Source organism: Bartonella sp. PS7NMGDW (assembly GCF_042193585.1).
GTDB lineage: Bacteria > Pseudomonadota > Alphaproteobacteria > Rhizobiales > Rhizobiaceae > Bartonella > Bartonella grahamii.
In genome coordinates this window covers 57672-115342 of the sequence record NZ_JBHILX010000006.1, presented here as the reverse complement: position 1 = coordinate 115342, position 57671 = coordinate 57672, and the positions used below count along the sequence as shown (strand labels likewise).

Annotated in this window: 48 protein-coding genes, 1 other RNA gene and 4 pseudogenes (1 of these 53 only partly in view); 25 read left to right on the top strand and 28 right to left on the bottom strand. The window is 38.4% G+C overall.

What is annotated here, in order from left to right; translation table 11 throughout:
- Nucleotides 1-98: 98 nt before the first annotated feature.
- The 3 genes and pseudogenes from ACFIKJ_RS04945 (at nt 99) to ACFIKJ_RS04935 (ending at nt 1484) form a co-directional block, all read left to right on the top strand.
- Nucleotides 99-452, top strand: a complete 354-nt coding sequence (locus ACFIKJ_RS04945; protein ID WP_375626565.1) for a hypothetical protein — start codon at nt 99-101, stop codon at nt 450-452.
- 186 nt (nt 453-638) lie between these two features.
- A pseudogene (locus tag ACFIKJ_RS04940) lies at nt 639-959 on the top strand (hypothetical protein); the annotation flags it as partial.
- 12 nt (nt 960-971) lie between these two features.
- A pseudogene (locus ACFIKJ_RS04935) lies at nt 972-1484 on the top strand (hypothetical protein).
- Between the two features lie 231 nt (nt 1485-1715).
- Here the strand turns inward: ACFIKJ_RS04935 and ACFIKJ_RS04930 are convergent.
- The 3 genes from ACFIKJ_RS04930 to ACFIKJ_RS04920 form a co-directional block, all read right to left on the bottom strand.
- A complete protein-coding gene (locus ACFIKJ_RS04930; protein WP_375627134.1) occupies nt 1716-1877 on the bottom strand; it encodes a hypothetical protein in 162 nt (53 codons plus the stop codon).
- Complete coding sequence (locus tag ACFIKJ_RS04925) at nt 1840-2037, bottom strand: type II toxin-antitoxin system HicB family antitoxin (protein WP_375627132.1); 198 nt, start codon at nt 2035-2037, stop codon at nt 1840-1842. Before ACFIKJ_RS04925 ends, ACFIKJ_RS04930 begins: the two co-directional genes overlap by 38 nt.
- Nucleotides 2038-2116: 79 nt before the next feature.
- Entirely contained in the window at nt 2117-2296 is a 180-nt protein-coding gene (locus ACFIKJ_RS04920; RefSeq protein ID WP_375626563.1) for a hypothetical protein, read from the bottom strand.
- 266 nt (nt 2297-2562) lie between these two features.
- On the opposite strand from ACFIKJ_RS04920, the pseudogene ssb reads away from it, so the two are divergent.
- Nucleotides 2563-3035 (top strand): annotated as a pseudogene (gene ssb / locus ACFIKJ_RS04915) (single-stranded DNA-binding protein).
- On the opposite strand, the pseudogene ACFIKJ_RS04910 reads toward ssb, so the two are convergent.
- Nucleotides 2969-3275 (bottom strand): annotated as a pseudogene (locus ACFIKJ_RS04910) (hypothetical protein); the annotation flags it as partial. The pseudogenes ssb and ACFIKJ_RS04910 overlap by 67 nt on opposite strands.
- Nucleotides 3276-3867: 592 nt before the next feature.
- On the opposite strand from ACFIKJ_RS04910, the gene ACFIKJ_RS04905 reads away from it, so the two are divergent.
- From ACFIKJ_RS04905 to ACFIKJ_RS04890, 4 genes are all read left to right on the top strand, one after another.
- A complete protein-coding gene (locus tag ACFIKJ_RS04905; RefSeq protein WP_375627129.1) occupies nt 3868-4476 on the top strand; it encodes a fumarylacetoacetate hydrolase family protein in 609 nt (202 codons plus the stop codon).
- A gap of 81 nt (nt 4477-4557) precedes the next feature.
- Nucleotides 4558-4863 carry a hypothetical protein gene (locus ACFIKJ_RS04900; protein ID WP_375627127.1) on the top strand — a complete coding sequence of 102 codons (306 nt, stop codon included), beginning with the start codon at nt 4558-4560 and terminating at the stop codon, nt 4861-4863.
- An 832-nt stretch (nt 4864-5695) separates the two neighbouring features.
- On the top strand, nt 5696-7096 hold the full coding sequence (locus ACFIKJ_RS04895) for an amino acid permease (protein WP_375627125.1): 1401 nt from the start codon (nt 5696-5698) through the stop codon (nt 7094-7096).
- 719 nt (nt 7097-7815) lie between these two features.
- Nucleotides 7816-9207, top strand: a complete 1392-nt coding sequence (locus ACFIKJ_RS04890) for an amino acid permease (RefSeq protein WP_375627123.1) — start codon at nt 7816-7818, stop codon at nt 9205-9207.
- Between the two features lie 114 nt (nt 9208-9321).
- On the opposite strand, the gene ilvC is transcribed toward ACFIKJ_RS04890, so the two are convergent.
- The 3 genes from ilvC to ACFIKJ_RS04875 all read right to left on the bottom strand — a co-directional run bounded on the left by ilvC (nt 9322) and on the right by ACFIKJ_RS04875 (nt 13368).
- Nucleotides 9322-10341, bottom strand: coding sequence for a ketol-acid reductoisomerase (gene ilvC / locus ACFIKJ_RS04885; RefSeq protein ID WP_375627121.1), 1020 nt, complete (start codon nt 10339-10341; stop codon nt 9322-9324).
- 1086 nt (nt 10342-11427) lie between these two features.
- The gene (locus ACFIKJ_RS04880) at nt 11428-12162 is read right to left on the bottom strand and encodes a pyridoxine 5'-phosphate synthase (RefSeq protein ID WP_375670315.1); all 735 of its coding nucleotides are present in this window, start codon (nt 12160-12162) and stop codon (nt 11428-11430) included.
- 84 nt (nt 12163-12246) lie between these two features.
- On the bottom strand, nt 12247-13368 hold the full coding sequence (locus ACFIKJ_RS04875; protein WP_375627119.1) for an ATP-dependent RecD-like DNA helicase: 1122 nt from the start codon (nt 13366-13368) through the stop codon (nt 12247-12249).
- Between the two features lie 1037 nt (nt 13369-14405).
- On the opposite strand from ACFIKJ_RS04875, the gene ACFIKJ_RS04870 reads away from it, so the two are divergent.
- From ACFIKJ_RS04870 to ACFIKJ_RS04845, 6 genes are all read left to right on the top strand, one after another.
- On the top strand, nt 14406-15332 hold the full coding sequence (locus tag ACFIKJ_RS04870) for a D-2-hydroxyacid dehydrogenase family protein (RefSeq protein WP_375627117.1): 927 nt from the start codon (nt 14406-14408) through the stop codon (nt 15330-15332).
- Nucleotides 15333-15563: 231 nt separating this feature from the next.
- On the top strand, nt 15564-16028 hold the full coding sequence (locus tag ACFIKJ_RS04865; RefSeq protein ID WP_375670314.1) for an MFS transporter: 465 nt from the start codon (nt 15564-15566) through the stop codon (nt 16026-16028).
- A 334-nt stretch (nt 16029-16362) separates the two neighbouring features.
- Nucleotides 16363-16584, top strand: coding sequence for a hypothetical protein (locus ACFIKJ_RS04860; RefSeq protein WP_375648639.1), 222 nt, complete (start codon nt 16363-16365; stop codon nt 16582-16584).
- Nucleotides 16585-16809: 225 nt separating this feature from the next.
- Nucleotides 16810-16956, top strand: a complete 147-nt coding sequence (locus ACFIKJ_RS04855) for a hypothetical protein (protein ID WP_375670313.1) — start codon at nt 16810-16812, stop codon at nt 16954-16956.
- Between the two features lie 28 nt (nt 16957-16984).
- A complete protein-coding gene (locus ACFIKJ_RS04850) occupies nt 16985-17329 on the top strand; it encodes a hypothetical protein (RefSeq protein WP_375670312.1) in 345 nt (114 codons plus the stop codon).
- 205 nt (nt 17330-17534) lie between these two features.
- Nucleotides 17535-17807 carry a hypothetical protein gene (locus ACFIKJ_RS04845; RefSeq protein ID WP_375627113.1) on the top strand — a complete coding sequence of 91 codons (273 nt, stop codon included), beginning with the start codon at nt 17535-17537 and terminating at the stop codon, nt 17805-17807.
- A gap of 615 nt (nt 17808-18422) precedes the next feature.
- Here ACFIKJ_RS04845 and ACFIKJ_RS04840 read toward each other — a convergent pair.
- From ACFIKJ_RS04840 to ACFIKJ_RS04810, 7 genes are all read right to left on the bottom strand, one after another.
- Nucleotides 18423-20222: an acetolactate synthase 3 large subunit gene (locus tag ACFIKJ_RS04840; protein ID WP_375627111.1), complete on the bottom strand. Its 1800-nt coding sequence runs from the start codon at nt 20220-20222 to the stop codon at nt 18423-18425.
- 269 nt (nt 20223-20491) lie between these two features.
- The gene (gene miaA, locus ACFIKJ_RS04835; protein ID WP_375651859.1) at nt 20492-21364 is read right to left on the bottom strand and encodes a tRNA (adenosine(37)-N6)-dimethylallyltransferase MiaA; all 873 of its coding nucleotides are present in this window, start codon (nt 21362-21364) and stop codon (nt 20492-20494) included.
- A 933-nt stretch (nt 21365-22297) separates the two neighbouring features.
- Nucleotides 22298-23824, bottom strand: coding sequence for a Do family serine endopeptidase (locus tag ACFIKJ_RS04830; RefSeq protein WP_375627107.1), 1527 nt, complete (start codon nt 23822-23824; stop codon nt 22298-22300).
- 151 nt (nt 23825-23975) lie between these two features.
- A complete protein-coding gene (gene hflC, locus ACFIKJ_RS04825; RefSeq protein WP_375627105.1) occupies nt 23976-24914 on the bottom strand; it encodes a protease modulator HflC in 939 nt (312 codons plus the stop codon).
- Between the two features lie 2 nt (nt 24915-24916).
- On the bottom strand, nt 24917-26056 hold the full coding sequence (gene hflK / locus ACFIKJ_RS04820; protein WP_375626085.1) for an FtsH protease activity modulator HflK: 1140 nt from the start codon (nt 26054-26056) through the stop codon (nt 24917-24919).
- Nucleotides 26057-26168: 112 nt separating this feature from the next.
- Nucleotides 26169-26678, bottom strand: a complete 510-nt coding sequence (locus ACFIKJ_RS04815; protein ID WP_375651861.1) for a dihydrofolate reductase — start codon at nt 26676-26678, stop codon at nt 26169-26171.
- Nucleotides 26675-27469: a thymidylate synthase gene (locus tag ACFIKJ_RS04810; protein WP_375627102.1), complete on the bottom strand. Its 795-nt coding sequence runs from the start codon at nt 27467-27469 to the stop codon at nt 26675-26677. The genes ACFIKJ_RS04815 and ACFIKJ_RS04810 overlap by 4 nt, the downstream gene beginning before the upstream one ends.
- 194 nt (nt 27470-27663) lie before the next feature.
- Between ACFIKJ_RS04810 and ACFIKJ_RS04805 the strand changes: the two genes are divergently transcribed.
- The 3 genes from ACFIKJ_RS04805 to ACFIKJ_RS04795 all read left to right on the top strand — a co-directional run bounded on the left by ACFIKJ_RS04805 (nt 27664) and on the right by ACFIKJ_RS04795 (nt 32848).
- Complete coding sequence (locus tag ACFIKJ_RS04805; protein WP_375626091.1) at nt 27664-28971, top strand: MFS family transporter; 1308 nt, start codon at nt 27664-27666, stop codon at nt 28969-28971.
- A gap of 607 nt (nt 28972-29578) precedes the next feature.
- Nucleotides 29579-30889, top strand: a complete 1311-nt coding sequence (locus ACFIKJ_RS04800) for an MFS family transporter (protein WP_375626092.1) — start codon at nt 29579-29581, stop codon at nt 30887-30889.
- A 651-nt stretch (nt 30890-31540) separates the two neighbouring features.
- Nucleotides 31541-32848, top strand: a complete 1308-nt coding sequence (locus ACFIKJ_RS04795; protein ID WP_273790760.1) for an MFS transporter — start codon at nt 31541-31543, stop codon at nt 32846-32848.
- A gap of 67 nt (nt 32849-32915) precedes the next feature.
- On the opposite strand, the gene ACFIKJ_RS04790 is transcribed toward ACFIKJ_RS04795, so the two are convergent.
- On the bottom strand, nt 32916-33221 hold the full coding sequence (locus tag ACFIKJ_RS04790; protein WP_375670311.1) for a DUF2853 family protein: 306 nt from the start codon (nt 33219-33221) through the stop codon (nt 32916-32918).
- A gap of 97 nt (nt 33222-33318) precedes the next feature.
- Here ACFIKJ_RS04790 and ssrA point away from each other — a divergent pair.
- The 5 genes from ssrA to ACFIKJ_RS04765 all read left to right on the top strand — a co-directional run bounded on the left by ssrA (nt 33319) and on the right by ACFIKJ_RS04765 (nt 37316).
- Nucleotides 33319-33675, top strand: a transfer-messenger RNA (tmRNA) gene (ssrA, locus tag ACFIKJ_RS04785).
- A 181-nt stretch (nt 33676-33856) separates the two neighbouring features.
- Nucleotides 33857-34402 carry an SspB family protein gene (locus tag ACFIKJ_RS04780; protein WP_375648164.1) on the top strand — a complete coding sequence of 182 codons (546 nt, stop codon included), beginning with the start codon at nt 33857-33859 and terminating at the stop codon, nt 34400-34402.
- Nucleotides 34403-34410: 8 nt separating this feature from the next.
- Nucleotides 34411-34593, top strand: coding sequence for a DUF4169 family protein (locus ACFIKJ_RS04775; RefSeq protein WP_273788068.1), 183 nt, complete (start codon nt 34411-34413; stop codon nt 34591-34593).
- 10 nt (nt 34594-34603) lie between these two features.
- On the top strand, nt 34604-34855 hold the full coding sequence (locus tag ACFIKJ_RS04770; protein ID WP_273788067.1) for a ribbon-helix-helix domain-containing protein: 252 nt from the start codon (nt 34604-34606) through the stop codon (nt 34853-34855).
- A gap of 121 nt (nt 34856-34976) precedes the next feature.
- Nucleotides 34977-37316: an ATP-dependent helicase gene (locus tag ACFIKJ_RS04765; RefSeq protein WP_375670310.1), complete on the top strand. Its 2340-nt coding sequence runs from the start codon at nt 34977-34979 to the stop codon at nt 37314-37316.
- Nucleotides 37317-37371: 55 nt separating this feature from the next.
- On the opposite strand, the gene ACFIKJ_RS04760 is transcribed toward ACFIKJ_RS04765, so the two are convergent.
- A complete protein-coding gene (locus tag ACFIKJ_RS04760) occupies nt 37372-38001 on the bottom strand; it encodes a DapH/DapD/GlmU-related protein (protein ID WP_375670308.1) in 630 nt (209 codons plus the stop codon).
- 136 nt (nt 38002-38137) lie between these two features.
- Between ACFIKJ_RS04760 and ACFIKJ_RS04755 the strand changes: the two genes are divergently transcribed.
- From ACFIKJ_RS04755 to ACFIKJ_RS04745, 3 genes are read left to right on the top strand one after another with little or no spacing between them, the layout of a single operon-like run.
- Complete coding sequence (locus tag ACFIKJ_RS04755; protein WP_375670307.1) at nt 38138-38719, top strand: SCO family protein; 582 nt, start codon at nt 38138-38140, stop codon at nt 38717-38719.
- A 26-nt stretch (nt 38720-38745) separates the two neighbouring features.
- The gene (locus ACFIKJ_RS04750; RefSeq protein ID WP_375670306.1) at nt 38746-39615 is read left to right on the top strand and encodes a 50S ribosomal protein L11 methyltransferase; all 870 of its coding nucleotides are present in this window, start codon (nt 38746-38748) and stop codon (nt 39613-39615) included.
- A gap of 22 nt (nt 39616-39637) precedes the next feature.
- Entirely contained in the window at nt 39638-41464 is a 1827-nt protein-coding gene (locus ACFIKJ_RS04745) for an aminopeptidase P family protein (protein ID WP_375670305.1), read from the top strand.
- 605 nt (nt 41465-42069) lie between these two features.
- Here ACFIKJ_RS04745 and ligA read toward each other — a convergent pair.
- The 12 genes from ligA to ACFIKJ_RS04685 all read right to left on the bottom strand — a co-directional run.
- Nucleotides 42070-44229, bottom strand: a complete 2160-nt coding sequence (gene ligA / locus ACFIKJ_RS04740; protein WP_375670304.1) for an NAD-dependent DNA ligase LigA — start codon at nt 44227-44229, stop codon at nt 42070-42072.
- A 113-nt stretch (nt 44230-44342) separates the two neighbouring features.
- Complete coding sequence (gene recN / locus ACFIKJ_RS04735) at nt 44343-46004, bottom strand: DNA repair protein RecN (RefSeq protein WP_375627085.1); 1662 nt, start codon at nt 46002-46004, stop codon at nt 44343-44345.
- Nucleotides 46005-46010: 6 nt separating this feature from the next.
- On the bottom strand, nt 46011-46904 hold the full coding sequence (locus tag ACFIKJ_RS04730) for an outer membrane protein assembly factor BamD (RefSeq protein WP_375619631.1): 894 nt from the start codon (nt 46902-46904) through the stop codon (nt 46011-46013).
- 158 nt (nt 46905-47062) lie between these two features.
- A complete protein-coding gene (lpxC, locus tag ACFIKJ_RS04725; RefSeq protein WP_375648155.1) occupies nt 47063-47947 on the bottom strand; it encodes a UDP-3-O-acyl-N-acetylglucosamine deacetylase in 885 nt (294 codons plus the stop codon).
- Between the two features lie 213 nt (nt 47948-48160).
- Complete coding sequence (gene ftsZ / locus ACFIKJ_RS04720; RefSeq protein ID WP_375653820.1) at nt 48161-49933, bottom strand: cell division protein FtsZ; 1773 nt, start codon at nt 49931-49933, stop codon at nt 48161-48163.
- Between the two features lie 63 nt (nt 49934-49996).
- Entirely contained in the window at nt 49997-51298 is a 1302-nt protein-coding gene (gene ftsA / locus ACFIKJ_RS04715) for a cell division protein FtsA (RefSeq protein WP_375670303.1), read from the bottom strand.
- Entirely contained in the window at nt 51295-52206 is a 912-nt protein-coding gene (locus ACFIKJ_RS04710) for a cell division protein FtsQ/DivIB (protein ID WP_375670302.1), read from the bottom strand. The genes ftsA and ACFIKJ_RS04710 overlap by 4 nt, the downstream gene beginning before the upstream one ends.
- On the bottom strand, nt 52194-53114 hold the full coding sequence (locus ACFIKJ_RS04705) for a D-alanine--D-alanine ligase (RefSeq protein ID WP_375670301.1): 921 nt from the start codon (nt 53112-53114) through the stop codon (nt 52194-52196). Before ACFIKJ_RS04705 ends, ACFIKJ_RS04710 begins: the two co-directional genes overlap by 13 nt.
- A 238-nt stretch (nt 53115-53352) precedes the next feature.
- On the bottom strand, nt 53353-54330 hold the full coding sequence (gene murB, locus ACFIKJ_RS04700) for a UDP-N-acetylmuramate dehydrogenase (protein WP_375626123.1): 978 nt from the start codon (nt 54328-54330) through the stop codon (nt 53353-53355).
- Nucleotides 54308-55735 carry a UDP-N-acetylmuramate--L-alanine ligase gene (murC, locus tag ACFIKJ_RS04695; RefSeq protein WP_375626124.1) on the bottom strand — a complete coding sequence of 476 codons (1428 nt, stop codon included), beginning with the start codon at nt 55733-55735 and terminating at the stop codon, nt 54308-54310. Before murC ends, murB begins: the two co-directional genes overlap by 23 nt.
- On the bottom strand, nt 55719-56855 hold the full coding sequence (gene murG / locus ACFIKJ_RS04690; protein WP_375653819.1) for an undecaprenyldiphospho-muramoylpentapeptide beta-N-acetylglucosaminyltransferase: 1137 nt from the start codon (nt 56853-56855) through the stop codon (nt 55719-55721). The genes murC and murG overlap by 17 nt, the downstream gene beginning before the upstream one ends.
- A protein-coding gene (locus ACFIKJ_RS04685) for an FtsW/RodA/SpoVE family cell cycle protein (protein ID WP_375626128.1) crosses the window boundary here: on the bottom strand, nt 56848-57671 show its 3' portion. 331 nt of this gene lie beyond the right edge of the window; the window shows 824 of its 1155 coding nt (coding positions 332-1155); its start codon lies beyond the right edge, outside the window; it ends in the stop codon at nt 56848-56850. Before ACFIKJ_RS04685 ends, murG begins: the two co-directional genes overlap by 8 nt.

Sequence of the window (57671 nt, the reverse complement as noted above, 5' to 3'; positions counted from 1 at the left end):
TTAAGTATTTTCTCACAAACATTTTTCAAGACAGGCAATCACAACACGCTCTGTCATAGCTCACATATAAATTACGCAACAGCCTTAATGGGGGGAACATGATCATCAATACACAAACCATTCTCTGCCTTGATCTAGATACCAAGACAGGCTGGACAATTTCTCGTGTAGACAGCAATATAACGAGTGGCACTGTCAATTTTGAATCCTATCGTTTTGAAAGCAATGCCTCAAAAGGAGAAATGATTAACGCGGCATGTGCAAAAGGACATGCGCTACAAGATCACTTAGAAAACAATCTTTGGGCGAAAGCCAATCTTGTACGCAAGGCTGTTTTGAACACCCGTGAAAAAAATCTGAAAGAAAAGGCAATGAGAGAGAATTCAAGACCACTCACGTTGGTTGAAAAGCAAAAGCTTGAAGGGATTTTAATGATCTTGGAGGAACAATGAAAAACATTGCAGGTTAGCAAACTAGTAAAAATGCTGATCGTTTTGTGATTAGATGTGCGTTTAAATCGACATAAAAGCACCGTACAAAGCGATTCAAGATTTTATGATAAAAAATTTATAATATAAAACGCTCTGTACGGTCAAATTTGAGGCAAATAGACAAATTTGTAAAATTAGAATTAAAGCATATCCATTTTAAAACATCTGTTCTTAAAAAACCGTAAACAGCCCATGCGAAAGAGGTTTGTTGCAACGGCGGTGGGATATGCACCATGGAGGAAACGGAGCAGAGGAGTATTTTTACAACCTCTACGAATATGAAGACGGTACAAGAGAGTGTGAAAAATTTGATACTGATCAGTATTACAAAGCACCTAAGTAATGCGGATTTAGTACCAAAGCGCAAGTAAAAGCATGAGCTTATGGTGGTCTATTCCGAAAAGCGTTCTCAATTACAAACCTCTTATAGACGAGATCAACAGAGAGATCAAAAATTATCGAAAACCGCAGGAAATTAATATGTTTACAGATAAGCAGCTAAGAGCCTTGTTTGGTATTATAACTTTTATATTTTTTATGTTTTTCAGGAATAAAAATTGACTTTATTCAGAATATTTTGACATTTGCGTTTGTTTCTTTGGTAATAGTCACAACGGTTTTTGCAATTTTATGCAATTCTAATATTCCTTCTGAATTACAGAGCAACCCAAAATACAAATGCGGCAATACAACAGGTTGGAAGACATTAACACGTGATTTACAACAGTACATGCACAGACTCTTAAAGCTAATAAGTTTAGCGCTTGTCGTTTTAATTTTCCCAAGTAGTTATAAAGAAATGGTTTCTTTACCTGTCATTTCTAAGTACGTGGAGTACAAGTTTTATTTTCATTGGATACTGTACTTTTTTAATACTCAGATATTGCTGTTTGGTATTCTCTTTTAGTCTGTGTATTATTTCTTATGTTACGTACACGCAGTTTAATAAATATATCTATTTACACACTACAGTGCTCCATTAAAAAGCCATAGTAAAATTCCGATTTTATAAAACTGTTCAGATTAAATGGCGTTGTCTCTTCTCAACGTTCATAGATAAAATCAACAAGGAGATAAAAAACTATCGGGGGCTGCTTAGCTTCAGAGACTAATTTTCTAGGTGAAGAGAAAGTTCAAGCTGCATCTTTGATTGTAATAATGACTTGCTTGCCAAGAAGACTCAGTGCTTTCTCTAGTGTTTGAAGCTTAGTTGGATAATTTAGATCAAGAATGCGTCTTTACCCAAACAATTGCCAATTCTGTTTTTGTGATATTCGCTTCATTAAAGGCTTCTACTACTGCAAGTTTAAGAGCATTCCACGCATCTACCCTAACCTCTACAAGGTCTTTATACTGTTGTGGCATTGGTAAAGGCAGACCACGCATAGGACAAGCTCCGTAATGCTAACCCTAAAGATTCAACAGCATTCTCTAATGCCTCAGTTCTATTTTCTCCAGCTGTTATTGCTTCTGGTACACCTGGAAAGGTTACAATAAAACTACCATCTGAATCAGATTCCAGTTTTGCTTGATAAGTATATTCCATGTTTATGTCTCCTCGTCATAATCAAAATACTTTTGAAACAAAAAATTTAAGCCTTTGAGAAAACAGCTCATACCCCCAACTACTTTTTTATTATTTTCACATAAAGTGGAGTCAAGTCATCAGATTTTATAACGGTTGTCTTGTCTCCAAAAGTTACCAAATAATGTGACCCTTTGCCTGCATCAGGAGCTTTACTGTAATGAATGCCTCTTTTTCTGGCTTCTTTACGTAATTCCCTAAGCAGCACTTCTCGTTTCATTTAGCCTCACCATTTCTTCATAAAATGAAGATCGAACAAAAAAGTTTAATACAGACTCTTAATGAAAGGATATTTACTGAAAAGTTAAAAGCAGAAACAAGAAAGCCGTACCATTTATGTGACATGGTCTTTTGATGCATGATTTGTCAAATAATATTGTAATGTAATACTTTAAAAATATTATTAATAAACTTAAACGATTGAAAAAGTACGAATTATGTTAAGATTTTTACATATTAAATTGCTAATTTAATGGGGCTACAAATATGCTAAATAAAGTGATGTTAATTGACTATTTAGCTGCTAATACCAAAAGCAAAACAATGAATTCTAGAGCCGAGGTAGTCAATTTTCGTATGGCAACTTCTAAGACCTATATAGATAAAAGACCAATCAAAAAGTAGAGAAAACAGAATGGCATTCAGTTGTGATTTTTAATCCATATTTGGCAAAAATTGCACTTCAATATCTAAACAAAGGTTCAAAGATTTACGTAGAAGGCAAATTACAGACACGCAAATGGTAAGATAAAAATGGGCATGACCGTTACTCAACAGAGATTATCTTACCACAATTTAAAGGCGAATTATATTTACTTAATGCAAAGAAAGATTTATCGACATCCCCTACCCCTTCACCCATTACTTCTCAAAATTATGCTATCGTTTCAAAAGCCCGACGCATGAGATTTGGGTCATCACTCAAGTCAACCTTCAGATCTATTTTAGCAAAGGCTTGATGACAGCCTATGATCTTGATTTTATCATCAAGAATAAGTTTATAATTCTCATCTGTTATCAGATGTTGAATGGATTAACTGACTTCCTCTTCATCAACACCCCAAATAATAATCTTATAAGGAGCTAAAAGTTCATTCTTAACGGCTTTGGAGAATGTATAGGTAATAAAGCTCTTTTCCATAGAGCTCTTCTTCGTCCATAGATGCCACAACGGCATTGATCTCATTGGCTTGCTTTTTCTCAAAGCTTTTGAGCATCAGTTGGTAGCTGGTAGAGCGAGATCTGAGACATCGAGCTCGACAGCATCATCTTGTGTTTTACGACGCTTGCCAACTTATGTATCAGAACATACCGCAAAGAAACACAAGGGGGCTTGTGCAGGTGCGATCGCCCTCTCATTCATATTCCTGAAGCCTAAAAGTACTGAGTTTGAATCAGCTTTTTTCGCTTTTAGTGCTCATCGAACTTGGACATAGCAAAATCTCCCAGAATTCTGAGACACCCACAGAGTGGGCTCATTTTATGATCGAACTTTAGGGTTTTCAGACCCTACTGATCGCTGCGTAGACGACCAAAAACACCTTTAAAGTATTGAAGGAATTTCACGCGATTAGCAACCAAAATGAAAGCAGTGTTTCTTATCTCTTAAAGACTGTAAGATTGGGCACTCTTCAAAAGAGAGATAATGCCAAGAACTGTCATCGTGGTTAGTTATCAACCCACACAATACCTCTTGTTCAGAAAACGCACAACACGAGATAAGAAAAAATGTTGTTTGCAAAGTTCTCTCTTACCTATACAAAAAGAAAATAAAAAATTTGGAGGGCTCCTATGATAAATGACATTTACTGTGTTGGACGCAATTATGTTGAACATGTTCATGAACTAGGCAATGTTGTTGAAGATGAACCCGTTATCTTTAGCAAGCCAAACAGTTCACTCGTTTTAGACAATGAAATTTATCTCCCTGATTTTTCAAAAGAAATACATTTTGAAACTGAAATTGTGCTCAAAATCTCAAAGGATGCTTTCATGGTCACGGAGGCAGAAGCAGAAGAATGCTATGATGCCATAGCAATAGGTCTTGATCTCACAGCGCGGGATTTGCAAACAAAACTGAAAGAAAAAAAGCTGCCTTGGCTTTTATCTAAAGGATTTAAAAGCGCCGCATACGTCTCTGACTTCATAAACAAGGAAAAAATAAACAACCCAATAACCTTTGCAATGAAGCTGAATGGCGAAACAAGACAAGTTGGCAATACGCAAAATATGATCTTTAGCTTTGAGAAGATAATATCATTTTTGAGTCACTACATTCAGCTAAGACGTGGTGATCTCATATACACAGGTACTCCACAGGGTGTAGGAAAACTTTCTCAGTTTGACAGAATAGAATTATATCTCAAAGATCAATTAATTTCAGAGCTAAAGGTAAAATGAATCATCAAATACTGACCTTTTTCATTGTTTCATTTTTTTTAGTCATCTCACTTAATTTTAGTCATCTTACTGGGGCCGAATATGGCCCTTATCATCACTAAGACAACGAGATTAGGAAGAAAGAACGCATTTGTAAACGTTTTAGGATTGTGTACAGCAACATATGTGCATGAGACATTTTCCATACCTAAGTGTATCAGCGCTCATTCTCAACAACAAAACACTATTTTTTTAGTAAAATTCATGGGTGGCAGCACTTTATTATACATGGGCTTTAAATCGATTAAATCTGGAAAACACAGCTTAAATTCAAAACAATATCAACGAATGAAAAGAGTGCTATTGGTAAAACAAAACTTTTCACCAGCTATATGGACGGTTTTTTGACACAAATACTAAATCCCAAAGTATCAATATTTTATATAACGGACTTCCCGAAATTTTTGTCTTCTGGCGGTGGAATTAAAAAAGGCTTTGAACTTGTCACAATACATTCTTTCAACATCTTTGCATGGTTTACTTTAACGACCATTTTTATATCATTTGCCAGCTCCGCTTTAAAAAGCGGCGGATAAAAGGCGCGATTAATATAGCGACAGGAACAATTTTATCTTTTGATAACAAATTGCAAAGCTAATAGAGCAATCTTTTCCTGATTCTGTCTCTCACGATGAATAGCTCAACCTCTAACAGAGCTTATACAATCCCCAGTTTTTTTCTTTGTATAACTGAATTCGCTGCATTTCTTTATCATAGTCTCAAGGATTTTTGTGTAAACGATGTGAATTTCTCGCAACCTTTTATAAAATGTTATCACTATCTAAACAAAATCCTTATTCATCACTTTAGAAAAAATAAGCTATGATATTCCTCTTTTCGTTTATGAAACAAAAAAGTGATTTTAAAAATCATTTTAAATTTCTATCATTAAGAACTGTTTCTTAAACTAAGATGAGAACCTTTGAGCGCTATTTGAGCCAAAATTAAAACTCTCACCATTATGAATAATAACAATTAAAAACTCCCTATTCAAATATCTGTTACGTTATTTAAGAGGAAAACATCCTCTTTTTTCAAAACCATATTCTTGTCTTTATCCACACAAAATTATAAAAAACGTTTTTTTCCTTTACACCTCATTTATATCATGCTTCGATACAGAATGATGCATTTTTTAGTGTAATTTAACCTCAAAATAATTAAAGGGAACCCCCAAAAAATGAACTGTAAACAAAATTTAAAAGATGGTCCTAAGATAAAACTACAACGTGGCTTGGATAACCGTCACGTACAACTTATAGCCCTCGGTGGAGCTATTGGAACAGGTCTCTTCATGGGATCAGGAAAAACAATTAGTGTGGCAGGACCTTCCATCATACTCGTTTATGCGATTATTGGATGTGCCCTATACTTTGTAATGCGTGCTATGGGAGAATTATTGCTTTCTAATTCACAATACCGGTCCCTTATTGATTTTTCAACCGATATGCTAGGACCGGGAGTCGCTTTCTTTGTGGGCTGGAACTATTGGTTAAGCTGGGTTGTAACTGGAGCTGCAGATATTATTGCTATCATTAACTATATGCATTTCTGGTGGCCAACACTTAATCCATGGATTGTTGTTTTTGCTTGCATTGGTTTCTTTTTAATCCTTAACCTCCTTGCCGTAAAATTTTTCGGTGAACTTGAATTCTGGTTTGGTCTTATCAAAGTCGTAGCAATTTTGGCATTAGTTATTGTTGGATTCTATATGATCGCTACAGGCTTTACCTCTCCAAATGGTACTGTTGCCTCTCTTAACCATGTATGGAACGATGGAAATATCTTCCCGCGAGGAATTACAGGTTTTTTTGCTGGATTTCAAATTGCCATTTTTTCTTTTGTTGGTATAGAAATTGCTGGAACAACGGCAGCTGAAGTTAAAGAGCCTAAAAAAGTTCTCCCTAAAGCAATTAATGCAATACCAGTGCGTATTGTACTCTTTTACATCCTTTCTCTAGCTGTGATTATGTCCGTTACACCTTGGAATCAAATCGTTCCAGAAAAAAGTCCCTTTGTCTCCATGTTTTGGCTTGCAGGCATTCCAATAGCTGCTGGTTTGGTCAATTTTGTTGTTCTCACCTCCGCTGCCTCTTCAGCAAATAGTGGTATTTTTTCGACTAGCCGCATGATATACGGGCTTGCAACACAAAAAGGTGCTCCTCCAATTTTAGGGAAGCTTTCCAAATACCATGTTCCAGCCAATGCTCTGTTCTTTTCCTGCCTATGTATTTTAGTAGGATACACAATTGCATCATCATCTCCAAGCATCATAAGTGCTTTTACAATTGTGACGAGCATTTCAGCGATTGCATTTTTATTCGTATGGTCCGTCATTTTGATTAGCTATATTGTGTATCGTCGCAATCACCCTCATCTACATGCTGAATCCGTCTACAAAATGCCGGGAGGTGTTATTATGTGCGGAATCGTGTTAGTTTTTTTTGCTTTCATGCTCTATTTGTTGACATTAGAACATGATACCCTAACAGCTTTAAAATACAGTATCTTTTGGTTTATTTTCTTAGGTATAATGTATTTTATATTTATAAGAAAAAAAATCGCTCCAAAGAACAAATAAAATCTATACAAAACATCTCAAAAAAGGGTAACTAAAGTTACCCTTTTTCTACTTAACCTCCTCCTCACACATCAAAAGACGAGAGTTCCTCGCAAGTCTGGGTTTGTAAACAATCCAACTTTGTTCAGGGGGATGCTGCTAACCACTTTATATGGTTCACCTACATAAGGCTCTACGGGCTAACCCCGCCCTAAATACCCCCCTACATTCTAAAAATACTTAATGTGTAAAATTTTATATGCTTTATATCACTACCCTAAACAACAGTATTTTACTGCATTATAGGATAAGAAACGCGCTATTCTGTAAAGAATTCTCTATAAACTTCACTGACATTGTTTACTAATAAAACATGAGATTTTATCTAAAACCGCCCCCCTAAAATTTATATTCAATTTTTTATCAAAATTAAAAATACAGCTCTAAACAGGATATATCTTAGTAGCTATCTACAATAAAATATATTCTATGAAAATATTTTTCTATTTATAATAAATATTTATAATATATGTATAAAACATAAAAATTATAATATAATTTATATTTTAGTTATTATTTATAAAGTAATTATTCCATTAATTCATAATGTTTTTCTTTGTTCACATATAGTCATAGAAAAAAATTCCTTTACTCCTTAACCATAGTGTGTTCCGATAGAAGGGATTACCTTTTTTAGGATAATTTTTATTTAAAAATAACTTAAGGGGAACTTCCCAAAAATGAATGAACAAAATTTAGAAAAAAAACCTAAGAAAAAATTGCAACGTGGGCTAGATAATCGCCACATCCAACTTATAGCCCTGGGTGGAGCTATTGGAACAGGTCTCTTCATGGGATCAGGAAAAACAATTAGCGTCGCTGGTCCTTCAATCTTATTAGTTTATGCTATTATTGGTTGCGCTATATACTTCGTAATGCGTGCTATGGGAGAATTACTGCTTTCTAATACGCAATATCGATCTTTTATTGATTTTTCAACCGATCTTCTTGGTCCAAGTGTTGGATTTTTTATCGGCTGGACATATTGGTTGTGCTGGATTGTAACCGGAACTGCTGAAATTATTGCTATTGTTAGTTATACGCACTTTTGGTGGCCTGAACTCAATTCGTGGATTCCTGTTCTCATAGGTATCCTTTCCTTTTTAATATTTAACCTCGTAGCCGTAAAACTATTTGGCGAACTCGAATTTTGGTTTGGCCTTATCAAAATCCTAGCAATTTTAGTATTAATTATTGTAGGATTTTACATGATCTTTACTGGCTTTATCTCCCCGAACGGCACCGTTGCCTCCCTTGGCAACATATGGAACGGCGGAAATATCTTTCCTCGAGGCATTACAGGATTTTTTGCCGGATTTCAAATTGTTATTTTTGCTTTTGTTGGCATTGAACTCGCTGGAACAGCTGCAGCTGAAGTCAAAGAACCACAAGAAGTTTTGCCCAAAGCTGTCAATTCGATACCAATCCGTATTATTTTCTTTTATATTTTCTCTCTCATTGTGATTATGTCCGTCACTCCTTGGAATCAAATCATTCCAGAAAAAAGCCCTTTTGTAACGATGTATGCACTTATTGGTATTCCAACCGCTGCTGGTTTGATGAACTTTGTTGTTCTAACAGCTGCCGCATCTTCAGCCAATAGTGGTATTTTTTCTACCAGCCGCATGATATACGGTCTCGCAGCGCAAAAGGGAGCACCTAAATTTTTAGGAAAACTTTCTAGCAACCGCGTTCCAGCCAATGCATTACTCTTTTCCTGCTTATGCATCTTATTAGGTTATGCAGTTTTATCGCTATCACCAACAATCATAAGTGCTTTTACAATTGTAACCACAATCGCAGCAATTTTGTTTATATTTGTATGGTCTATAATTTTAATCAGCTATATTGTCTATCGTCGCAACCGTCCTCTCCAACATGCCGTATCTCCTTATAAAATGCCTGGAGGTATTTTTATGTGTTGGACTCTTCTAATCTTCTTTGCATTCATTATTTATTTATTGTCATTAGAAGCTGATACTGCCATAGCTTTAAAATACACTCCAGCGTGGTTCATATTTCTAGGAATTCTATACTTTCTTTTTGGAAAAAAGAATTATGCAAAAAAATAAAAAATAAAGCTTATGTCGCACAAAACATATAAAAAAGGGTAACTAAAGCTACCCTTTTTTGATATTTATCTATAAAATTATAAAAGCTATTGACAAAACATCTCTGTAGAAGCTTCAATTACGCTCTTTATCAACCAAAGCGTTAGATTTTATCCAAGGCATCATAGAACGAAGTTTTTTACCAACTTCTTCAATAGGGTGATTATCATTTAAACGCCGCATACTTTTAAAATGAGCAGCACCAGCTTTATATTCTTGAATCCAATTTGATGTAAATTTACCTGTTTGGATATCTTTCAATATACGTTTCATTTCTGCTCTGGTTTCATCCGTAATTACGCGTGGACCAGACATATATTCGCCCCATTCAGCTGTATTAGAAATCGAATAATTCATATTTGCAATGCCCCCTTCATACATGAGATCAACAATCAGTTTAACTTCATGTAAACACTCGAAATAAGCCATTTCCGGTGCATAACCTGCTTGTGTTAATGTTTCATAACCTGCTCGAATCAGTTCAACAAGACCTCCACAGAGAACCGCTTGTTCACCAAAAAGATCAGTTTCGCACTCTTCTTTAAATGTTGTTTCAATCACCCCAGCACGTCCACCACCAAGACCACATGCATAAGACAATGCTACATCATGAGCATGCCCTGAAGCATCTTGTGCCACCGCTATTAAGCAAGGAACACCACGACCACGTTGGTATTCATGACGAACTGTATGCCCTGGACCTTTAGGAGCAATCATCACGATATCAACGTGTTTTTTAGGTTCAATCAAGCCAAAATGAATGCTCAAACCATGCGCAAAAGCAATCACTGCCCCATCACGTAAATGATCATGAATATGCTCTTTGTAAATATCAGCTTGCAATTCATCTGGTGTTGCCATCATGATGAGATCTGCCCATTTTGCTGCTTCTGCAACACTCACCACTTCAAAACCATCTGCCATAGCTTTCTTAACTGTTTCCGACCCTGAACGCAAAGCTATTTGCACATTTTTTACACCGGAATCTTTCAAATTTAAAGCGTGCGCACGCCCTTGAGAACCATAACCAACAATGGCTACTTTTTTCCCTTTAATAAGATTAACATCCGCATCACGATCATAATAAACAAGCATAAAAACTTCCTTCTTTTTCTATTTAAACTGGATTTCAGATTATTTTTATTAAATAAGAAACATTATCTTCAGTGCATCACACACTTATAAAGACAAAAAACACCGCTTATAAGAACATAGCAATTGAATAATTTTTAAAGTTTACATATTGCATAAAAAAAACTGTAGTCCCCAAACATACCCAAAACATATACAGATCCCCAAATCAACTTCAACTACTATTCTACAAAAAGAATAATTACGCAAAACAAGATTTCTAAAGAAAATATATTTGCTAATATTTTACTCTTCTATCGTGCAACAAAAAACTATATTCTAAAAATTAAGATAAAATATACAATTTTTAACATGAACCAAATCAATACGGATAGCAAGAAAAATTACAAAATAACAAGTATTGTTTTAATACAATATTCAAAAGCATATACAACAATATTTTTAGAATAATAAAGAGAACATTTTAATTTTTACGTTCTTTAATATCCACGCTTCTCACGCGAAAAAGAACACCCCCATACTGCCATTATGTTATTCATTTATGGCGCCTTATAAAGAACTTTTAATGTGCTCGAGCCCTTTTCTAGTCCCCCTATAATCGCCTAAGATTTATTGCACACCACTCTCTTTACTTCATAAAGCTACAAGTCAATATCATCAAAACCCTTATATGCCAAAAACTGCCACTATGCCAAAAACTGCCACAACATTGAATTAGCCAATAAAATGATGATAGCAATAGACTTCATATCATCCATGGATGATTTTACATTATACTATTTACAGATAACCCGTAAAATGAGCTCAAACATCAAGAAAATTTGTGTATTGATCCATAAAAACCCTACGCACTCTTTTACAAGGAAAATACCTTCCAATCCCTATTTCTTCTCCCTAATAGATAGTACAAATAAAAAACATCGCATACACTCAAAAACAAAAGATAGAAAGCAACCAATAAACAGAGCAACAATAGAATATTTATAATGCACGCTAATAGTGCTAGTTATCTAAACATATATTATTTTTTAAGATAAATTGGCAAAGCTTTATAAAAATTTCTCTTTCAATTTCATAGAGAGAAAAAGATTACGATAATAACCGAACAAAACGCTGAACAGTATCACGCATTCCATACTCTAATGCATCGGCAATGAGCCCATGGCCAATAGAAACTTCATCAAGCCAAGGAATACGATTGATAAGAGCAGGAAGATTAGCAATCGTCAAATCGTGACCTGCATTGATACCTAATTGCAGTTCTTTGGCTTTTTTTGCTGCTAAAACAAGTTTATTGAGCTCCTGATCCTGTTTTATTTTTTCCTGAAATGCACCACCGTAAGATCCCGTATAAAATTCCACACGATCAGCCCCTATTGCTTTAGCAATATCAAGACCGTCGATAGTAGGATTAGCAAAAAGTGATACACGAATCTTTCTTTTTTTCAAACGCTTAACAACGGGTGCCAAAAATTCCGCATCATGAGAAAAATTCCAACCATGATCAGACGTTGGCTGATTTGGATCATCAGGAACAAGGGTAATCTGATCCGCGTAGTTTTCAGCAATATCCAAAAATTGATCACTGGGATAACCTTCAATATTAAACTCAGCCGCAGGAAAATTGTTCTTGATTAAACAGTATATATCTGGCAAATCCGCAAAACGAATATGCCTTTCATCGGGGCGTGGATGAACAGTCAAACCTGCTGCTCCAGCAGCAAGCGCTATATGCCCAATATGCGTGATATTTGGCCACGGAAGATTCCGTCGATTACGCAAAACAGCAACAGCATTAAGATTAACCGAAAGTTTTACCGCCATGCCCATTTCCATTTTTCTATAGTGTGTAACAAGATAGAAAAAAGGCATTTTCCATCTGAAACTTAGATAATATACATATTTTTTCTATCGAACAATCATTAAACGTTCTGCTGCGCGCGTAATTCCCGTATAAAGCCAGCGCGCATACATATCACGAAATGCAAAACTTTCATCAAACAAAACGACGTTATTCCATTGAGAACCTTGCGCTTTATGAACCGTTAATGCATACCCATAATCAAAATCATCATATCGCTTTTTTAATTGCCATGAAATTTCTTGATCAGGGTTTTCAAACGCTGCTTTTAACAGTTTAATCTTTGCTACCCCACGCTCACTTTCTTCTGGTTTCACAAGAAGATTAATACTTGGTTTAACTGTTTCCTTCTGTGAAGTCATCACCTTCCATAAAGAGCCATTCAACAAACCTTTAGTAGGATCATTTCGCAAGCACACAAGCTTGTCTCCTGCTTGCGGATAATCTGCTGTAAATCCTTTTAACACACGCAAACGCTGATTATAAAGGTAGCGCGTACGATTAACCCCTACCAATACCTGATCAGCATCCAAAACCAATTGTTGATTGACCTCTTTACGTGTAACAACGCGCGCTTCTCCATAGTCACCATAAGCAATATCGCGTCCTTCACGCACATCCATAGCAAGACGTATAATCGGATTATCCCGCGCTTGCCGATGAATTTCTGAAAGAAGAAAATCTGGTTCTCCATTAGAAAAAAATCCTCCACCTGATATAGGAGGCAATTGACCTGGATCACCAAGAACAAGAATTGGCGTCCGAAAGCTCATTAAATCACGCGCCAATTTTTCATCTACCATCGAGCACTCATCGACAATAATGAGCTTAGCTTGTGCAGCTGCACTCCTCCGATTTAATGCAAATGTCGGTGCAATAGACTTCTTTCCCGTAACTTCATCGGAAACTTCTTCTTCCCCACGCGGACAATAAATCAACGAATGAATAGTACAAGCATTACTGGCACCTTTAGAGCGCAAAACCTGTGCCGCTTTGCCTGTAAACGCCGCAAACTGAACAGAACCATCAACTGTTTCAGCAAAATAGCGTGCCAGCGTTGTCTTACCCGTCCCCGCATAGCCAAAGAGGCGAAAAAGTGGAGAACGCCCCTCTTTCAACCACGCAGCAACAGCCTTCAATGCATTATCCTGTTCCGGTGAAAACTGCATGACTTACCAACATAAAATTTGCATAAAAAGAGCACTATTTTGAAAAAAACCAACTATCAAGAAAAACTTTTTTATTAAGAATTGCTGACACACGCCCATCTAACAACTTTCATAGCACAATTATCAATTATTTACCCATTGCTTTTTCAAGATATTGTAGCAATCTAAATTTTATCTATACATCGATCTTCTTGGTAACACCTTATACTTATCAAATAAAATATCATTTTTTACAACAGTAACACCAACAATGGAATATGCATGTCTTAAATTTAAAATAATACCTATATACGCTTTTTCTAACCAAAATTTAGAATGAGAAAAAGAGCATTGCAATTGCAAAACCCTCGCTAGAAAAAATGTCCTTAACAGGATAAGAATAATGTAATTTTATGAATACTATTTTACACAATCACTCAGCTTTCTTGCACATAAAAATAAAGTACATCCACTATTACGAAATAATAATTAAATATATCAAAAACCTTTTGGCGGAAATAGAAATAGCTCTCAACAAAACGACTTAACCCTATGATGATACACCTATATATTTCCTATTTCCCTCTTATCACGATTTTAATAAATTTACTCTTCATGCTACAAATAAGTTATATCTCAACGAATAAAGAGAGACATCACGCTTATATAAAGCCCGCTTTATCTTGCACAAATATGTAGCGTTTTCTGTTTCGACAATAAAATCTGGTTCGTAAGTATGGCCTTCTTGGTAGTCTATTATAAGAAAACTGGGACATGGGTTTCAGTCCAGCGTAGCACTTCAGGTCCGTCCTCTAGAATATGAGAAAAGCGCAATTCTCCATCTACTGAGTCAAACTTTTTGTCGCAATGTTTTAAAGTTTATAAAAACTAACTGATTAATGCTATTCTTATTGCTAGAAACAACAATGAAATCAATGGGTATAATTTGTTAATAGGCTTGGCGTTATGTCAAAATATCAGCGATGAGATTGCTTTTTGGTTGTTTTAGAAATGAAATAATGAGCTCAAATATTGATGAATGAAACGGGAGATTTAAATTGAAAATATTAATTCCAGATGACTATCAAAAAGCTACCCTAACATTACAGTCTATTACAAAATTAATGAAATCGCATGAAGTGCTTGTTATAAATAATTTAGCTAAAGAATGTGATTTAGAAGATAAGCTCAAAGAGATAGATATTCTTATCTTAATCAGAGAGCGGACCATGGTTGATAGAAATCTTCTCCTGAAACTGCCAAATTTAAAATTAATCTGCCAAACAGGCCCCATAGGTTCACATATTGATATAGAAGCTTGTAGAGACTTAGGAATTGAAATATTAGACGGTGGTGGAGATCCAACTTCTGCTGCTGAATTTGCGTGGCTCTTAATTATGTCTGCGCGTAGAAAACTCTGTAAATCTGTGTCTGATATGAAAAAAGGACGATGGCAAACAACATTTGGCAACCAAATGAAAGGGGCTACTCTTGGAATATTCGGGTTTGGGCGTATTGGTAAAATGGTTGCTCAATATGCTCAAGCTTTTGGCATGTCCATTTTGGTTTATGGGAGCGAACGTTCAACGCAAGAAGCAAAAAATTTAGGTTATCATTTTACGCATTCAAAAGATGAATTTTTTACACGTCCTGACATTATATCCGTACATTTACGTTTAAGCGATAAAACCAGAGAAATCATTCAATTAGATGACCTATTGAGCATGAAACCTCATGCTATTTTTGTCAACACAGCGCGTTCAGCTTTGGTTGAAAAAGGGGCGATAGAAAAAATACTAAGTTTGGAAAATTCAACTTACTTTGCACTGGATGTTTATGACAGCGAGCCGGTATATGAGAGCAAATTATTGCAATCAGATAGAGTTCTTTGCACACCGCATCTGGGCTATGTGACTGAAGAAAGCTTTGAGAATTATTTTGAAAAAGCTTGCCAAAATATAGCGTCTTTTATGAAGAGCGCTTAATGCCGGATGAGCCAATGTTTGTAAAATTTATCTTATATCGCTAGCGTATCAAATTTGCACGACACATAATAGCTTATTTCCTTAAATTAAGCATATTCCTTAGCTTTCATATTAAGACCAATCGTATTGACAGATTTTTATGTAATCAGCATAAAATACCTAATTTATTGTTGCAAGCATTATTAAAAAAAGGCTACTTTATTGGAATACACTTTAATTGGAGGGGGCATAGTGAGCAATAATAAATTTATAGAAAAAAATTATTATAGATGGATTATATTGCTTGTTGCCACTATCGCTCAAGCATCAGCTTGCTTCTTTGTTCAAGGGATTGGTCCTTTAGCTGAATTTTTTAAGAAGGATTTCTCGCTTAGTGACTCTCAGATAGGTTTGCTGTCTTCAGCAGCGCAATTCCTACCTATTATTGGGTTACTTGTAGCTGGCGAATTACTAGACAAGTTTAACGAGCGCTATATTGTTGGAGTTGGAGCGGTCGGTGTTTCTGTCGCTCTTTTGTTGGGAGCAATCGCAGATAACTATATTTCCCTTTTGGTCTGTTTGCTAATTGTAGGGGGATTTTATAGTTCTGCTCAACCCGGTGGCGCTAAATCTGTTTCTTCATGGTTTCCACAATCGCAGCGCGGATTTGCAATGGGAATAAAGCAGACGAGGCTACCATTAGGTGGGGGACATTAGCTGGGATAGTTCTTCCTGCTAGTGCGCTTGTCTATGGCATACAAGGTGCGTTTTTGGTCAGTGCCATAGTTTCTTTTTTAGGTGGATGTATATTATTATTTTTTATCACTCACCAGCAAAAGTTGTAGCTCTCGTTCCAGAAAGTAAGGCAAGAGTTTCGTTCCATGCAAAGGTATTGTCTCGTCTTGCGATGTTGGCTGCGCCATATATGCCGTATATGAAGAATATTATTTTTTCAGGCGTTTCACTTGTGATAGTTTAATATGTTTTAACCATTTTTATAATGATTTATTTTTATAGAATCTATCACCTGTCTTTAGATAAAAGTGCTTATTTGTTCTTTGTTTCACAGGCTTCTGGTGCCTTAGGAAGAATTATTTTAGCAGCGTGGAGTGATCATTGTAGAAAAGGACGATTTTTTCCTGTCTTCTTTTGCATGATTGCAGTCGTTTTTGGATTTTTAATATTAATTTTGGGTATTAGTGGATCGATAATTTATTTAACTATTTTATCTGCTTGGTTAGGTTTTTTTGGATTAGGATGGTATGGCCCTTGAGTTGCTTATATTGTAGACTCTTCGTCGAAAGAAAGCGTTGGACTTTCTCTGGGTTTAGCAATGTATGTAAATCAAATCGCAATTATTACTGCTCCACCATTATTTGGATTAATCCAAGATTTTACAGACACTTATTTACTAACATGGCTAATTTTAATTTTAATTATTATTTTTTCACTTTTCTTAATAAGAAAGTAGGGAAAAATAATTGGGGAGGAAATTATAATGATAAATGAAAATACTTTTGAGTTGAGCAATGGCGAAAGAGACAAACTTTGGGAGGCTTTAGACCATGTTATTTATGATCCATACGGTGGTATTGAATATTCGGTTAAGCTAAAAAAAAATAGCATTTTCGCTGCTACCCCATAGAATATTGACAATTCTTATGAATCAAAAGATGTCTATTACCCCTAGAGCATATTTAAGCTTTGAAAACCTTCCAATTGATAGACAAATTAATACGTCACCTAATCCTTATAATTTAGATGCGTCTTGTAAAAGTGGCTATATTAGCGAAAATTTAATTATGATGTTTTCTTTATTAATCGGAGAGCCTTATTCAATTAAATTTGAAGGCGAACATATAGTAAACAACCTAGTTCCTTTAGAGGATAATAAAAAAGATTATACAGGATTAGGATCTGAAGTTGAGTTAGATTTTCATATAGAAAATACTGCACTAAAATTTATAACGAGTTTAAATTTATCTCCTAAAGGGATATTTTTCTGGTGTTCGCAATGATGTTGATGGCCCGTTAACGAGAATATCTGGTGCACATCTAGCTTTAAAACTTTTAAGTGAGAAGGATTTGAGTAGCTTAAGGGATAATTTATATATAATTAATTTTTTCTATAGAGGAGAAATTGGGTAACCTCTACAAGTAAAGTGCCTCCTAGTTCGAGAGGACGGTGAATTCCCAGATATCAGCGCTGTTTTTTATCTGGGCATGTTAGAGCCACAGTCAAAAAAAGCTAAGGAAGCTTTAAATCATTTTTATGAAGCTATGAAGACTGTATCTTTTGGAATTGATGTACAACTAGGAAGATTATTATACATTGATAACAGAATGGCTCTACACTCTGGAGGTAAATTTTTTGGATCATTTGATAGTTATGAAAATCCAATGCGGTGGATTCAAAGAGTGTTTGTGTCTGCAGATTTATGGAATCATAAATATGTAGAACAAATAAAAGAAAGAATATTTGATTTTCAATGTTAATGTCCTGATAATGATACGATGTTGAGTATTATTCCGGTTTATATATATTGACTACACATCTCATATGTATGGATTTCCCCCGCATAATCAGGTGAGATTACTACCTGATTATAAGCTATGGTGGCCAATTGATTTTCTATGGCTGCGTTTGATCTTTGTTATATTTGCCCTTCCTTTCAAGCCGCTAGGGGGATTTTCCTATCAATCCCTTGAAAGAGCGATTTGGAGTAATTTCATAATGCGAAACCAAAACATAGTGACAAACTTTTCTATTGTTTTCACAAGTATGACGGTTTGCATGGTTGCCCCCTTCAAGCACGGTGGCTTTTTTCTTGCACAATGGAATCTTTCATATATGAGACAACATAATTAATTTATAACAGACAATTCAATATATTATCTAAAAAATGCAACGAAATAGCTATTAATGTGAACATATGAATTAAAAAAACAAACATCGCATACAAATAATAATACACCCCATGTCTTTAAACAAAGAATGAAAATCATAAAATGAGCTCTAAGGATAATAGGAACTCTCCACAAAGAAGAGACAGAGATGAAGACTCCAAAGACTTCATCACCATCCTTTACTATTTTGTTAACATATTCATTTTATACAAGAATCTTTCCCTCGGAAGAAACAGCATTTGCAACAGCTTCCTCGCTTGCCTCATCGGGTAATAACATCTCATTATGAGCACATCCCGATGGGATCATAGGAAAACAGTTTTCTAAATGATAAACACGACAATCGAAAAGAACTGGCTTATCACAGTCAATCATCTGCTGAATTTTATTATCAAGTTCATCGGGTTTTGAACAATGAATTCCCACGGCTCCATAAGCTTGTGCCAATTTCACAAAGTCAGGCATAGATTCCGTATAAGAATGAGAAAGACGATTACCATGTAGCAATTGCTGCCACTGGCGAACCATCCCCATATACTGATTATTTAAAATAAAAATTTTCACTGGTGTATCATGCTGAATAGCTGTTGCAAGTTCTTGAATATTCATCTGAATGGAGGCATCACCAGAAATACACACAACAAGCGCATCAGGATGTGCTATTTGAACACCGATAGCCGCCGGAAGACCATACCCCATCGTTCCAAGACCACCAGAAGTCATCCAATGTTTTGGTTCATCAAAATGATAATACTGTGCTGCCCACATCTGATGCTGTCCGACATCCGTTGTGATATAAGCACATGCATCTTTAGTAAGAGCATAAAGTCGTTCAAGAGCATATTGTGGCATGATAACATCTTTTTTTTCCATATATGCCAATGAATTACGAGCTTTCCAGCGATTAATTTGCGTCCACCACGCCTCACGGACTTCACTGTTAAACGCTGGTTTCTGTATCTTTAAGAGTTGCGTCATATCTCCTAAAACACAAGCCACATCACCAATAAGGGGCACTTTCACTTTTACGATCTTATTAATAGAAGAAGGATCAATATCAATATGGATAATACGCGCATGAGGTGCAAATGCATCCAATCGCCCTGTGATACGATCATCAAAGCGCGCACCAACAGCCAACATAACATCACAATCATGCATGGCCATATTAGCCTCATAGGTTCCATGCATCCCAAGCATTCCAAGCCAATTTTTGCCAGAAGCGGGATAAGCACCAAGCCCCATGAGCGTTGATGTAATCGGAAAATCACCCAGTTGAACTAAATCGCGCAAAAGCTTTACAGCTTCCATCCCTGATGAAATAACACCACCACCAGAATAAATAACAGGACGCTTTGCTTCTACTAAGAGAGAAACAGCCTCTTCAATAGCCTGCGCATTCCCTTTCGGCTTTGAATAAGAACGCATAAATGTCGGCGCTTGAGGTGCTCTATAAATTCCTGAAGCAAATTGAACATCCTTAGGAATATCAATCAAAACCGGTCCAGGACGACCTGATTGAGCAAGAGAAAAAGCTTCATGAATAATAGCCGCAAGATCATTGACGTTTTTAACCAGCCAATTACGCTTCGTACAGGGCTTTGTAATTCCAACCGTATCAGCTTCTTGAAAGCCATTTGTTCCGATGATCGTTGTCGCTACCTGACCAGAAAAACAAACAAGAGGTATAGAATCCATAAGAGCATCTTGCAAAGGTGTAACAGCATTCGTTGCGCCTGGACCAGAAGTCACAAGCATAACGCCTACCTTTCCAGTACTGCGTGCATAACCTTCAGCAGCATGCCCTGCAGCTTGTTCATGGCGCACCAAAATATGCTGGAGTGTATCTTGGTGATAGAGCACATCAAAAATAGGCAGAACAGCCCCACCAGGATAACCAAAAATATGTTTAACCCCTTGATCTATAAGAGCCTGAATCACTATTTCAGCCCCCGACATTATTTTTCCATCTGCACTCTCTTGCTTTCTTGGATCATTTCTCATTTTTCCCACTCACCTACTTGATAGGACAATAAAAAAGCCCCTAACGGAGCCCATAAAAAAAGACCCCAAAGGAGCCCATTACACAACACATACTGTATGATCACCCCCATTATTCCAACGTATAAAATATATAAAAATTTCCTTGTAGAAAGATTTCTAATTCCATTGATACCATTCGTCAATAAAAAATTATATTTTCTAAAAAATTCTTTTTCACGAATTATCTTTTATCTTTCGATAAGTTTCTTTGCAAAGCTCTAGCTCTTTTATCAAAAAGTAAGCATCCATTCTTCATCAAATTGATTACGAAACCATGTCATTTGTCTTTTTGCGTATCTCCTCGTTTGTGTTTTCACCGCTTCAAGAGCATTCTCAAAGCTTCTATATCCATCCAAATAAGCCATAAATTCAGGTATACCAATAGCCTTCATTGCTGGTAATGAAGGGGAAAGCTTAAGATTCTTCATAATCATCACCTCTTCTAAAGCTCCTCTTTCAATCATAGAATCCAAGCGTTTATGAATACGTTCATAAAGCAGAAGACGTGGTGGCATGAGAAGAATTTTTTCGATGAAATTCGGCGCTATGAGAGGTGTTGTTTTTTGTTTCTGCCACCAACTGAGCGTCTTACCGGTTGCATCATAAACTTCCAAAGCACGGACAATACGTTGACCATCGTGCGAAGAAATTTTTTCAGCAACAACAGCATCAATCTGCAACAACTGGCGATAAAGATTTGCAACGCCCTCTTTATCAAGCCGAAGTCGCCACTTCTGCCGCACAACATCTGGAACATGAGGGATTTCCGAAATCCCCTCTAAAAGAGCACGAAAATAAAGTCCTGTTCCACCAACAAAAATAACTGATCTTAAAGAAAAAGTAGCCAATAGCTTCTCGACATCACACAACCATTGCCCTACTGAATAATTCAAAGTAGGACTCACATGACCATAAAGATAATGTGGAACAATCGCAGTATCAGCCTCTGTAGGCCGTGCCGTTAAAATATTTAAAACATCATAAACCTGCATTGAATCAGTGTTAATAATGAGAGCATTTTTTTCTTGAGCCATTTTCAAGGCAAGTTCTGACTTCCCACTTGCCGTTGGTCCCGCTATTAATGTAACTGTTCTCTGTGTCATGAATAGCAATTTCTCCCAATCAATAACTTATTGCAACACACAGCCCCCAAAGCCCCCTATGAAACTTATAAAAAAAGAAAAAATTGACTTAATAACGACACCAAAGGAATTTCCAAGCATTTTTGCTATCATAATTCAATAATAAATTACAGCCATAATCATTCTGTCCGTTAGTCCATTAAAAATAAACATATTCTTTGTCATCATTTATGAAAATAATACTGAGCTTAACCTATACAATCAAACAGCTTTATTTTTTCCTATAAAAACAGCATGTTACTCTGGTTTATAATAAGAGATTCAGAAATTGTCTTCTGTACGCTCTCTTTCTTATAACTATTTTTTCATCCATCACCAAGAAAGGTATAAATATATATAACTAATTTAGTCTAATATCATTTTTCTCTAGGATAACTTTTTTCAAAATGAAGTAAAAAAACGTTCTCTATAGCACACAAAGTACAATCACAAAGTTCTAAAAGTCTCACTAAAGAAAACATGATTTATAATAATTGCACCCTTTATTTATAATAGTTGAGCGTTTTGCAACCTGAATAAGAGCTCCCAATATCATAAGATTTTCTCATTTTTATCCTTCTCATAAAGTGCCATATCAATACCATTCACTTGTGCATCAAAAGCAGAGATAAAAATTTGACTTAAACACAAGACATAGATCTTTTATGCAGCACTTCAAAGCCTAGGCTGTTGCAATATTGGGAACTAGCAAATCTATTATGGTACCAACTTGTACTTTTATTTAATGCAAAAATAGAGCTGCCCAACGGATTTTATATTATACAATCCATGCCTTTTTGTCATGAAATGAGCTTGAGAAATATTGGACATCACATGGTTGAGCTACAAAGTAGCCACATACCAAGGCTGATAAAAAACAAAAAATTAATTTTTAAGCCTCAATCCATTGGGGTATCAATCCATTAGGAGCGTTAGGAACCGTAACTCTCCATCTGGACGCGCTACGATGAATAGAGCATTTTTGCGTCCAGCTTCACGTAATTTATGAATACGTTTTTTAGCCTCATCGATTGTTGTGATAGCACTCTGATTAATATCAATAATGACTTCACCAACGCGAATACGCTTTTTATCCGCTGCGCTATTTTGTGCAACAGATGTTACCACTAGTCCTCGAAGTTTATCTGAAATTGAATAACGATGACGCAAATCCTCTGTCAATTCAGATAGCGTCATTCCCATAAATTGCATTGTCACGCTTTTCGACAGATCATTGTCTTTTTTATCATCAACTTCTTCTTCTATATCTTCATTTGCATCTGTTTCAATCAAACGTCCAAGCTTAACTTTTACTGTTTTTTCTTGCCCATTCCGTAAAACAGTAACATCCACCACTTTTCCTTCTGAACTTTCTGCAACTAAACGCGGCAAATCACGTGCATGCTTAATTTTTGCATTACCAAAGGAAAGAATAACATCTCCAGTTTGTAACTGGCTATTATCTACATTATTTTCTTCCGTCTGTTCTATTTTACCAGCCACTAATGCTCCTACAGCATTGTCCAATTTTAAACTTTTTGCAATATCCTCTGTTACCGGCTGAATACGAATAGCCAACCAACCACGCCTTATTTCTCCAAAATCACGCAATTGATTAATAACAGCAAGGGCCATATCCGATGGAATAGCAAACCCAATACCGATAGATCCTCCAGAAGGTGAAACAATTGCTGTATTAATGCCAATGACTTCACCATTTCTATCAAATAACGGACCACCAGAATTGCCCCGATTAATTGCTGCATCTGTTTGAATAAAATTATCATAGGGACCAGCATTAAGATCACGGTTACGTGCAGAAATAATACCAACCGTTACACTTCCACCAAAACCATAAGGATTACCAATAGCCATAACCCAGTCACCAATACGTGCTTTTTCTGAGTCACCAAAACGCACAGCTTTTAATTTTTTACGTCCCGCATCCACTTGAAGTAGTGCCAAATCAGTTTTGCTATCCTTGCCAAGAAGCTTCGCCTTGAGTTTTGTACCATCTGTAAAATTAACTTCAATATCATCAGCATCAACAATAACATGATAATTTGTAACAATAATCCCTTTTTGCGCATCAATCACAAAACCAGACCCCAAAGAACGCACCTTTTGAAATTGACTATTTTTTTGACCATCTTTGGGTGTAAAAAAATCATTAAAATATTCCTCCAGCAATGAATCTTTGGGAATAACGGGTACCGAAGTATTTTCATCCTGTTCGGTTCCTTCAACAGTCTGTGCCGTAGAAATATTCACAACCGTCTCCAAAAGCTCAGAAGCTAAATCAGGAACAGAAAGCAATGTCTTGTTTGTCTCTGCGCTCCAAGACAAATTCACTGATCCTGATAAAAACAAAACCACACACAAAACAACTCTTGTGATAAAAGACTTCAAAAACGTATTTCTACTCACGATACTTCTATCCATGACATGCCTTTAACCAAAGCTGAAAAGAGCCCCACTAAATTTATCTATGTAAAACCAGCACGGCTCGATACTCTCTACGACTTTTATCATAAAAGAAAATGGTCACAGATCATTCTTTTCATGCAAAATCTCGTATCTGCAATCCATTATTTTATCTATTCTCTCCCGATTTTGAATCCGTTTTACTGAGGCCAGTATTCATTGTCGGTAAGAATGATTTATTTGCCTGCGGCGGATTACGAAAATAGAAAAAGAAATCCTCATTTGGTGAAATCACCATCGGAGTATGCTCTAAATTCTTGTATTGTTCCATCGCCAACCAAAAATCGTAAAAAGATGGATTAGCCTCCCTCGCATTCAATAAAAGACGAATACTTTCAGCCTGACCTTCACCACGGGTAATTTCAGCATCACGCTTTGCAGCTGCTACGATTTCTTCATATTCACGATTAGCTTCTGCCACAATACGATCTCGCTCCTGCTGACCACGAGCACGGATATTTTCCGCAGCAGCTTCACGTTCAGCTGCCATTTGCCGATAAACATCTTCTGAAACAGCATCCGTCAAATCGGTTTTACGAATACGCACATCAACAATGGTAATACCCAACGAACCTGCATCTACAGAAAACTGCTTCTGTACTTCAGCCATCATCGCACCTCGTTCATCCGATAAGGCTGCTTTAAATTCTCGCTTGCCATAAACAGCACGTAAAGCGTCAATAAACCGTGGTGCAAGGTTTTCACGTGCCGCAATTTGTGGACGCCCAGAAGCAATGCGCTGTAAAAACAACTTAGGATCTGTAATACGGTAAATAAAGAACGCATCCACCTCATAATACGCACCACCACGAACCTGTACAGATTGTGTAGGAACATCGTAACGCAACAACCGATTATCCACAATGATGATCTTATCTATAAAGGGCGCCTTGAAATAGATTCCAGGGTTAGATTCTACCTGAACAATTTGTCCAAAACGCTTAATTGCTACTTGTTGACGAGGATAGACGATAAAAACGGACATCCACAAAATCATCAAAACAAACACTATAGCACTAAAAACAAACAAAAAACGAGATTGCTGCATAATTAATATCCTCCAGAAATGCGAGAATCCGAAAGCGATGCAGGACGCGCTGATGTTGCCTTCAATTTTTCTGATGAATTGCTACGCAACAATTCGTTCAAAGGTAAATAGGGCACCGCTGGAGAATTTGCCTGATCAAAAACCAACTTATTTGGTGAAGAAAGAATACGCCCCATCGTTTCCATATAGAGACGGTAGCGAGCAGCTTCTGGTGAAATCGCAGCCTCACGAGCTATCGCCTGAAAACGTTCCGCACGCCCTGTTGCCTCTTCAACCATTTGTGCCTTTTCACCTTTTGCGATTTCTCGTGTGCGTGAAGCTTCACCATTTGCTAAACCAATTTTCGTAAAACGCACACGATTCCCCTCTTCAATCATTCTTCCACGTTCCTGCTCCGCCTGCTGAACAGAATTAAACGCAGCAGCAACCTTTGTTGGAGGAGCAGCTTCACTGATAGACACACGGCTTATTTCAACACCAAGTTGATATTTATCTACAGTCAACTGAATAATCTTTCTGACGTCATTAGCAACTTCTTCTTTCTTGTCACGTAAAACATCATCAACCGGCCGCGAACCAATGACCTCACGCATTGCACTCTCAGCAACTTGGCGAACTGTTCCTTCTTGATCATTCACATTGAATAAAAACTGACTAGGGTATGAAATGCGATAGTAAACGGAAAAATTAACATTAACAATGTTCTGATCACTTGAAAGCATTAAGCCATCACTTTGTTGCGCCTGACCAGGCTTCCCACCAATCGCAATTGTTTTTTCCGTTAAAGGTACTTTCATATAGGTCTCAATTGGCCAAAAATGAAAATGCAAGCCATCACCAATAATGCCTTCTTTAGGGATGCCAAAGCGCAACTCTACCGCTTGTTCATTTTGCTGAACAATATAAATTGACTGGTATAGCCAAAAAAACACAATAAGCAGAAGGAATAAAACAGAAAAACTGCTTCTCCCGAATTGTTTAAACTGATCCTGCCCTTTGCGCAAAATATCATTAAGATTAGGACCATTTTCGCCACCATTACCGCCACCAGAACCAAAGAGATTCTTAGCTGGTGTTTTTTTGTCACCACTGTTTTTATCGCCACTCCACGGGCCACCACCATTTTGATTTGTCCAGGGCATTATCACCTCTTTAACTGACTACCACTCATTCAAATACCAACCATTCACTTAGATCTTATAGGGATTCTCTTATCTCATTACAATACAACTGACAGGTTCTTTTCACTTATGATTATTTCCGCTCATAAACCACAAAACGTGTCGGATGACTATCTTTTTCTCCTTTTGGAATATCTTGTGTTTCTACAATAGTCCATTTTTCTTTATCAAAAACAGGAAAAAAACTATCCCCTTCTATAGAAGCTAAAACTTCTGTAAGGAATATTTTATCAGCCATATGCAACCCTTGTTGAAAAATTTCACCACCCCCAATAATAAAAACTGCATCTGCACCATTTTGAGAAGCCACACTTTTTGCGATAGAACAGGCTTGCGACAAAGAATGAGCAATAACAGCGCCTTCAGCCGTGAATGCACAATTACGGGTAATAACAATATTTGTACGCCCTGGTAAAGGACGCCCAAGAGAATCCCATGTTTTTCGCCCCATAATAATGGGGTTACCAAAAGTCAAAGCTTTAAAGCGTTGCAAATCCGTGGATAAATGCCAAGGCATCGCACCTTCACGACCTATAACACCATTTTCTGCAACAGCTGCAATTAAACAAACTGGAAAAGTCATACTGCTACCGGTGCCTTAATATGTGGCTGCGCTTCATAATTAAGCAATTCAAAATCCTCAAATTTAAAAGAAAAAAGATCTGTTACCGCTGAATTTATAAGCATCAACGGCAAAGCATTTGGTATACGAGACAGCTGGTATCTCGCCTGTTCAAAATGGTTAGAATAAAGATGAGCGTCACCCAGAGTATGAATAAAGTCTCCCGCTTTAAGTCCGCTTACTTGGGCAATCATCATCGTCAACAACGCATAGGAAGCAATATTAAACGGAACACCTAAGAAAATATCTGCTGAACGCTGATAAAGCTGACAGGATAGCTTCCCATCAGCAACATAAAATTGAAAAAAACAATGACAAGGAGGCAAAGCCATCTCCTCTATCAGTGCGGGGTTCCAAGCAGATACAATTAAGCGACGAGAATCAGGCGTTTCTTTAATCATCGTCAAAAGATGACTGATTTGATCAATCTGCCGTCCATCGGGAGCAGGCCAAGAGCGCCACTGATAACCATAAACAGGACCAAGGTTCCCTTTCTCATCAGCCCACTCATCCCAAATTGACACACCATGTTCCTTCAACCATGCAATATTTGTATCACCCCTCAAAAACCACAAAAGCTCATAAATGATCGAGCGCAAATGCAATTTCTTCGTTGTTAACAGAGGAAAGCCAGCTTGCAAATCAAACCGCATTTGATACCCAAAAATTGATCGTGTCCCCACACCGGTTCGATCTGTACGATCAATGCCGTTATTTAAAACATGCGATAAAAGATCAAGATAGATTTTCATATAAATATTATGGTTGATTCTTAACGTTACAGGAAATAGAAACTTCAAAATTTATAAAAATACAATTCAAAAAAATCCTCCTCCCAAACATCTTTTATAGGAAATCATTATTATACGATTGCATTTTGATGAATCAAATCGTAAATAAATTTTAAAAGAAACAAGTTAGGTATGATCATAAAAGGGATAAATTTATGGAGAATGAACCAACTTTAGCACCACATGATACAAGAAAACGTATCTGGGCTATCGTGTCCAGTGCATCAGGTAATCTAGTAGAATGGTATGACTTTTATGTTTATTCCTTTACGTCCATTTACTTTGCATCACAATTTTTTCCCTCAGATGGCAATGTCGTTACACAACTTTTAAAAGCGGCTGGTGTCTTTGCTATTGGTTTTCTTATGCGCCCAATCGGCGGATGGCTTTTTGGCTTCATTGCCGATCGTTACGGACGCAAACGCTCAATGCTTATCTCAGTTTTTATGATGTGTGGTGGTTCGTTCTTAATCGCCCTACTCCCTACCTATGAAACCATTGGAGTAGCAGCAGGAATTCTTCTACTTTTACTCAGAATGCTTCAAGGGCTTTCTGTCGGTGGTGAATATGGTACAACAGCAACTTATATGAGTGAAATCGCCCTCAAAAATCGCCGAGGATTTTTTAGCTCTTTCCAATACACCACACTGATTGGTGGTCAACTTCTAGCCAGTCTTGTTATATTCATTTTAGCGCTTTATCTCACTGAAGATCAGCTAAAAGCATGGGGCTGGCGTATCCCATTTGCCATTGGTGGACTAGGAGCAATTGTTGCGATTTATCTACGCCGCACGCTCCATGAGACAACGACCAAAGAAAGTCGTTCTAATGCACAAGCTGGTAGTATTAGGGGACTCTTGAGCAACCACCGAAAAGCTTTTTTTCTAGTTATCGGCTTTACCGCTGGAGGATCGCTCACATTCTACACCTATACGACTTACATGCAGAAATATCTGATTACAACCACCGGCTTTGATAAACATACAGCCACAACTGTGATGACTGCTGCACTCTTTGTTTTCATGTTACTTCAACCTGCATTTGGTTTTATGGCTGATAAAATTGGAACAAGAACTTCACTCCTTATTTGGAGTGTCTTATCTATTATCTTTACCATTCCCGGACTTAATGTGATTGGTAGTACTGATAGTACATGGATTGCTTTATCAGTCATTATTGGAATGCTATGCATTATGAGCTTTTATACATCCATCTCTGGCATTGTAAAATCAGAAATGTTTCCCGCTTCAGTACGAGCAATAGGAGTTGGGCTCTCTTATGCTATTGCCAACGCACTGTTTGGCGGTTCTGCTGAATATGTCGCGCTTGGATTAAAAGATCTTGGATATGAATCTGTCTTCTATTTTTATATAACCGGCATGATGATTATTGCATTCATTTCTGTTCTCTTAATGCCAGATGCCCGGAAAGAGGGTTATCTTCAAGGTGATAGTATCCATTAAATTTTCTAAACTAAATCAAGAATCCCGATTTTTCGGGCTTCTTGATTATGATAATACTGTAAAATCAATTTATAGACATGCCTTTCATATCATAAACATCTCTCGTGTCATAAAGGAGAGATATCCTCTTCTTTGATATAAACCATGATGAATAAAGTACCTCATGCCATGACCCTATATTTTTCATGATACCAATAAATCCAGTACACTTAGCTTTAAAACATCAAATCTGCTTTAATTAATATCCTCTTTTCTTTATCAAAAATAAGCAAAACATCGTTTCCTTATTTGTCTAATAATGGACATTAAAGCGCATCTATTATCACCAATCAATCATCTCTCAACCCCCCTTTCTGATCTGAATGATCGATGACACCGTTAAAGATACAATAAAAATCTAAACATATCCTCCTATAAATATGAGCACTGTTTTTGTTCTATGACAAAAATAAAAACTGGAAACATCATGAAAATAAGCCGCTTCCACCCCCTCTTTTTTTAAGAAACATCTTTTAAGAAACATCGCAATACAATTGAATTTTTATGGCTTAAACTGTAAACAACTTTAAAGAGAAGAAAAGTTATAGATCTAAAAGGGGAATACTTCATGAATAATCAAACAACTTTAGATCCACATGATACAAGGAAACGTATTTTTGCTATCATATCCAGTGCATCAGGAAATCTGGTAGAATGGTACGACTTTTATGCTTACTCCTTTGCATCGGTTTATTTTGCATCACAATTTTTTCCTGAAGATGAAGATATCGTTACACAACTTTTAAAAACTGCAGGAATCTTTTTTATTGGCTTTCTTATGCGTCCAATTGGAGCATGGCTCTTTGGATTCATTGCGGATCGTTATGGACGTAAACGCTCAATGCTTATTTCTGTTTTTATGATGTGTGGTGGCTCTTTTCTCATTGCCATACTTCCCACTTATAAAACCTTGGGAATAACAGCAGCATTCCTCCTCCTTTTAGTCCGCATGTTTCAAGGACTTTCCGTTGGCGGTGAATATGGTACAGCAGCAACTTATATGAGCGAAGTTGCACCCAAAAATCGTCGTGGGCTCTTTGCATCTTTTCAATATGCAACAACGATCACAGGTCAACTTCTCGCAAGTTTTATAATATTTATTTTATCCCTTTACCTTACGGAAGATCAGTTAAAAGCGTGGGGCTGGCGTATTCCTTTTGTCATTGGTGGCTTTGGAGCAATTGTTGCAATTTATCTGCGTAGTTTGCTCCATGAAACAACAACCCACAAAAGCCGCTCTGAACAAAATGCTGGTAGTCTTAGAGAACTTTTTCGCAATCATAAAAAAGCTTTCTTTTTGGTTGTTGGCTTTACAGCTGGTGGATCACTCACATTTTATACATACACCACTTATATGCAAAAATATCTGATCACAACCACGGGCTTTGATAAACAAACCGCAACAACGATAATGACTGCCGCCCTCTTTATTTTTGTGCTACTCCAACCCCTTTTTGGTTCCATAGCCGATAAAATTGGAGCAAGAGCTTCACTCATTAGTTGGAGTACTTTATCCATTATCTGCACCATTCCTGTACTTAAAATGATTGGGAATGCCCATAATGCATGGGCAGCACTCTTAATCATCATTGGAATACTCTGTGTTATGAGCTTTTATACGTCCATTGCTGGTATCATAAAAGCAGAATTGTTCCCAGCCTCAATCCGCGCAATTGGTGTTGGATTTGCTTTTGCCATTGGGAATGCACTATTTGGCGGTTCTGCTGAATATGTAGCGCTTGGATTAAAAAATATGGGATACGAATCTGTTTTCTTTTTTTACATAGTTGGTATGATGGTCATTGCACTCATCTCTATTCTCCTTATGCCCGATATAGATAAAGGAGGATATCTCGATAAAGACAATAAACTTCATTAAACTTATTTTCTGGATAAAAAAGCCCAAGAAATTGGGCTTTTTTTGATCTCCTCTCCACCCTAATAAAGAACGAAAAGTCCGCCCCGCATTCGTCTTATAAACAACACAGTTTCTCTTAAATTGTCTATAGTTACTGCCTTCTTTATGTAATTTACTTGATAAGATTCTATAGGCAAGCCCTATCCTAAATATTTATCACGATATCTAAAAAACACCTTATACGGAAAACCTTATCTGAGCCTTACCTCACCCTCATAAATGATGATGTGTTATGATACAACAAGATAAGTAAGGACACAAAAATGCCCTTTTACATTATTTAAGCTTTATACAATGTCTTCAGTTTTTAGGCTTTCTGCTCATAAAGACCATCTCTTCTATGATCTTCCCGTATGCCAATAATTGCATTCTTCTCATAAAGTTTAAAGGTATCTTGATCTACTTTTCAATGTTCTCTCCCTTTAAATGCAACGTGATAACTTTTTATTCTATAACACAAGTAAAAATCTTAAAACGAATGACAACCTGACTCTAATAAATCATCTTAAAGAGTTTCCCTAAGAATTATTATAATACAATTGAATTTTTCTGGAAATCATAAACAATTAGGTTTAGAAAATATAAACTATAAATACAAAAGGGGAACAATTCATGAAAAATGAAACAACTTCAGCATCACAGGATGCAAGAAAACGCGTTTTTGCTATTATAGCAAGCGCATCAGGAAATCTCGTAGAATGGTATGATTTTTACGTTTACTCATTTGCATCGATTTATTTTGCATCACAATTCTTTCCCTCCGATGGTGATACGATTACGCCACTGTTAAAAACCGCGGGTGTTTTTTTTATTGGCTTTCTTATGCGCCCTATTGGAGCTTGGTTTTTAGGATTTGTCGCCGATCGTTATGGACGTAAACGCTCGATGCTTATATCCATTTTTATGATGTGTGGTGGCTCTTTTTTCATCGCCATACTTCCCACCTATGAAACCTTAGGAATAACATCAGCAATCCTTTTACTTTTAGCTCGGATGATGCAAGGACTTTCAGCGGGTGGTGAATATGGTACAGCAGCCACTTATATGAGCGAAGTTGCCCTCAAAAAACATCGTGGGCTTTTTGCTTCTTTCCAATCTGCCACCCTTATTACAGGTCAACTTCTTGCTAGCTTCATTATATTTATTCTAGCATCTTATCTCTCTGAAGATCAGTTAAAAGCATGGGGATGGCGCATTCCTTTTGTGATTGGTGGTTTCGGGGCAGTGATTGCGATTTATCTGCGTCGTTCTCTCCACGAAACAACCACGAAAGAAAGCCGCTCTCACAAACACTCTGGCAGTCTTAAGGAACTTCTCACCAAGCATACAAAAGCCGTTGTCGTAATTGCATGCTTTGCATCAGGAGGATCACTCACATTTTACACCTTTACAACTTATATGCAAAAATATCTGATCACAACCACCGGCTTTGATAAACATACCGCAACAACGATTATGACAGCTGTACTATTTATTTTTATCCTATTCCAACCCATAGCTGGTATCATAGCCGATAAAATTGGAACAAAAACTTTACTTATCATTTGGAGTATACTCTCTGTCATCTTTACATTTCCTGGACTCTGGATAATCGGTAATACGCATAGTATATGGGTTGCCTTTTCCGTCATTATTGGCTTGCTCTTCATTATGAGCATGTATACATCCATCTCTGGTGTCGTAAAATCAGCAATGTTTCCCTCTTCAATACGCGCATTAGGCGTTAGCATCTCTCATGCCATTGGCAACGCCTTATTTGGTGGTTCTGCTGAATACGTTGCGCTTGGATTAAAAAAGTATGGTCATGAATCACTCTTTTATTTTTATATAACCGTTGTGATGATCATGGCATTCATTGCTCTTCTCTTTGTCCCGAGTATGCGTAAAGGGGGATACCTCCAAGAGGATGAAAAACATTAAACCTTTTTATCAACGAAAAAGCCCAAGAAGTTGGGCTTTTTTATCATTATCACAAATTTAATATTGTTTAAATTTTATGAAGTGCATTAAGGTGCTTAGCAACTAGATAATAAAAAGTCATACGACTTTTTCTACGCTCTCCAGACATCATTTCAGCCACTTTTGACACAGCCATTTTAGCCCTCTGCTCATCGGCGCCTAATACATCTTGAACCCATTTTTCGACGCGTTCTAACTCTTTTGGATCCGATGTAGCAACAAGTGATGCATCTTGTTTTTTCATCACTAAAGCTAAACGACGGCTAAGTCGTTCTATTGCTGCTTCATCGGGATTTGAATCATATAGTTTAATATCTGCTAGATTATTTGTCATTTTGCATCATCTCCTCTCCAAAAATCAGCGGACTATACTTTACAGCCGCGTCATATAGCTCCATAAATAATTAGAGCATTAAAAATATTAACAACCCCCCCTTTTCCTAAGACTGTTCTTCATCTATATTTAAAGAGCTGGTTTACCAGCTATGGTAATAAATGGACAATGAAATAAACTCATTGGACCCGGGGGCGGTACCCGGCGCCTCCACCAAAATATAAGAGGCCAAAATTATATTTTGGTGGGGGCGAAATAGGATCGACAAGGGCGTAAAGATTGCTCTTTTACTCGGCATAGTACCACCGTTATCGGACTAAATGAGTAGTTGCAAATGACAACTATGCGGAAGCACGTCTCGCTGCTTAATGCAGTGCGAATGTTTCAATTTAAGTCTTAAACCATCGCAGGTTTAAGCGGGGTTCGGAGGCACCTGGCAACAGAAGCCTTCACTTTTTTAAATGTTATTGATTGATCTTTCAGACATTATCAGACATTATTTACCATAGAGTTTCGTATTTATTCGATTTATTGAGGTGCATCGTAGACAAAATATTGCTAATTTTAAAACGTATTCTATCACACAATATCAATACGCCCCGTTCTGCTACGTGAAATAAAAGGAATAAACTTCGATGGTTAAAGATCAAATCCGTTACGATATTCTCGTTCAGGATGCGCTTCGTGGAGTTATCCGTAAAGTTTTATCGGAAGTTAGCAAAGCAGGTCTTCCGGGAAATCATCATTTTTTTATAACTTTTTTGACGAATGCCCCAGGCGTTAAAATTTCTCCTCGGCTAAAAAATCGCTATCCCGAGCAAATGACAATCGTTTTACAACATCAGTTTAGAGATCTCAGTGTTTCAGAAACAGCTTTCGAAGTAACCCTCTCCTTCAGGGAAATAAACGAAAAGCTCGTGATTCCTTTTACTTCCATTCAGGTCTTTTATGATCCTATAGCAGCATTTGAAGCAGCATTTGATCTGCCCTCAAATCCTGCCTCTGGAGAAAGTGAAAATTCAGAAAATACCTCAACTACGCCCATTACCTTATCAAACACACAAAAAAAAGAAAATACGCTTACAAAAGAACAAAATTTCAGTACAAATAAAGAATCTTCAAATAACGATACAAAACAAAGTGCTGATGTTGTCTCTTTAGACTCTTTTCGGAAAAAGTAAATTTTTTCATGACTGAATTGATTAATCTTCGCCAATTTCGAAAACAAAAAAAACGTACAGAAAAATCTCTTCGTGCTGAGCAAAATCGTTATCGTTTTGGACGAACAAAAACTGAAAAATTTTTTGAGCAACAAAAATCTTTAAAAACGCAAAAATTTCTTGATCAAAATCGTTTACGAAACGACGAATAAAGGTGGAAAAATGCACGAAAATAATTCTATCGATTGGTCAAAAGTCATTCCACGAAAGATATCTGTTCGCGTTGATGGACACGCAACAAGCGTCTCTTTAGAACCACCATTTTTAGATATTCTAAAAGATATAGCCCGCAAAAAAGGACAATCTTTAGCCTTTATTATCACTGATATTGATAGCAAAAGACCACAACAAGTCAATCTTTCGGCTTCCTTACGCGTTTATGCCCTTCAAAGCGTTCTCACCCAACGCCTTTAATGTTTATGCTTATTTTTTTACGTTCTCTTTTTGTTTATTCAACTGGAGCTGTTGTGACTTTTTTAAGAGAAGTTTTTTTAATCTAGAACTTCAATGAAAAAAAGACTACAAAAGAGATATAATGAGTAATTTTTCTGATCACAACATACCTTTCTTTGAAGAAGATTCCCCTCCAGACCATGATAAGAAGAGCTCTGGTTTTTTCTCCCATACTCTAAAAGAACAAAAATCGTATAACACAGACTATTTAGAACAACTCAATCCAGAACAGCAACAAGCTGTTATGAATACTGAGGGGCCTCTTTTAGTTCTTGCAGGTGCTGGTACAGGAAAAACGCGCGTTTTAACAACCCGTATTTCTCACATTTTACGCTCTGGACTTGCCTCTCCTCAGCAAATACTTGCTGTCACTTTCACCAACAAAGCAGCACGTGAAATGAAAATACGTATTGGTGAACTTATTGGAGAAATTGTTGAAGGTATGCCTTGGCTTGGAACTTTTCACTCCACTGGCGCTAAAATTTTACGCCGTCACGCAGAGCTTGTTGGTTTAAAAAGAAACTTTACAATTCTTGATAGCGATGATGTTCTTCGACTTTTAAAACAGCTTATTCAAGCTGAGGGACTAGACGATAAGCGTTGGCCCGCACGAAACCTTGCCACGATGATTGATTCTTGGAAAAATCAAGGACTTTCACCAGAACATATCTCAAAAAGTGATGCTCATTCCTTTGGCAACGGCATGGGACGCGAACTTTATCACAGTTATCAAAATCGATTAAAAGATCTTAATGCTTGTGATTTTGGCGATCTTCTGCTTCATTCTATCTCTATCTTCCAACATAATCCAGATATTCTTCGCGAATATCATTCTCAATTTCGCTATATTCTTGTCGATGAATATCAAGATACAAATACAGCACAATATCTTTGGCTTCGCCTTTTGGCACAACATCCCCAAGGTCAACATGTTAATCTTTGTTGTGTTGGCGATGATGATCAATCCATTTATGGATGGCGTGGTGCAAAAGTAGAGAATATATTACGTTTTGAAAAAGATTTTCCTTCTGCCAAAATTATTCGTCTAGAACGCAATTATCGCTCAACGTCCCATATTCTTAAAACCGCCTCCCATCTCATTGCTCATAATGAAGACAGACTGGGCAAAGTCCTTTTTTCTGCACAAATAAAGAGTGAGGAAGAAAAGGTAAAAATTCATTCAGCATGGGATTCGCAAGAAGAGGCCCGAGCCATCGGAGAAGAAATTGAACAAGCACAACAAACAGGTCATGCATTAAATCATATGGCTATATTGGTGCGTGCATCATTCCAAATGCGTGAATTTGAAGATCGCTTTGTAACGCTTGGTCTTAACTACCGCGTCATTGGTGGTCCTCGTTTTTATGAACGAATGGAAATACGTGATGCTATGGCTTATTTACGCGTTGTTGTCCAACCTGCTGATGATTTAGCTTTTGAGCGTATTATTAATACACCGAAACGCGGCATAGGCGATGCAACCCTGCGCATTCTTTATGAGAGTGCGCGAGCACGTGCTGTTCCTCTCTTTTCCGCGGCCGCTGACATCATTGAAACAGATGAGTTAAAGCCTAAGGCACGCAGTGCGTTACGAAGCCTTATTGAAAACTTCCGCCGCTGGCAAAATATGCTTCAAGACACTCCTCATAAAGAACTTGCCGAGATTATCCTTGATGATTCTGGTTATACAACCATGTGGTTAGAAGATCGCTCACCAGAGGCTCCTACACGTCTAGAAAATCTTAAAGAAATGATCCGTTCCATGGAACAATTTGAAAATCTTCAAAGTTTTTTGGAACATGTTGCACTGGTTATGGATGCTGAAAACAATGAAAATACCGATGCGGTCAACATCATGACACTTCATTCAGCCAAAGGGCTTGAATTTGAAACAGTTTTTCTTCCTGGCTGGGAAGAAGGACTTTTTCCCCATCAGCGCTCGTTAGATGAAGGTGGACGTTCAGGATTAGAAGAAGAACGGCGTCTTGCTTATGTTGGACTTACAAGAGCAAAAAAACACCTGCATATATGGTTTGTATCTAATCGTAGAATTCATGGACTTTGGCAACCTGCTCTCCCCTCCCGTTTTCTAGATGAATTACCAGCAGAACATATAGAAGTTGTAGAAATGGAAACATCCTATGGTGGTTATGGAAAATCTTCCTTTCAACATCACGATTTCTGTTATACTGACTATGCAACAGCAAGACAAAAGCGTGCACAAAAAAACAAAACGGTTGAAGGGAAAATTATCACTCAATCAATCTCTCATGAATCATCAGATTTTTCTATCAATGATCGGATTTTTCACATAAAATTTGGTTATGGTCATATTACAGCAATAGACGATCATAAATTGACAATAATGTTTGAAAAAGCCGGAGAAAAGCGTGTACTGGATAATTTTGTAAACAAAGCTTGACTAAAAGCAAACTACATCAGTTTTTTCAAGAGACCATTTTGTTTTATTCTGATTATCATTTCCATTTGCGAACAAAAACTTCAATGGGTAAATTTTGCATATCAGGCAATGCGTCGTAAATTTTATCAAGCGACCAATCCCACCAAGCCATCTCTAAAAGGCACTCAATCACATGATCGGGAAAACGCATCCGCAAGCGTTTAGCAGGAACACCAGCGACAACCGCATAAGGCATAACATCTTTCGTTATAACAGCGTTAGCACCAATAATTGCTCCATGTCCAACTTTCACCCCAGGCATAATAACCGCGCCATGTCCAATCCACACATCATGCCCGATAATAACACGTTTTGCACAACGCTTTTCGCGAAAAGAACGATCAAGTGCCATATAACGAAAATATTCATTAGGACGATAGGTTATTTTATGCGTTGAAACGCGTTCCATAGGATGCTCCAACGCATTCATCCGTACATGAGATGCAATAGAACAAAACCGCCCAATATCGCTATAAATAGCCTCACTATTACGCTCTAAATAAGAAAAATCTCCAACGGTTACATCCCGTAAAATCACCCGCTCATTAACTTCCACATAGCGCCCTAATTTACAACCATGCAGCCGCGCTGTCGTATGAATACGAGGCTCACTTTCATGAAATCGAAGATCGTTCTCAATATTCATGCATCCCTCACCAATGTTTCATCAATAGATATGGAAAGACATACCAATCAAGCCAATAAAATCAACCATGAAACAGAGATTGCAAAACAAACCTGCCGATGTTACAATTTCGTGATCTATCTAAGAGAGTCAAACTATGAAAAATGTAATACGCATCTTGGGGCTGACAATCATATTTCTTGCAGGTATTTTTATTTATGATGCACTGACAAATAAGCCTTTAGGTGATAATTTTACACTCACTGATTCTAATGGAAAAAATATCACTGAGGCTGATATTCGAAGCAAGCCTTCAATAGTTTTTTTCGGCTTCACTATGTGTCCTGAAATCTGCCCTACGACATTGATGAATCTTGATCGATGGCTTACAGCCCTTGGACCCAATGCCGATAAATTAGGCATATGGTTTGTGACTGTTGATCCTGAACGTGATACACCAGAAGTGCTCCATGAATATCTCAGTAATTTTAACAATAAAATCATTGGGATCAGTGGAGATCCTGATAAAGTTCATAAAATGGTCAATTCCTTTAACATCGTTGCTGAAAAAGTCTCAGGAACAGATGAAAACTATACATATAACCATACAGCAGCAATTTTTTTACTCAAAAAAGGTGGGAAATTAGCTGGCGTTATCCGTTATGACACGAAAGAAAGCGATAGCGAATTAAAAGATGAAATCGCCATTGAACGGTTAAAAAAACTCATCTTAAACTAAAAAAACCGATCAAAAGAAAGAACAGTATGTCGCAACAAATTCGCCTCTATTATACTGCTTCTAAAAATGAAGCAGAACGGTTCTATACCCTTATAGACACAGCCTTTGACGAAGAAGGTTATCCTCTTGCTCTTACAGAGATAGATGAACAAAATGCTGTATATGAACTTTCACTCTATGTAGACCAAGAAAACTACGAACATATTTCGAAACGTTTTGCCCAAATCTTTTCTATAGATCCTGATAAAATTAATATGGAAATTTTACCCAACATTGATTGGGTACAAAAAAGCCTAGAAGGACTAAAACCTGTGCAAGCCGGTCCTTTTTTTCTTCATGGAAGTCATAATAGAGGCGACATTCCAGCCAATGTTCTTCCTATTGAAATTGAAGCAAATCAAGCTTTTGGCACCGGACATCATGGAACAACAGCTGGTTGTTTAGAAATGATTGCCAAAGTGATGAAACACGAAAATCCCCAAAATGCACTTGATCTTGGTACTGGGAGCGGTGTACTAGCCATTGGCATAGCAATGCTCAAACCAATTACTGTTCTTGCATCCGATATTGATCCTGTCGCTATTCAAGTTGCACAACACAATATCGAATTCAATGGCGTAAAAAAATATATCACAGCTGTCACAGCAACAGATTTTACCCATGATGAAATTGCTTCACGGGCGCCCTTTGATCTTATTGTTGCCAATATCCTTGCCAATCCTCTTATCGCACTTGCACAAGAAATGGTAAAGGCACTCCAAAAAGGTGGATCACTGATACTCTCTGGAATTCTTGAAGAACAACATGCAGATGTTTTAAAGGCTTATGTAAAACAAGGGCTGAAACACATTGAAACATACCACCGTCAAGGATGGGTTACGATACATCTGAAATAAAGTAAAAGAAAAGGACGTCGTTATGTATCAATCTTTTGAGGCGACAACAAATCCAGCCCATGCTCTAGAACGCATTGCCTCTCTTCGTAAAGAACTAGACCGCCTTGGTCTCGATGGTTTTCTTGTTCCGCGGTGCGATGAACATCAGGGAGAGTATGTCCCTCCCCATGCTCAACGCCTTAGCTGGCTCACCGGCTTTACTGGATCAGCTGGAGTTGCACTGATTTTAAAAAACAAAGCCATCATATTTACAGACGGGCGATATAAGCTCCAAGTTCGCCAACAAACTGATCCTAATATTTTTGATTATGAAGATCTCATAACTTGCCCTCCCTCACGATGGCTTGAAAAAAATGCTCAAAAACTTTCTATTGGCTTTGATCCATGGCTCCACACCATCACTGCCACCGATGCATTGAGAAACGCATTAGAAATGAAAGCAGGTGGAAAACTTGTAGCAATTCACTCCAATCCCATTGATCTGCTTTGGCATGATCAACCACAATTGCCGCAATCTGCCCTATCAGTTCATCCTCTCAAATATGCAGGATGCAGTTCAGATGAAAAGTTGGCATTGATTTGCAGATATATACAAAAAGCCAATGCAGAGGTTTTTATTTTTACAGATCCCTCCTCCATTGCATGGACATTCAATATACGTGGCAATGATGTTTCCAACACACCTTTTTCCCTTTGTTTTGCTCTCATTCCACTTAACGAAACACCAGCCTTATTCATTAGCAGCAAAAAACTTGGTGTAGAACAGAAACAATATCTGGAAGGTTATGCAAAATTATATGAACCAGAACAGCTTATTCCAAAGATCAAAGAGTATATTCAAAAAGGGACAGTGTTTGCCTTAGATCCACAGCTAACATGCGAAAAATTACGAACTGTTATTGAAGAAAACAATAGCTCTTTCATCACACTTACCGATCCTGCCGCTCTACCACGTGCCATTAAAAATGACACAGAACTCAATGGTGCACGCAAAGCGCATCTACGCGATGGTGTTGCCCTAACCCGTTTTTTTTCCTGGTTAGATAAACAAACACCAGAGTCAATAAGTGAAATTTCTGCTGCGCAAAAATTAGAAGAATTTCGCATAAATACAGCAAAAGAAATGGGAGAAGAACTTAAAGACCTTTCTTTTGATACAATTTCAGCAGCAGGAGAAAATGGCGCCATTATTCATTATCGTGTAACGACACAAACAAATAAACAACTCAATGCGGGTGAACTTTATCTTGTTGATTCAGGCGGACAATATCGTGATGGAACGACAGATATCACACGTACAGTAGCAATTGGGAATATTGGAGAAGAAGAAAAACGCTGTTTCACGCTTGTCCTCAAAGGTATGATTGCTCTTTCAACGGCTTACTTTCCAAAAGGAACCCGCGGACAAGACATCGATATTCTAGCGCGCATTGCATTGTGGAAGGCTGGTTTTGATTATGCTCATGGCACCGGTCATGGTGTTGGGTCTTATCTTTCTGTTCATGAAGGACCACAAAATATTTCCCGCAAAGGATGCCAAGAACTCATCTCCGGTATGATTCTTTCAAACGAACCAGGATATTATCGCGAAGGTGCTTTTGGTATTCGTCTTGAAAATTTGATAATTGTAAAGCCAGCACAAAAAATTGATGGCGGGGATATAGAAATGCTTTCGTTTGAGACGCTTACACTTTGCCCTATTGATCGAAAACTCATTCTCCCAGAGCTTTTGACACAAGAAGAACGGCAATGGCTCAATGATTACCATGCGCGCGTTTATCAGATGAATGCACCTTACTTAAATGAAGAAGATAAAAAATGGGCAAAAGAGGCAACACTACCCCTTTAAATGAGGCAACACAAATATCTTCTAACGCTTCTTATAAAAACACCACACCCTTCTCTTTTAAAGAGAGAAGTGCGTATTTACCATCAGCAATCACAAAAAATGCTTCTATAAAATACTTCAAGTTTTTTTGCCGATAGGATAAAAGCTCTTCCCAAACTGAAACAGAACGGAATACACTTGTAACAGATAATGCTTATCAACTATCCTCCACCATCTTCACATGAGTTATAGCCTTATTCTGCTATATAGAAATTTTCATTATATTTTGTAATCCTCCGCGTCTCATTTCTAAAATGCCTATTATAACCAGCTTATTACGCCGTTTAAATTCAAAAGTTCTGCATATTTAGTTACAATTTTTACCTTGCTTCACAGTGATAACGTATATCTTTTACTAACAATAACCTTGTATATTCTTAATCATAAGAGTTTAAGTTTAATATTTAAATTCAATGTTTTTTTAATAACTTAATAAATATCAAAATATATGGCGCTCTATTTTTGCAAAAAAAACACCCCCTATTATCCCCTTTTTGATTCCAGCCCCCAAAAATGTAAGAGAGCTAACCATACAAACAGCATACGCATCTTCTAGAAAACGCCCTCTAAACATTATGTTCCTCAATCAACTGTAGCCAAATCTCTTCATCAATAACCTCAACACCTAATTCTTCAGCTTTAGCCAATTTGGAGCCCGCTCCAGGTCCTGCAACAAGAAGATCTGTTTTTTTAGAAAGTGAACCAGATGTTTTGGCCCCTAATCGCTCTGCCAATGCTTTTGCTTCATCGCGTGACATATGCGCCAAAGTTCCTGTAAAAACAATTGTCTTCTCTGCTATTGGGGAAGAAGCTGTCATGATAGGCTCCTCATCAAGAGGGGTTACTTCTTCAAGTAAAACAGACAAAACCTCACGATTATGCGCTTCTTGATAAAAATCAACAATTGCGCTCCCTACCTGTGGTCCAATTCCTTCGATATTGGTAAGCTCCATCCAAGCTTCATTGCCTTTTTCATTGTCCTTATCACGTGGCATAAGTGCTCCCATAGCCGCAGTTTCAAAAGCTGTATAATTTTTATAAGTACGCGCAAGACGCCGTGCATTAACCTCTCCAACATGGCGAATTCCCAATGCAAACAAAAAACGACTTAAAGGAATTTCTCGGCGTGCATTAATGGCATCATACAATTTGCGAACTGAAACAGTCCCAAAACCTTCTATATTTTCTAAACGTATCAAAGATTTTTCTTGGCGACGTTCTAAAGTAAAAATATCAGCTGGTGTATGAATACAAAGCGCTTCATCTTGAGCATAGAAAAAAAACTCTACCTGTTTTTTACCCAAGCCCTCAATATCAAAAGCATTGCGCGCAACAAAATGACGAATACGCTCAATCGCCTGTGCAGGACAAATAAGCCCCCCTGTACAGCGACGCACAGCTTCTCCCACTTCACGAACAGCATGACTCCCACAAGCTGGACACAAATGAGGAAAAATAAAGACAGCAGCATCTTTCGGGCGTTTTTCAATAATAACATCAATAACTTGAGGGATCACATCACCAGCACGTTGTACAATCACGCTATCGCCTACACGGATATCACGTCCTTCACGAATAGGCTCTCCTTTATGACCAATTCCCTTAATATAATCCTCATTATGCAAACTAGCATTGGTCACCACCACTCCACCAACAGTAATAGGCGTAAGACGTGCAACAGGTGTCAAAGCTCCCGTGCGACCAACTTGAATGTCAATATCTTTCAAAAGCGCTATCGCCTTTTCTGCTGGAAATTTATGCGCGATTGCCCAACGCGGCGAACGAGAAACAAACCCCAAGCGCTTTTGGAGCATCAAATCATTAACCTTATAAACAATACCATCAATATCATAGCTTAAAGAATGACGGCATTCTTCGATATCGTGATAATAAGAAATAATTTCTTCTAACGTCTTAAAGGCTTTTGTTAATGGATTGATAACAAAGCCATATTCTTTTAGCTTTTTCATCATCTCCATTTGACTTTCTGCCAATATTTCACTCACCTCACCACAAGCATAAGCAAAAAACTGAAGCTTTCTGCTAGCGGTTATCCGTGAATCAAGCTGACGGAGTGAACCAGCTGCCGCATTTCGAGGATTGGCAAAGGTTAACTTGCCCTTCTCTTGTTGGCTGATATTTAATGCTTGGAAATCTTCCCGCCCCATATAAACTTCACCACGCACCTCAATTATATTAGGAAAATCACCTTGCAAAACTTGTGGAATATCAGCAATGGTTCGGGCATTTGCCGTCACATTTTCACCGACAGTTCCATCCCCACGCGTTGCCGCCCCCACAAGCCGCCCCTTTTCATAGCGTAAAGACAAAGATAAACCATCAATTTTTGGCTCCGCTGTTATTTCCAACACCTGTGTTTCTGGAAGCCGTAAAAAACGACGAATACGCTCAACAAATTCAGTAACATCTTCAAAGCTAAACGCATTATCCAGTGAAAGCATTGGCTGTGCATGAACAGATTTTTCAAACTTTTCAGAAATTGGTGCCCCAATTTTATGTGAAGGAGAATCAACACGAATAAGCTCTGGAAAAAGAGCTTCAATTTCTGCATTACGGCGGCGCAAAGCATCATATTCTGCATCAGAAATTTCAGGCTGATCATCACGATTATAAAGCACATCATGACGTGCAATCTCTTTTGCCAACCACTCTAATTCACTTTCTGCTTCAACAGCTGTGAGATTTTTATCTGCATCTTTGTTCATAAAATCTATTCCAAATTACGAGCACTGCCACAAGGATGATCTCCGCGCCTCCTCATAAAGTGAATCTCAATAAATACAAGCTTTCCAGTATTTTTATCGCTGACTAATTACCTTCATGCTAGAAGCTTTTGAGCCGCTGCACGCGCTTCTTCAGTAATCTGTTCTCCTGCCAACATACGAGCAATTTCTTCTGCACGTTCATGCTCTTCCATTTTATGAATAGCAGTAACAAAGCGTCCTTTATCATGACTCTCAATTTTTGAAATAAGAAAATGACCATGCGCTTTCGATGCAACCTGTGGAGCATGCGTAATAGCGAAAACCTGGACATGTTCTGATAAGCGTTGCAACCGTTGCCCAATAGCCGCTGCAACAGCACCCCCAACGCCTGTATCAATTTCATCAAAGATCAGCGTCGGTGCTGATCCTCGATCAGATAAAACAACTTTTAATGCCAACAAAAAACGAGACAATTCACCGCCAGAAGCCACACTAAGCATCGGTCCAGCACGTGTTCCAGGATTTGTTCGCACCCAATATTCAATGCGATCACATCCCTCTGCACTCCGCTTTTCGATATCACTTTGCATTTCAACAATAAACTCAGCCCTCTCTAATTTCAATGCCGGTAACTCAGTCATCACGCTTTCAGACAAGCGCTTTGCAACCTCTTGACGTTTTACTGACAACGCTTGTGCTAACATATCATAATTTTTTTGTGCTTGTTTTGCCTCATTTTCAAAACGTGTCAATATAATCTGAGCCTCTTCAAAATCAGCTAATTCAGCATCCATCTTATCGCGTAACTGAACCAATTCATCCGCAGAAACTTGATATTTACGAGCAAAACCCCGAAGAGAAAAAAGACGCTCTTCTATCCGTTCTAATTCATCAGGTTCAAAATCTAATGCTCGTATTGCCGTCTCAATACCTTCTTGTGCTGTTGCAAGTGCATGCAATGCCTCATCAATAGATTTCACCACTGGTGCAATAAGCTCTTGTGCTTCAGGAATTTTCCGCTCCAAACGCCTCACCAAATTAGAAAGCACTGGGATTGGTGATTTTTGACCCGTTAAAAGATCATCCGCTTCTTTAATATCCGTCGCTATTTTTTCTAATTTAAGCATATCGGCACGACGAAGAGAAAGAGCCTCCTCTTCACCAACTTTAAAATCAAGCTTTTCAAGCTCTTCTATACACGCACGAAGATAATCAACCTCACGTACAGCGCTCTCTACTTTAAGACGCTGCCGTTGCAAACGCTCCTCAAATTCACGCCATGTGTAATAACACTGACGCAAATTTTCCACTTCATCCTCAAGACCACCAAAGGCATCTAATAATTGGCGATGTGTAGCAACATCAACAAGCGCACGATCATCATGTTGTCCATGAATTTCAACCAGCAAACGGCCAACACTCCGCATCAATGCAACACTAGACACCTGATCATTAATAAAAACACGGCTGCGTCCATCACTTGATTGCACACGTCGTAAAATAATATCACCCTCATCATCAAGACCATTCTCACGAATAAGTTGACGTGCAGGATGTGAAACAGACACATCAAAAACAGCTGTGACCTGCCCGCGCTCAGCACCATGACGCACAAGCGAAGCATCACCCCGCCCCCCTAGAGCAAGTGATAAAGCATCAAGGAGAATGGACTTCCCCGCACCTGTTTCTCCAGTTAAAACAGTCAACCCCGCCGTAAAATGAATATCGAGCGTTTCGATCAAAACAATATTATGAATCGAAAGCTGTACCAGCATAGAGAATCAACGTACCCTCTTCTTATCACCACCTAAAGCATTTGAGATCCAAGAAGATTTATGCTCGCGTGGCGATATTTTATTCTTCTGCAAGAGATTATAAGAAAATTTATACCACTCACTTTTGGGATAATTACGTCCTAAAATAGCTGCTGCCGTCTGTGCTTCCGCCGTTAAGCCGAGAGCAAGATTAACCTCAGTCAAGCGGAAAAGCGCTTCTTCAATTTGATTTGTATCGGAATACTCTTCAACCACGGTACGAAACCGTCTACTTGCCGCAAGGTAGCGCCGCCCCTCTTCATAATAACGACCAATCTGCATTTCTTTGCCAGCCAGCTGCTCGCGCCCAAAACGTATTTTATCCTTAGCATCCTTGACATATTCAGAATTAGGATAACGCTCTATAAGGAGCTGCATAGCAGCAATAGCGCGTTTCGTATCACGTTGATCACGCGTAACATCAGGAATCCGACGGAAAGAAGAAAGACCAATAATATAGTACGCATAAGCCGAGTCAGTCGACCCTGGATAAAGAGTAATATAGCGTTGAGCCATACTAATTGAATCATCATACTTTCCGAGTCGATAATTAGTAAAAGCCCCCATGACCAAAGATTTACGCCCCCAGTCTGTATAAGCATACTGCTTTTCAATCTTCAAAAACTTCTTCGATGCATCCCCAAGCTTCCCACTCTCAAGGCTAGCAAGAGCCTGATTATATAAAACATCTGGTGGCTCTATTTTCAAAACATAAGCAGATGGATCAAGAGTATTTTTCTCTTTAAAGAGGCATCCCGCCAACATACAGGTGCTTCCCAAAAGCACCACCCCCAATATCTTGCGTACAATGTTAGATTTTCTATATGTCATATTTCCAATGCACACATGAGATTTTTTCATAGTTTTCCCGGCCTCCACAGAATATCACCTTGTAGCAAAAACAAGTTATAAAAGGTCTTATACCATATCACTTTAAAATCCACATAACCAATTTAGCAGTTTAGGTCAATCATCCCCTTAAAAATCAAATAAACGATAAAAAAATCTTGTCAATTTTTTTACTCTTTCTCTAAAAAGCTTTTTTCGTAATGTGATTCGTCTGCCAAAACAGCCTTCACCAATTGCGCATTAATTCTATGTCCACTACAATAAGAACGAAATAATCCAATAAAAGGCGCCCCAAGCAAAGCAGTATCACCAATCGCATCAAGCATCTTGTGCCGAACACATTCATTCTCCCAATAAGGACCATCCGGATTTAAAATTTTATCATTAAGGTCAATAACAAGAGAATTTTCCAAAGAAGCGCCTCTCGCCTTTCCAGAAAGCCTTAATTTTTCCACGTCTTTGATAAAACCAAAAGTGCGCGCACGTGACAAATCATCTCTAAACCCTCGTGTGGTAAGGTCAAAACTGAAATGTTGCTTACCAATAGCAGAAGAAGGAAAAGAGATCGTTATATCAAAACGACGTCCATCGAATGGCAAAAGCTCTGCAACACCATGAGCTCCTTCAACCCGCAACGGTTTTTTTATAATGAAATAAGAACGTAACGCATTTTGCTGTACAATGCCGACATCTTCAAAAGCTTGGCAATATAGCCACGCTGAACCATCCAAAATAGGAATCTCATTATGTGACACTTCAATAATAAGATTATCCAAATTATAAGCAGTAATTGCTGCCATCAAATGTTCAATTGTTTCAACCCTTATATCTCCATCTCCAAGTACCGTTGATAATTCAGTTTCTCCTGTTTGCGATGCATGGGCTTGAAATATTTTCTCTGTTCCGTCTAATCCACAACGCTTAAAAATAATACCACACCCAACATCCGCTGGACAAACCTTTACCACTGACAAACAACCACTGTGAACGCCAATCCCCTTAAATGTTACTGCTTTTTTAAGAGTCGACTGATATTTTGGCACCAAATTCATCATATTGTTTTATTAAATTACTTTTACATCTTTTAACAAAATTTATAAAACTATAAAAAATATTCATAGTAAATAATAAAAAAAACCGCTTATTATAAGCGGTTTTTTAAAAACAAAGTATTTTATCCAAAAAACAGCAATATATTTTACTGTATAATTTTTGACTGATCATCAAAGAGGTAACAATCTTTCTTACTTTGCCTCATTTTTCATCAATTAATTTGCCTGACGACGTAAAAATGCTGGTATTTCCAACTGATCTTCTTCACTTATAAAAGTACGCTGATCTTGTGGTACCTGAGGGTGCAGCTCACCAGAACGACGTGGAACATAAACAGAAGCATCTTGAGAAAGCGCCTGAGAATTTTTATTGTAAACACGAGACTCTTCCTGCTGAGACGATCTGACAGCAGGCTCCAGCCTCGCTTCTGGCTCGGCTTCTTCACGATTCGTCAAACTCTGTTTCAAACGCTGCCAAAGATTACGAGGACCTTGATCAGTCACAGATGTTCTTTGACTTTGTCCACGAGCAACAGGAGGAAAATCCTTTAACTCAGGCATACGCATTGGAGAGCGCGCTTGCATTTGTTGCATTTGTTTTGGTTGCACTAGCTTTTCTTTTTGCTTCACAACCCCTGTCATCTCATCAAGAACATGCGCTGTTGCCTCCATACTCACGGGAGCTGTCATAGCCGGTTGAGAACCACGACCTACTTGCATACGGGGCACATTTGATCTCTGTTCCTGAACAGCATTTGAACCATACGCAACAGCATTCGTCGCACTTCGTGTCGTCATTGCTTCTGTAGGCTGTGCAAAAATTTGACTTTTGGGACGGAACTGTTCTCCGGTTGATTTACCCTTCTCTATTTCAAGTGATTCGATCACTTCTACCATTGACTCAGAACGCAGAGGCGATGACTGAACATGAAAAGAACTGTGTGACGTTCCAGGATCGCTCTTGCGCATTGAAGAAGCAGGCCTTTGAAGCTGAGGATGAGACGACTGAACCACATCACTAACTTCACGATCAATACCGGTGGCAACCACAGAAACACGAATAACACCTTCCAATGACTCATCATCAATAGCACCAAAAATCACATTCGCATCAGCATCCACTTCTTCACGAATACGATTAGCAGCTTCATCAACCTCAAAAAGAGTCATATCACGACCACCCGTAATAGAAATCAGTAAACCACGCGCCCCACGCATAGAGGTATCATCCAACAATGGGTTTGCAATAGCAGCTTCAGCTGCAGCCAAAGCACGTCCTTCACCAGATGCCTCACCCGTTCCCATCATAGCTCGACCCATTTCGTGCATAACAGAGCGAACATCAGCGAAATCAAGGTTAATCAAACCCTCTTTAATCATCAAATCCGTAATGGAAGCAACACCAGAATAAAGCACTTGGTCAGCCATAGCAAAAGCATCAGCAAACGTTGTCTTATCATTTGCAATACGGAAAAGATTTTGATTGGGAATAACAATCAATGTATCGACAGACTTTTGTAATTCTTCAATACCAGCCTCTGCCGTTTTCATACGACGTGCGCCTTCAAACTGAAACGGCTTTGTCACAACACCAACAGTCAAAATACCTTTTTCACGTGCTGCGCGAGCAACAACAGGAGCAGCCCCTGTTCCAGTTCCTCCCCCCATACCAGCAGTAATGAAAACCATATGAGAGTCTGCAAGATGATCAATAATTTCATCAATACATTCCTCTGCCGCCGCTTGTCCAACTTCCGGTAAAGCACCAGCACCCAAACCCTCTGTCACAGCTGCTCCAAGTTGGATAACACGTTCAGCCTTTGACATAGCCAAAGCCTGTGCATCCGTATTTGCAACAACAAAATCAACTCCCTGAAGACCAGCATTTATCATATTATTCACGGCATTCCCGCCACCACCTCCAACACCAAAAACGGTAATGCGTGGCTTCAATTCCGCGATATCTGGCCGATGCAGATTAATCGTCATTTTCTTTTCCTTCTCATAAGACACCGCAAGCCAAAGCGATGAAATTTATCCAACTAGACTTAACTAAAAACTCTCACGCAACCACTGACCAACACGCTGAAAATACCCACGCGTGCCCATCGATAAATGATTTCCTGCCGCCTGCATTGTTTTTTCTTCAAAACCCACCAATTGCGGATAAATTAACAACCCAACAGCAGATGTAAACGCCGCCCCTTTTGCAAGAGAAGGAAGCCTCGAAATACCTAAAGGCCGCCCGATACGAACATTTCTTCCTAATATAGTACGTGCCATTTCTGGCAATCCTGTTAACTGGCTTGCTCCCCCAGTCAAAATAACACGTTTACCAATGATGTGACCAAAACCAGAACGATTTAAACAATCACGGACCATTTCTAAAACTTCTTCAACACGCGCACGAATAATACGCCCAAGAACCGCGCGAGGATATTGAGTTTCACGCTGTTCATTCCCAATTTCTGCTACATTAATCATTTGCCGCTCATCAGCGCTTGTTAGAAGTGCTGAACCATAAACAACTTTTAAACGTTCCGCCTCTGTTAAAGACATAGAAAATCCGCGCGCAACATCAAGAGTGACATGATGCCCCCCAACAGCAAGAGCATCCGCATGAATAAATTTTCCCTCAAAAAACACTGAAAATGTTGTTGTTCCACCACCAAAATCAATACATGCAGCCCCTAAATGCGCCTCATCATTCATCAAGACAGCAAGACCACTTGCAAAGGGAGTAGCAACCATTGCTTCAACACTCAAATGTGCACGATTAATACAAGTTTCTAAATTACGCAAAGAAGCTGTTTCTGCTGTTACCACATGCACGTCAACACCAAATGTTTCCCCTGCCATTCCAACAGGGTCAGAAATTCCTTTATCTCCATCCAATACATAAGAAACTGGAACTGAGTGCATAACATGACGTTCAGCATCAAAAGCTTTACGCGAAACATCTGAAAAGGCCATACGCATATCACGCTTGGTGACTTCACGACCATTCAAATGGACCTTTCCATTAATCAAAGCACTTTGTAATCGACTTGAGGAAAAATTCACAATCACTGAATCCACCACCAAACCTGCCATTTTTTCTGCCGCATCAACAGCCAATCTTATTGATTGTTCTGCTGCAAACATATCCATGACAACACCAGATTTAATACCACGTGAACGCTGCACTCCAAAGCCTAGAATTTCCGTAGAATGTGTACGACCATGTAAATAGTGCGCATGCTTCAAAGGACGCAAACAAGCAATAAGACAAACAATCTTACTTGAACCGACATCAAGCACCGTTAAAAAACGTGTTTTACGCCCTCCCAGATGATGTGATCTAAGCAACATCATGGGTTTCCTGCCTTTCGTGCCTTTAAAATACGTTCTTCTTCTGCTACAGTAGCGTTATAACGCTCCAACGTTTCATCTGACAAAGAAACAGTAATTCGATCAGCAAGACGTAAATCAACACTGAGAATATCGCGCGATAAAAGATCCTGCATTGTACCGGACGAAATAAGAGAGGAAAGCCTTTCAAGTGCACCATTTTCAGGCAACATAACGCGCATTCCATTATCCAAAACAAGATCCCAACGTCGATTACCTACCCGCACAAAAGCACGAATACGATCATATACTTCTGGATAAACTGACAGCGCTTGAATAAATCCTTTAGCAGCATTTTGCGCACCCTGCCCCACCACAAGAGGCAAATCCCGAGAAATTTCTCCTTTAAAGGGTACAATGACGCGCCCTGTATTATCAACAATATCCATTATGCTATCATGTTGCCAAATGGCATAGGGTTCACGCTCCACGATGGAAATGCGCATTCTATTGGGATAAATTTTCTGAACATTAGCCGATTGCACCCAAGCCTGTTTTTCCAAAAGAGAACGTGCTCTTTCAACATCAAAAGTGAATATAGAAGGCGCAACATCAAGTTTTAAAATTTTAAAAATATCCTGCTTTGCCAAGCGCTTATTACCGCTTATATCGACATGGGTGACTACAAAACTACTATCCAATATGATCGTGTTTACGATCACAGCCATCTGACCACTTGATGAAAGTCCATAAAAAGCCGTAACAAAGAAAAACCATACAACAGCAAAAGAGCCAAAATGGCGTGGAATATGAATATTGACAAAAACAAACTCAAACATAAACCGAAGAAAACGACGATAAAGACGTGGCAAAGCCGGCACTGAAAGCACCTCCATCGGAACATTTGTTTTATTAACATTCAACGCATACATGATGCGTCCTCCACCATCCATTGAACAATATCGCCGTAAGTACGGCCGCTCGCTTTTGCAATATCAGGAAGAAGAGACGTCGATGTCATACCGGGTTGCGTATTAATTTCAAGCCAAACCAATTCTCCCGTTTTCTCATCAAAACGAAAATCAGAACGGCTAACACCTCGACACCCTATCGCCTGATGGGCTGCTAAAGACATTCTTTGCACACTTTGGTAAATATTTAGTGAAAGTTGTGCAGGACAAATATGAAGAGAACCACCCATTTTATATTTCGAGTCATAATCGTAGAATGGAAAGTGTTTATCGGGAAGAATTTCACACACATCCAGCACTTCATTCCCCAAAACAGCACAAGTCAATTCACGACCAGGAATATATTTTTCAATCATCACCTCATCGGCATACCCCCACTCAGCTCCCCCAATATTATGCGGCGGTACAGCTTCATTTTCCTGGACAATAACAACACCAAAACTTGATCCTTCACACACAGGTTTAATTACATAAGGAGGCTCCATGGGGTGTGTTTGTCCCAAAGCAAAGCGGCTCATGATACGAGAAGGAGCAACACAAACCCCAACATTTTCAACGATAATTTTTGCACGTCCCTTATCCATTGCCAAAGCGGATGCCATCACACCAGAATGGGTATAAGGAATTTTTAAATATTCAAGAATCCCCTGAATCCGACCATCTTCACCAAATGGACCATGCAATGCATTGAAGACAATATCGGGCTGCAACTTTTCAAGAACAGAAGCAATATGAGTGTCAACATCCACGCGGCTCACGCGATACCCCTGCAGCTCTAGAACATCAGCACAAGCCGCCCCTGAAGATAAACTTACAGACCGTTCAGAAGAAAAACCTCCCATTAACACAGCTATATGTTTATCTCTCATAATAAATCACCCTCTTTCGCATACTATATGTAGTCTATATAAAATACATCAGCACCACATACAGAAAAAACAAGGTTTATCCTTGCGAATCAATAACCTAGCATTTTGCATAATGAATCAGACTCAAAAGCCTGATGCAAGAGATTCTTTGTTAATTTATTGATTCTTAATAGAAATTTTTTATTATCTCTTTGAAATGACTCAATTTTTTATTTGCACTTTTTTAGTGAACAATAAATCAATGAAATGGATCAAAAGGAGAAACACTTCGACCACGCTCAAATTGACCGATACGCTCTATTTCCCACTGTAAAAGGTGGGCTGAATTTGCAAAAACACGCGCACGCACTGTTTCTCCCAATGCTTCAAGATCATATCCTGTTGCTTGCCCTGTATTAATCATAAAATTACAGTGCATTTCACTCATTTGAGCGCCACCAATCCGTAAACCTCGACACCCTGCTTCATCAATCACGCGCCACGCAGATCCATTCTCAGGATTTTTGAAAGTTGATCCTCCTGTCTTTTCACGAATAGGTTGTACAGTTTCTCTGTGGAGGGAAACTTCATCCATAGCAGCACGAATATCATCTTTATTACCAAGTTTTCCTTCCAATAAAGCAGCTGTAAAAATAAAATCTTTAGGAATATCACAATGGCGATAGGAATAATGCATATCTTTCAAACTCAAGATATGACGTTGTCCTTTACGATCCAGCGCATAGACCTCGACAACACGCGCTGCGGTTTCAACACCATTCGCCCCAGCGTTCATTTTGAGAGCTCCTCCAAGAGCACCAGGAATACCATGATAAAAATGAAAACCTGCAACTTCTGCCTTTAAAGCAGCAGCAGCTAAATGTTTATCCGCCGTACCAGCACCAACTAAAAAGCCTTTTGGAGAAACTTGCTGCACTTGCCCAAAATTTTTTGGCGAAAGACGAATCACAACACCAGGAACGCCCCCATCACGCACCAGAAGATTAGAACCAATTCCCACAATTGTTACAGGGATAGATTCAGGAAGATTTTGCAGAAAAACTGCTAAATCTGCCTCATCAACAGGCTGATAAAAAAGCTCTGCCAACCCGCCCGTGCGAAACCACGTTACCTTACGCATTTCAACATTAGGTGTAAGTTTGCCTCTCACGCCACCCAACAGCGGTTGCAATTGCGCCAATAGCGCCTCACCATCAATGTGCTGAAAATTTACCATGACCATCCAATACCGCTAATTGATGAGGCAACGCACAAGCCCATTGTGTGATATTGCCAGCACCAAGAAAAACAACATAATCCTCTGCCTGAGCAAATTTTGAGACAAGAGACACGACATCTTCCAGACTATGTATCAAGCGCACATCACGATGACCCGCCATTTTAATATGCTCTACCAATTCTTGAGAACCAAATCCTACAATAGGCTCTTCACCAGCCGCATAAACAGGCGTAATCAACACTGTATCTGCATCATTAAAACAAGTAGAAAAATCATCAAATAAATGATACAAACGTGAATACCGATGGGGTTGTGCAATGGCAATAACACGCCCTTTTGCACTCTCACGTGCTGCACGCAAAACAGCCTTTATTTCAACAGGATGATGTCCATAATCATCAAATATTTCAATACCCCGCCAGCTTCCTGTTCGCGTAAAACGCCGTTTTACTCCGCCAAATTCTGCTAAGCCCCTTTTTATAGCTTCATTTGAAATGCCAAGTTCATGCGCAATAGCAATCGCCGCCGTTGCATTAGCAACATTATGCTGTCCTGCCATGGGCAAAAGCAAATTTTTCAACTCAATCTTTCTTCCTGTTTTGCGTGAGCGAACAAGAACATCAAAATGCGTTTTTTGACCATCCATCGAAAGATTAAGAAAACGAACATCCGCTTGTGGATTTGCACCATAAGTGATCACCCAACGATCATCAATACGGCCCGCCAATGACTGAACCTCTGGATGATCAAGGCACAAAACAGCAAAACCATAAAAAGGAACATTTTCTACGAATTGCCGAAAAGCGTCACGCACAGCATCAAAACTTCCATAATGATCCAAATGCTCAGCGTCAATATTAGTAATAACAGCAATATCAGCAGGCAGCTTTAAAAATGTACCATCACTCTCATCAGCTTCAACAATCATCCAATCGCCATCTCCTGTACGAGAATTCGTACCATAAGCATTAATAATACCACCATTAATTACCACTGGATCAAAATGACCGGCATCAAGAAGGGCTGCGACCATTGATGTGGTTGTTGTTTTACCATGTGTACCACCCACCGCAATTGCACGCCGAAACCGCATCAGCTCCGCCAGCATTTCTGCACGTCTAACAAGCGGCAAATGTCTTTCCTTTGCAGCAATATACTCAGGATTTGTTTTTTTAACGGCAGTAGAAAAAACAACAACCTCTGCATTCCCTAAGTTTTCAGCACAATGACCTATATGAACGTTAATTCCTTTTTTCCGCAAACGTTCAACATTTGTACTTTCAACTTGATCTGACCCTTGAACTTTATAGCCAAGATTATAAAAAACCTCCGCAATTCCACTCATACCGATCCCCCCGATTCCGATAAAATGGATAACGCCTATATCAAGTGGCATTTTCATTTAAAAGCTCCTCTTTTATATCTGACAACAATCGCCCTGCAATTAAGGATTCAGCCATATCAGCAAGGCAACGGGTTGCATGAGGTTGCCCAACTTTTTTTGCAGCAAGCGCTTGTTTTTCCAATAAATGGGGCGCACAACAAGCGTGCATTAAAAGAGAAAAAAGCTTTTGTGCATTTAAATCTTTTTCTGATACAATTTGCGCACCACCTACACGAGCAAGCAGAGCTGCATTGGCAGCCTGATCATGATCTAAAGCATGGGGATAGGGAACAAGCAAAGCAGGTCTACCAATCACCGCTATCTCACAAACAGATGAAGCCCCAGCACGCGACAAAATAAAATGGGCATGTGCCATACGTTCAGCCATATCATCAAAAAAAGGAGCTACCTCTGCTTGTACGCCCATATCACGATAGATTTTGATTAACCCTTCTGCTTCCCCTCGAACTTGCTGCACAATTCGTAAACGTTTACGGTTCTTATCATCGAATAAAGCAATAGCTTCTGGAACAATATGTGAAAAAGCAGAAGCCCCTTGGCTACCTCCAAAAATCAAAAAATGAAATGGCTCTTCACCAGTTGAGGGATGATAAGGAATTTTGGCCGCCTTCAGCACAGCCTCACGGACAGGATTCCCCGTCAAAAGTATTTTACGAGCATAAGCGCCATTTGGCGACAACAAACCACCAGCGATTGCACGCACAAAAATTGCCAACACCCGATTGGCACGCCCCATAATAGCATTTTGTTCATGAATAAATGTTACACGCCTCGTTAGGGCCGCAATAAAAAGAGGAGGAAAGCTAGGATACCCCCCAAATCCTCCAACAAGAGCAGGACGTAATTTATAAAACAACGCCAACGATTGCCCCATACCCCTTAGCAAAGACCAAAATGTCTTTATCAGAGAAAAAGGATGGCGTCGTATAAATGTTGCCGATGAAACGATATGAATATGCTCTTCATCAAAACACTGAACAAAAGGTCGTGCTCTTTCATCTGTTATTAAATGAACATCATATCCACGCTGCCTTAATTCAACAGAAAGGGCTTCAGCAGGAAAAAGATGTCCACCTGTACCACCAGCCACCAAAACAATAACTTTTTTATCATTCATAAGGGGTATCCAAGACAGAAGAGGAAGAAAAAGCTGAAAGGCGTGCTTCTGGCCAACGACGTGTTAAACTAAGCAAAATGCCCATTGAAAACGCAATCGCCACCATCGAAGAACCACCATAAGAAATAAAAGGCAATGTCATGCCTTTTGGAGGAATTAAGTGAAGATTAACGGCCATATTAATCGCTGATTGAAAGCCAATCATCATTGCTATGCCAGTAATACCAAGACGTATAAAGGAATCACGTGTATTCATGGCTATATACAATGAACGCATAACGATAAAGCCAAAAAGCATCATAATTAATAAACAAAGGATAATACCATATTCTTCAGCAGCGACGGAAAACACAAAATCTGTATGGCTATCAGGAATGATACGTTTTACTGTTCCCTCCCCAGGACCTTGCCCAAACCAACCACCATTCAAAATAGCCTCACGTCCTACATCCACTTGAAAAGTATCCCCTTCACCTGTCAAAAAACCATTGATACGCTCGCGCACATGATGCAGAAAAAGATAAGCTAAAATAATTCCTACAACGCCTAAAATGAGAAAGAGAAAAATAATGGTAAGAGGTACACCAGCAATAAAAAACAGCCCCCCCCATGTTGCACTTATTAAAACTGTTTGTCCAATATCAGGCTGCAAAACCAGAAGCACACAACAAATGGCATAAAGTAGAATCGCTAACGTATAACCCAGAATTCCCCTCCTGCGTATCTGTTCTGAAAAAAGCCAAGCAGACATAACCACAAAAGCTGGCTTCATAAACTCTGAAGCCTGTACAGAAAAACCAAATAGCTGAATCCACC

Bases quoted from the DNA above. Each gene is read 5' to 3' on its own strand.
- ACFIKJ_RS04945 (WP_375626565.1), top strand. From the start codon at position 99: ATGATCATCAATACACAAACCATTCTCTGCCTTGATCTAGATACCAAG.
- ftsZ (WP_375653820.1), bottom strand. From the start codon at position 49,933: ATGACGATTAATCTGCATCGGCCAGATATCGCGGAATTGAAGCCACGC.
- ACFIKJ_RS04930 (WP_375627134.1), bottom strand. From the start codon at position 1,877: ATGCGTGGTCTGCCTTTACCAATGCCACAACAGTATAAAGACCTTGTA.
- recN (WP_375627085.1), bottom strand. From the start codon at position 46,004: ATGCTGGTACAGCTTTCGATTCATAATATTGTTTTGATCGAAACGCTC.
- murB (WP_375626123.1), bottom strand. From the start codon at position 54,330: ATGGTAAATTTTCAGCACATTGATGGTGAGGCGCTATTGGCGCAATTG.
- ACFIKJ_RS04850 (WP_375670312.1), top strand. From the start codon at position 16,985: ATGTCTATTACCCCTAGAGCATATTTAAGCTTTGAAAACCTTCCAATT.
- ACFIKJ_RS04830 (WP_375627107.1), bottom strand. From the start codon at position 23,824: ATGGATAGAAGTATCGTGAGTAGAAATACGTTTTTGAAGTCTTTTATC.
- ACFIKJ_RS04710 (WP_375670302.1), bottom strand. From the start codon at position 52,206: ATGTATGCGTTGAATGTTAATAAAACAAATGTTCCGATGGAGGTGCTT.
- lpxC (WP_375648155.1), bottom strand. From the start codon at position 47,947: ATGATGAATTTGGTGCCAAAATATCAGTCGACTCTTAAAAAAGCAGTA.
- ligA (WP_375670304.1), bottom strand. From the start codon at position 44,229: ATGAACAAAGATGCAGATAAAAATCTCACAGCTGTTGAAGCAGAAAGT.
- ACFIKJ_RS04765 (WP_375670310.1), top strand. From the start codon at position 34,977: ATGAGTAATTTTTCTGATCACAACATACCTTTCTTTGAAGAAGATTCC.
- ACFIKJ_RS04705 (WP_375670301.1), bottom strand. From the start codon at position 53,114: ATGAGAGATAAACATATAGCTGTGTTAATGGGAGGTTTTTCTTCTGAA.
- ACFIKJ_RS04905 (WP_375627129.1), top strand. From the start codon at position 3,868: ATGATAAATGACATTTACTGTGTTGGACGCAATTATGTTGAACATGTT.
- ACFIKJ_RS04745 (WP_375670305.1), top strand. From the start codon at position 39,638: ATGTATCAATCTTTTGAGGCGACAACAAATCCAGCCCATGCTCTAGAA.
- ACFIKJ_RS04755 (WP_375670307.1), top strand. From the start codon at position 38,138: ATGAAAAATGTAATACGCATCTTGGGGCTGACAATCATATTTCTTGCA.
- ACFIKJ_RS04750 (WP_375670306.1), top strand. From the start codon at position 38,746: ATGTCGCAACAAATTCGCCTCTATTATACTGCTTCTAAAAATGAAGCA.
- ACFIKJ_RS04805 (WP_375626091.1), top strand. From the start codon at position 27,664: ATGGAGAATGAACCAACTTTAGCACCACATGATACAAGAAAACGTATC.
- ACFIKJ_RS04730 (WP_375619631.1), bottom strand. From the start codon at position 46,904: ATGAAAAAATCTCATGTGTGCATTGGAAATATGACATATAGAAAATCT.
- ACFIKJ_RS04800 (WP_375626092.1), top strand. From the start codon at position 29,579: ATGAATAATCAAACAACTTTAGATCCACATGATACAAGGAAACGTATT.
- ACFIKJ_RS04875 (WP_375627119.1), bottom strand. From the start codon at position 13,368: ATGCAGTTTTCACCGGAACAGGATAATGCATTGAAGGCTGTTGCTGCG.
- ACFIKJ_RS04795 (WP_273790760.1), top strand. From the start codon at position 31,541: ATGAAAAATGAAACAACTTCAGCATCACAGGATGCAAGAAAACGCGTT.
- ACFIKJ_RS04845 (WP_375627113.1), top strand. From the start codon at position 17,535: ATGTTAGAGCCACAGTCAAAAAAAGCTAAGGAAGCTTTAAATCATTTT.
- hflK (WP_375626085.1), bottom strand. From the start codon at position 26,056: ATGCCCTGGACAAATCAAAATGGTGGTGGCCCGTGGAGTGGCGATAAA.
- murG (WP_375653819.1), bottom strand. From the start codon at position 56,855: ATGAATGATAAAAAAGTTATTGTTTTGGTGGCTGGTGGTACAGGTGGA.
- ACFIKJ_RS04895 (WP_375627125.1), top strand. From the start codon at position 5,696: ATGAACTGTAAACAAAATTTAAAAGATGGTCCTAAGATAAAACTACAA.
- ACFIKJ_RS04880 (WP_375670315.1), bottom strand. From the start codon at position 12,162: ATGGCGGTAAAACTTTCGGTTAATCTTAATGCTGTTGCTGTTTTGCGT.
- ACFIKJ_RS04855 (WP_375670313.1), top strand. From the start codon at position 16,810: ATGATAAATGAAAATACTTTTGAGTTGAGCAATGGCGAAAGAGACAAA.
- ACFIKJ_RS04920 (WP_375626563.1), bottom strand. From the start codon at position 2,296: ATGAAACGAGAAGTGCTGCTTAGGGAATTACGTAAAGAAGCCAGAAAA.
- ACFIKJ_RS04760 (WP_375670308.1), bottom strand. From the start codon at position 38,001: ATGAATATTGAGAACGATCTTCGATTTCATGAAAGTGAGCCTCGTATT.
- ACFIKJ_RS04925 (WP_375627132.1), bottom strand. From the start codon at position 2,037: ATGGAATATACTTATCAAGCAAAACTGGAATCTGATTCAGATGGTAGT.
- ACFIKJ_RS04900 (WP_375627127.1), top strand. From the start codon at position 4,558: ATGGCCCTTATCATCACTAAGACAACGAGATTAGGAAGAAAGAACGCA.
- ACFIKJ_RS04840 (WP_375627111.1), bottom strand. From the start codon at position 20,222: ATGAGAAATGATCCAAGAAAGCAAGAGAGTGCAGATGGAAAAATAATG.
- ACFIKJ_RS04780 (WP_375648164.1), top strand. From the start codon at position 33,857: ATGGTTAAAGATCAAATCCGTTACGATATTCTCGTTCAGGATGCGCTT.
- murC (WP_375626124.1), bottom strand. From the start codon at position 55,735: ATGAAAATGCCACTTGATATAGGCGTTATCCATTTTATCGGAATCGGG.
- ACFIKJ_RS04890 (WP_375627123.1), top strand. From the start codon at position 7,816: ATGAATGAACAAAATTTAGAAAAAAAACCTAAGAAAAAATTGCAACGT.
- ACFIKJ_RS04790 (WP_375670311.1), bottom strand. From the start codon at position 33,221: ATGACAAATAATCTAGCAGATATTAAACTATATGATTCAAATCCCGAT.
- ilvC (WP_375627121.1), bottom strand. From the start codon at position 10,341: ATGCTTGTTTATTATGATCGTGATGCGGATGTTAATCTTATTAAAGGG.
- ACFIKJ_RS04810 (WP_375627102.1), bottom strand. From the start codon at position 27,469: ATGAAAATCTATCTTGATCTTTTATCGCATGTTTTAAATAACGGCATT.
- hflC (WP_375627105.1), bottom strand. From the start codon at position 24,914: ATGCAGCAATCTCGTTTTTTGTTTGTTTTTAGTGCTATAGTGTTTGTT.
- ACFIKJ_RS04775 (WP_273788068.1), top strand. From the start codon at position 34,411: ATGACTGAATTGATTAATCTTCGCCAATTTCGAAAACAAAAAAAACGT.
- ftsA (WP_375670303.1), bottom strand. From the start codon at position 51,298: ATGATGTTGCTTAGATCACATCATCTGGGAGGGCGTAAAACACGTTTT.
- ACFIKJ_RS04815 (WP_375651861.1), bottom strand. From the start codon at position 26,678: ATGACTTTTCCAGTTTGTTTAATTGCAGCTGTTGCAGAAAATGGTGTT.
- ACFIKJ_RS04770 (WP_273788067.1), top strand. From the start codon at position 34,604: ATGCACGAAAATAATTCTATCGATTGGTCAAAAGTCATTCCACGAAAG.
- miaA (WP_375651859.1), bottom strand. From the start codon at position 21,364: ATGACACAGAGAACAGTTACATTAATAGCGGGACCAACGGCAAGTGGG.